The sequence below is a fragment of the Nocardioides gilvus genome, from assembly GCF_003194605.1.
GTDB classification, from domain to species: domain Bacteria; phylum Actinomycetota; class Actinomycetes; order Propionibacteriales; family Nocardioidaceae; genus Nocardioides; species Nocardioides gilvus.
Map to the genome: position 1 here is coordinate 227876 of NZ_QHKY01000004.1, position 57417 is coordinate 285292.

General features: G+C 67.5%; 54 protein-coding genes and 1 riboswitch (2 of these 55 only partly in view). Of the genes, 33 read left to right on the forward strand and 21 right to left on the reverse strand.

The genetic code is table 11. From position 1 onward, the window contains the following. The 4 genes in view from DNK52_RS12955 to mshC are tightly spaced (at most 14 nt apart) and all read left to right on the forward strand, a layout consistent with a single transcriptional unit that may run on beyond the window. Window positions 1-55, forward strand: partial view of a histidine phosphatase family protein gene (locus DNK52_RS12955; protein WP_110241429.1) — the final stretch only. The gene continues 656 nt to the left of window position 1, outside the view; the window shows 55 of its 711 coding nt (coding positions 657-711); the start codon falls outside the window, past its left edge; its stop codon occupies window positions 53-55. Between the two features lie 10 nt (window positions 56-65). After that, the gene (locus tag DNK52_RS12960) at window positions 66-638 is read left to right on the forward strand and encodes a DUF3090 family protein (RefSeq protein ID WP_110241430.1); all 573 of its coding nucleotides are present in this window, start codon (window positions 66-68) and stop codon (window positions 636-638) included. Further along, window positions 635-1408, forward strand: coding sequence for an SCO1664 family protein (locus DNK52_RS12965; protein WP_110241431.1), 774 nt, complete (start codon window positions 635-637; stop codon window positions 1406-1408). Before DNK52_RS12960 ends, DNK52_RS12965 begins: the two co-directional genes overlap by 4 nt. 14 nt (window positions 1409-1422) lie before the next feature. Next, window positions 1423-2658: a cysteine--1-D-myo-inosityl 2-amino-2-deoxy-alpha-D-glucopyranoside ligase gene (gene mshC / locus DNK52_RS12970; RefSeq protein WP_110241432.1), complete on the forward strand. Its 1236-nt coding sequence runs from the start codon at window positions 1423-1425 to the stop codon at window positions 2656-2658. Window positions 2659-2673: 15 nt separating this feature from the next. Here the strand turns inward: mshC and DNK52_RS12975 are convergent, their stop codons facing one another. Then, a complete protein-coding gene (locus DNK52_RS12975; protein WP_204163552.1) occupies window positions 2674-3516 on the reverse strand; it encodes a PAC2 family protein in 843 nt (280 codons plus the stop codon). A 214-nt stretch (window positions 3517-3730) separates the two neighbouring features. Between DNK52_RS12975 and metH the strand changes: the two genes are divergently transcribed. Then, window positions 3731-7399, forward strand: coding sequence for a methionine synthase (gene metH, locus DNK52_RS12980; RefSeq protein WP_239455626.1), 3669 nt, complete (start codon window positions 3731-3733; stop codon window positions 7397-7399). On the opposite strand, the gene DNK52_RS12985 is transcribed toward metH, so the two are convergent. Then, window positions 7381-7854, reverse strand: coding sequence for a PGPGW domain-containing protein (locus DNK52_RS12985; protein ID WP_204163526.1), 474 nt, complete (start codon window positions 7852-7854; stop codon window positions 7381-7383). The two genes, metH and DNK52_RS12985, sit on opposite strands and share 19 nt — an antisense overlap. Window positions 7855-7978: 124 nt before the next feature. On the opposite strand from DNK52_RS12985, the gene DNK52_RS12990 reads away from it, so the two are divergent. From DNK52_RS12990 to DNK52_RS13085, 20 genes are all read left to right on the forward strand, one after another. Beyond that, window positions 7979-8653 carry an HAD family hydrolase gene (locus DNK52_RS12990; protein ID WP_239455565.1) on the forward strand — a complete coding sequence of 225 codons (675 nt, stop codon included), beginning with the start codon at window positions 7979-7981 and terminating at the stop codon, window positions 8651-8653. Window positions 8654-8693: 40 nt separating this feature from the next. Further along, window positions 8694-9851 carry a site-2 protease family protein gene (locus DNK52_RS12995; protein ID WP_239455566.1) on the forward strand — a complete coding sequence of 386 codons (1158 nt, stop codon included), beginning with the start codon at window positions 8694-8696 and terminating at the stop codon, window positions 9849-9851. Between the two features lie 10 nt (window positions 9852-9861). Next, window positions 9862-10824, forward strand: a complete 963-nt coding sequence (locus DNK52_RS13000) for a tRNA (adenine-N1)-methyltransferase (protein ID WP_110241437.1) — start codon at window positions 9862-9864, stop codon at window positions 10822-10824. Window positions 10825-10937: 113 nt separating this feature from the next. Next, complete coding sequence (arc, locus tag DNK52_RS13005; RefSeq protein ID WP_110241438.1) at window positions 10938-12686, forward strand: proteasome ATPase; 1749 nt, start codon at window positions 10938-10940, stop codon at window positions 12684-12686. A 6-nt stretch (window positions 12687-12692) separates the two neighbouring features. Further along, a complete protein-coding gene (dop, locus tag DNK52_RS13010) occupies window positions 12693-14201 on the forward strand; it encodes a depupylase/deamidase Dop (RefSeq protein WP_110241439.1) in 1509 nt (502 codons plus the stop codon). Between the two features lie 19 nt (window positions 14202-14220). Next, window positions 14221-14418, forward strand: coding sequence for a ubiquitin-like protein Pup (locus DNK52_RS13015; protein WP_110241440.1), 198 nt, complete (start codon window positions 14221-14223; stop codon window positions 14416-14418). Between the two features lie 42 nt (window positions 14419-14460). After that, complete coding sequence (prcB, locus tag DNK52_RS13020; protein ID WP_110241632.1) at window positions 14461-15261, forward strand: proteasome subunit beta; 801 nt, start codon at window positions 14461-14463, stop codon at window positions 15259-15261. 34 nt (window positions 15262-15295) lie between these two features. Next, window positions 15296-16075 (forward strand): proteasome subunit alpha, encoded by a 780-nt coding sequence (prcA, locus tag DNK52_RS13025; protein WP_110241441.1) that lies wholly within the window; start codon window positions 15296-15298, stop codon window positions 16073-16075. Window positions 16076-16114: 39 nt separating this feature from the next. Next, entirely contained in the window at window positions 16115-17476 is a 1362-nt protein-coding gene (gene pafA, locus DNK52_RS13030; RefSeq protein WP_110241442.1) for a Pup--protein ligase, read from the forward strand. 80 nt (window positions 17477-17556) lie between these two features. Further along, window positions 17557-18576, forward strand: coding sequence for an FKBP-type peptidyl-prolyl cis-trans isomerase (locus DNK52_RS13035; RefSeq protein ID WP_162598765.1), 1020 nt, complete (start codon window positions 17557-17559; stop codon window positions 18574-18576). 29 nt (window positions 18577-18605) lie between these two features. Further along, window positions 18606-19601 (forward strand): helix-turn-helix transcriptional regulator, encoded by a 996-nt coding sequence (locus DNK52_RS13040; protein ID WP_110241444.1) that lies wholly within the window; start codon window positions 18606-18608, stop codon window positions 19599-19601. Next, complete coding sequence (locus DNK52_RS13045) at window positions 19598-20581, forward strand: helix-turn-helix transcriptional regulator (protein WP_110241445.1); 984 nt, start codon at window positions 19598-19600, stop codon at window positions 20579-20581. The genes DNK52_RS13040 and DNK52_RS13045 overlap by 4 nt, the downstream gene beginning before the upstream one ends. 46 nt (window positions 20582-20627) lie before the next feature. Further along, window positions 20628-20888 carry a twin-arginine translocase TatA/TatE family subunit gene (gene tatA / locus DNK52_RS13050; protein ID WP_110241446.1) on the forward strand — a complete coding sequence of 87 codons (261 nt, stop codon included), beginning with the start codon at window positions 20628-20630 and terminating at the stop codon, window positions 20886-20888. 30 nt (window positions 20889-20918) lie between these two features. After that, on the forward strand, window positions 20919-21734 hold the full coding sequence (gene tatC, locus DNK52_RS13055) for a twin-arginine translocase subunit TatC (protein ID WP_239455572.1): 816 nt from the start codon (window positions 20919-20921) through the stop codon (window positions 21732-21734). A 39-nt stretch (window positions 21735-21773) separates the two neighbouring features. Then, entirely contained in the window at window positions 21774-22655 is an 882-nt protein-coding gene (locus tag DNK52_RS13060) for a diacylglycerol kinase (RefSeq protein ID WP_239455574.1), read from the forward strand. Continuing rightward, window positions 22652-25438, forward strand: a complete 2787-nt coding sequence (locus tag DNK52_RS13065; RefSeq protein ID WP_110241447.1) for a DEAD/DEAH box helicase — start codon at window positions 22652-22654, stop codon at window positions 25436-25438. The genes DNK52_RS13060 and DNK52_RS13065 overlap by 4 nt, the downstream gene beginning before the upstream one ends. Before the next feature lie 53 nt (window positions 25439-25491). After that, on the forward strand, window positions 25492-26418 hold the full coding sequence (locus tag DNK52_RS13070; protein ID WP_110241448.1) for a 5'-3' exonuclease: 927 nt from the start codon (window positions 25492-25494) through the stop codon (window positions 26416-26418). Window positions 26419-26455: 37 nt separating this feature from the next. Beyond that, window positions 26456-27976, forward strand: a complete 1521-nt coding sequence (lnt, locus tag DNK52_RS13075; protein ID WP_110241449.1) for an apolipoprotein N-acyltransferase — start codon at window positions 26456-26458, stop codon at window positions 27974-27976. Further along, window positions 27973-28752: a polyprenol monophosphomannose synthase gene (locus DNK52_RS13080; RefSeq protein WP_239455576.1), complete on the forward strand. Its 780-nt coding sequence runs from the start codon at window positions 27973-27975 to the stop codon at window positions 28750-28752. The genes lnt and DNK52_RS13080 overlap by 4 nt, the downstream gene beginning before the upstream one ends. Before the next feature lie 7 nt (window positions 28753-28759). Continuing rightward, window positions 28760-29248 carry an FxsA family protein gene (locus DNK52_RS13085; RefSeq protein ID WP_110241450.1) on the forward strand — a complete coding sequence of 163 codons (489 nt, stop codon included), beginning with the start codon at window positions 28760-28762 and terminating at the stop codon, window positions 29246-29248. A gap of 13 nt (window positions 29249-29261) precedes the next feature. Here DNK52_RS13085 and DNK52_RS13090 read toward each other — a convergent pair whose 3' ends face one another. The 4 genes from DNK52_RS13090 to DNK52_RS13105 all read right to left on the reverse strand — a co-directional run bounded on the left by DNK52_RS13090 (window position 29262) and on the right by DNK52_RS13105 (window position 33669). After that, a complete protein-coding gene (locus DNK52_RS13090; protein WP_110241451.1) occupies window positions 29262-29651 on the reverse strand; it encodes an RNA polymerase-binding protein RbpA in 390 nt (129 codons plus the stop codon). A gap of 187 nt (window positions 29652-29838) precedes the next feature. Continuing rightward, on the reverse strand, window positions 29839-31188 hold the full coding sequence (locus tag DNK52_RS13095) for an MFS transporter (protein WP_110241452.1): 1350 nt from the start codon (window positions 31186-31188) through the stop codon (window positions 29839-29841). Next, window positions 31185-31985 carry a glycerophosphodiester phosphodiesterase family protein gene (locus DNK52_RS13100; RefSeq protein ID WP_110241453.1) on the reverse strand — a complete coding sequence of 267 codons (801 nt, stop codon included), beginning with the start codon at window positions 31983-31985 and terminating at the stop codon, window positions 31185-31187. The genes DNK52_RS13095 and DNK52_RS13100 overlap by 4 nt, the downstream gene beginning before the upstream one ends. A gap of 157 nt (window positions 31986-32142) precedes the next feature. After that, the gene (locus DNK52_RS13105) at window positions 32143-33669 is read right to left on the reverse strand and encodes a helix-turn-helix domain-containing protein (protein WP_110241454.1); all 1527 of its coding nucleotides are present in this window, start codon (window positions 33667-33669) and stop codon (window positions 32143-32145) included. Window positions 33670-33835: 166 nt separating this feature from the next. Between DNK52_RS13105 and DNK52_RS13110 the strand changes: the two genes are divergently transcribed. Continuing rightward, window positions 33836-36202 (forward strand): ATP-binding cassette domain-containing protein, encoded by a 2367-nt coding sequence (locus DNK52_RS13110; RefSeq protein WP_110241455.1) that lies wholly within the window; start codon window positions 33836-33838, stop codon window positions 36200-36202. Window positions 36203-36275: 73 nt separating this feature from the next. Here the strand turns inward: DNK52_RS13110 and DNK52_RS13115 are convergent, their stop codons facing one another. Beyond that, complete coding sequence (locus DNK52_RS13115) at window positions 36276-36737, reverse strand: YqaA family protein (protein ID WP_110241456.1); 462 nt, start codon at window positions 36735-36737, stop codon at window positions 36276-36278. A gap of 6 nt (window positions 36738-36743) precedes the next feature. Beyond that, on the reverse strand, window positions 36744-37376 hold the full coding sequence (locus DNK52_RS13120; RefSeq protein WP_110241457.1) for a CDP-alcohol phosphatidyltransferase family protein: 633 nt from the start codon (window positions 37374-37376) through the stop codon (window positions 36744-36746). Window positions 37377-37535: 159 nt separating this feature from the next. Here DNK52_RS13120 and DNK52_RS13125 point away from each other — a divergent pair, with 159 nt between their 5' ends. The 3 genes from DNK52_RS13125 to DNK52_RS13135 all read left to right on the forward strand — a co-directional run bounded on the left by DNK52_RS13125 (window position 37536) and on the right by DNK52_RS13135 (window position 39546). Then, window positions 37536-37901, forward strand: a complete 366-nt coding sequence (locus tag DNK52_RS13125; protein ID WP_110241458.1) for a TraR/DksA family transcriptional regulator — start codon at window positions 37536-37538, stop codon at window positions 37899-37901. Between the two features lie 53 nt (window positions 37902-37954). Then, window positions 37955-38197 carry a hypothetical protein gene (locus DNK52_RS13130; protein ID WP_204163527.1) on the forward strand — a complete coding sequence of 81 codons (243 nt, stop codon included), beginning with the start codon at window positions 37955-37957 and terminating at the stop codon, window positions 38195-38197. Between the two features lie 257 nt (window positions 38198-38454). Further along, window positions 38455-39546 (forward strand): calcium/sodium antiporter, encoded by a 1092-nt coding sequence (locus tag DNK52_RS13135; RefSeq protein ID WP_110241459.1) that lies wholly within the window; start codon window positions 38455-38457, stop codon window positions 39544-39546. 49 nt (window positions 39547-39595) lie between these two features. Here the strand turns inward: DNK52_RS13135 and DNK52_RS13140 are convergent, their stop codons facing one another. From DNK52_RS13140 to DNK52_RS13150, 3 genes are all read right to left on the reverse strand, one after another. Further along, complete coding sequence (locus DNK52_RS13140) at window positions 39596-40024, reverse strand: hypothetical protein (protein WP_110241460.1); 429 nt, start codon at window positions 40022-40024, stop codon at window positions 39596-39598. A 96-nt stretch (window positions 40025-40120) separates the two neighbouring features. Beyond that, window positions 40121-40702, reverse strand: coding sequence for a DinB family protein (locus DNK52_RS13145; protein WP_110241461.1), 582 nt, complete (start codon window positions 40700-40702; stop codon window positions 40121-40123). Further along, the gene (locus DNK52_RS13150) at window positions 40683-41441 is read right to left on the reverse strand and encodes a DUF4396 domain-containing protein (protein WP_239455578.1); all 759 of its coding nucleotides are present in this window, start codon (window positions 41439-41441) and stop codon (window positions 40683-40685) included. The genes DNK52_RS13145 and DNK52_RS13150 overlap by 20 nt, the downstream gene beginning before the upstream one ends. A 222-nt stretch (window positions 41442-41663) precedes the next feature. Here DNK52_RS13150 and DNK52_RS13155 point away from each other — a divergent pair, with 222 nt between their 5' ends. Further along, window positions 41664-42131, forward strand: coding sequence for a GNAT family N-acetyltransferase (locus DNK52_RS13155; RefSeq protein WP_275426155.1), 468 nt, complete (start codon window positions 41664-41666; stop codon window positions 42129-42131). Between the two features lie 110 nt (window positions 42132-42241). On the opposite strand, the gene DNK52_RS13160 is transcribed toward DNK52_RS13155, so the two are convergent. Both DNK52_RS13160 and DNK52_RS13165 read right to left on the reverse strand, forming a co-directional pair. Next, complete coding sequence (locus DNK52_RS13160; protein ID WP_110241463.1) at window positions 42242-42943, reverse strand: HAD-IA family hydrolase; 702 nt, start codon at window positions 42941-42943, stop codon at window positions 42242-42244. A gap of 324 nt (window positions 42944-43267) precedes the next feature. After that, window positions 43268-43909 (reverse strand): aspartate/glutamate racemase family protein, encoded by a 642-nt coding sequence (locus DNK52_RS13165; protein ID WP_110241464.1) that lies wholly within the window; start codon window positions 43907-43909, stop codon window positions 43268-43270. 62 nt (window positions 43910-43971) lie between these two features. Between DNK52_RS13165 and DNK52_RS13170 the strand changes: the two genes are divergently transcribed. Next, window positions 43972-44613, forward strand: a complete 642-nt coding sequence (locus tag DNK52_RS13170) for a peptidylprolyl isomerase (protein WP_110241465.1) — start codon at window positions 43972-43974, stop codon at window positions 44611-44613. 21 nt (window positions 44614-44634) lie between these two features. On the opposite strand, the gene DNK52_RS13175 is transcribed toward DNK52_RS13170, so the two are convergent. From DNK52_RS13175 to DNK52_RS13185, 3 genes are read right to left on the reverse strand one after another with little or no spacing between them, the layout of a single operon-like run. Further along, window positions 44635-45111 carry an OsmC family protein gene (locus tag DNK52_RS13175; RefSeq protein WP_110241466.1) on the reverse strand — a complete coding sequence of 159 codons (477 nt, stop codon included), beginning with the start codon at window positions 45109-45111 and terminating at the stop codon, window positions 44635-44637. Window positions 45112-45169: 58 nt separating this feature from the next. Beyond that, window positions 45170-46906, reverse strand: coding sequence for an aminotransferase class V-fold PLP-dependent enzyme (locus tag DNK52_RS13180; RefSeq protein ID WP_110241467.1), 1737 nt, complete (start codon window positions 46904-46906; stop codon window positions 45170-45172). A gap of 22 nt (window positions 46907-46928) precedes the next feature. Continuing rightward, window positions 46929-48656, reverse strand: a complete 1728-nt coding sequence (locus tag DNK52_RS13185) for a hypothetical protein (RefSeq protein ID WP_110241468.1) — start codon at window positions 48654-48656, stop codon at window positions 46929-46931. A 123-nt stretch (window positions 48657-48779) separates the two neighbouring features. Here DNK52_RS13185 and pepN point away from each other — a divergent pair, with 123 nt between their 5' ends. Both pepN and DNK52_RS13195 read left to right on the forward strand, forming a co-directional pair. Continuing rightward, window positions 48780-51248 carry an aminopeptidase N gene (gene pepN / locus DNK52_RS13190; RefSeq protein ID WP_110241469.1) on the forward strand — a complete coding sequence of 823 codons (2469 nt, stop codon included), beginning with the start codon at window positions 48780-48782 and terminating at the stop codon, window positions 51246-51248. Beyond that, window positions 51245-52081, forward strand: coding sequence for a formate dehydrogenase accessory sulfurtransferase FdhD (locus DNK52_RS13195; protein ID WP_239455586.1), 837 nt, complete (start codon window positions 51245-51247; stop codon window positions 52079-52081). Before pepN ends, DNK52_RS13195 begins: the two co-directional genes overlap by 4 nt. Before the next feature lie 16 nt (window positions 52082-52097). Here the strand turns inward: DNK52_RS13195 and gcvP are convergent, their stop codons facing one another. The 5 genes from gcvP to DNK52_RS13220 all read right to left on the reverse strand — a co-directional run. Continuing rightward, the gene (gene gcvP, locus DNK52_RS13200; RefSeq protein ID WP_110241470.1) at window positions 52098-54965 is read right to left on the reverse strand and encodes an aminomethyl-transferring glycine dehydrogenase; all 2868 of its coding nucleotides are present in this window, start codon (window positions 54963-54965) and stop codon (window positions 52098-52100) included. A 75-nt stretch (window positions 54966-55040) separates the two neighbouring features. Continuing rightward, window positions 55041-55136, reverse strand: a riboswitch (glycine riboswitch). A 50-nt stretch (window positions 55137-55186) separates the two neighbouring features. Beyond that, entirely contained in the window at window positions 55187-55759 is a 573-nt protein-coding gene (locus DNK52_RS13205) for a MerR family transcriptional regulator (RefSeq protein ID WP_239455628.1), read from the reverse strand. A gap of 198 nt (window positions 55760-55957) precedes the next feature. Beyond that, entirely contained in the window at window positions 55958-56443 is a 486-nt protein-coding gene (locus DNK52_RS13210) for a bifunctional nuclease family protein (protein ID WP_110241471.1), read from the reverse strand. 30 nt (window positions 56444-56473) lie between these two features. Continuing rightward, window positions 56474-57172, reverse strand: a complete 699-nt coding sequence (gene ftsR / locus DNK52_RS13215) for a transcriptional regulator FtsR (RefSeq protein WP_110241472.1) — start codon at window positions 57170-57172, stop codon at window positions 56474-56476. A gap of 58 nt (window positions 57173-57230) precedes the next feature. Continuing rightward, window positions 57231-57417 carry the 3' end of an FHA domain-containing protein gene (locus DNK52_RS13220; protein ID WP_110241473.1) on the reverse strand. It continues 332 nt past the right edge of the window, so only the last 187 of its 519 coding nucleotides appear in the window; its start codon lies off the right edge, out of view; the stop codon is at window positions 57231-57233.

Genomic DNA, 57417 nt, shown 5'->3' on the forward strand with positions numbered 1-57417 from the left:
GGACGCGGTCCCCGGTGGCGGTGCTGGTCCCGGTTCGCCTTCCGCCCACCCCTAGGCTTGTCCCCATGCCAGTCGTGCACTCATTCGATCCGCCGGAGCGCTTCGTCACCGGGACGGTGGGGGAGCCCGGACAACGGACCTTCTTCCTGCAGGCGCGTTCGGGGACCAACCTCGTCTCGGTCGCCCTGGAGAAGCAGCAGGTCCTCGCCCTGGTCTCGCGTCTCGACGAGCTCCTCGACGAACTGATGGCGGTGCCGGGCAACGAGAGCGTGGTCCCGGCCATCACTCCCTTGGGCCTGCACGACAGCGACCCGTTGGAGCAGCCGATCGTCGAGCAGTTCCGCGTCGGGACCATGACGCTCTCCTGGGACCCGGTGGACCACCGGGTCGTCATCGAGGTCTTCCCGGTCGCCGAGTTCGACCCGCAGACCCAGGTGGAGGGCGAGGTCGAAGAACCCCTTGACCCTGAGGAACTGATCGTCGTACGTCTCGGAGCAGGCCAGGCGCGCGCCTTCTGCAGCCGCTCCAACCAGGTGATCGAGGCAGGACGTCCTGACTGCCCCTTCTGTGGCAACCCGGTCGACGCCGACGGTCACCTGTGCGTGCGAGCCAACGGATTCCGCCGGCGAGTCCCATGACCTCGGCTGCCACCGAGGTCCTGCTCAGCGGAGAGCTCGTCGTCATCGGTCGGGTGATGTCTGCCTCGAACGCAACTCTGCTGGCCGAGGTGGACGGGACCAGGGTGGCCTACAAGCCGGTCAGTGGCGAACGCCCCCTCTGGGACTTCCCCGACGGCACCCTGGCCGGCCGCGAGGTGGCCAGCCACCTGGTCTCCCGGGCCGCCGGGTGGGACATCGTGCCCCCCACAGTGCTGCGCGACGGTCCCCACGGCATCGGGTCGGTCCAGCTCTGGTGCGAGCCGGACCCCGGCCAGGCAGCGGTTGACCTGCTGCCGGCAGGCCGTGTTCCTGACGACGTCGCCCACGTACTCGACGGCCTCGACGGTCGGGAGCGACCCGTGGCTCTCGTGCACGAGCGCACCGCTGAGCTGCGTCGGATGTCACTCTTCGACGTCATCGTCAACAACGCCGACCGCAAGGGTGGTCATGTCCTGGCGATGGGCGACGGTCGACGTCTCGGCATCGACCACGGGTTGACCTTCCACTGCGAGGACAAGCTGCGCACCGTGCTGTGGGGCTGGGCGGGCGAGGAACTGACAGAGGACGAGATCGCGGTTCTCTCCCGCCTGGAGGTGGCTTTCCAGGGGGCGCTCGGCGAAGAGTTGCTCGAGCACCTGCAGACCGAGGAGATCGAGGCGACGATCCGACGATGCCGTTCCCTGGGCGAGCGGGGAAGGTTCCCCTTCCCGTCGGATCGATGGCCCGCGATCCCTTGGCCACCCTTCTAGGTAGGCTGCTCGACATGCGTGCATGGTCTGCCCCGGATGTCCCCGCCCTCCCCGTCCCGGGGCCCCCCGTCAAGATCCACGACACCGCCACCGGTGAGCTTCGTGACGTCACGCCCCAAGGGGCCGCACGGATGTACGTCTGCGGCATCACCCCCTACGACGCCACCCACATGGGTCACGCTGCCACCTACGTCGGGTTCGACCTGCTGAACCGGGCGTGGCGTGCGGCGGGGCACGAGGTCACGTACGTCCAGAACGTCACGGACGTCGACGATCCGCTGCTTGAACGGGCCACGAAGGTCAAGGTTGACTGGATCGAGCTCGCCGAGCGCGAGACCGAGCTCTTCCGTCAGGACATGCGAGCACTGCGGGTGCTCCCTCCGGCCCACTACGTCGGAGCGGTGGAGTCGATCCCGTTGGTGATCTCCTACATCGAACGACTGCGTGACGCGGGCGCGGTCTACCGGCTCGAGGACGACTACTACTTCTCCGTGTCCAGCGACCCGGGCTTCGGTGGGGTCTCGGGTTATGAGCGCGAAGAGATGCTGGCGGTCTTCGCCGAGCGCGGTGGCGACCCTGAACGGCCCGGCAAGCAGGACCCGCTCGACTGCATTGTCTGGATGGCCGAGCGACCGGGTGAGCCTTCCTGGGAGAGCCCGTTCGGTCGCGGTCGTCCCGGTTGGCACATCGAGTGCACCGCCATCGCGCAGGAGTACCTCGGCGGGAGCTTCGAGGTCCAGGCAGGAGGCTCTGACCTGGTCTTCCCCCACCACGAGATGTGCGCCTCACAGTCGCACGTGGGCGCAGGCGCCGCGTTCGCGCAGACCTACGCCCATGCCGGGATGGTGGCCTACGACGGCGAGAAGATGTCGAAGTCGCGCGGCAACCTGGTCTTCGTCTCCCACCTCCGCAACAGTGACGTGGACCCAATGGCGATCCGACTCGTGCTTCTGCAGCACCACTACCGCAGTGACTGGGAGTGGCAGGACGCGGAGCTCTGGAGTGCTGTCGACACCCTCGTACGCTGGCGCAAGGCGCTCTCGCTGGGTGCGGGCGCCCCCGCGCTGCCGGTGGTGAAGACCGTGCTCGACGCCCTCGCCGACGACCTCGACGCCCCAGCTGCCGTACGAGCCATCGACGACTGGGCGGCACTCACGCTCGGCACCTCGGGTCTGGCCGACAACACCGATCCGGACGCGTCGCGCCAGGTGCACCAGCTCATCGACGCCGCGTTGGGTCTCTCGCTCTGATGGGCCGGAGCGTACTCAGTCGTCGTCGCGGCGCTTGAGGTAGCGCTCGAACTCCTTGGCGATCGCCTCACCCGAGGCCTCGGGGAGATCCGTGGTGTCGCGGGTCTCCTCCAGAGCGCGTACGTAGTCGGCGACGTCCTCGTCCTCCTCGGCGAGTTCGTCCACCCCGCGCTCCCACAGGAGCGCCTGCTCCGGCAGGTCCCCGAGCGGGATGCTGGTCTCCAGCAGTTCCTCCAACTGGCCGAGCAGCGCGATGGTCGCCTTGGGGCACGGCGGTTGGGCCACGTAGTGGGGAACTGCCGCCCAGTAGGAGACGGCGGGGATGTCCAGCCGTGCACACGCGTCCTGGATCACGCCGTTGATGCCGGTGGGACCCTCGTAGGAGGAGATCTCAAGATTCAGCCGCGACACCAGTTGACTCGTGGTCGCCGTGCCGCTGACCGGGATGGGCCGGGTGTGCGGCGTGTCGGCCAGCAGCGCCCCCAGGGTGACCAGGAGTTGGGCACCCAGGTCGTCGCAGACGGCCAGGACCTCGGCCGTGAACTGGCGCCAGCGCAGGTTGGGCTCGGGGCCGCGCACCAGGATGACGTCTCGCGCCAGATCCGGGGGAGAGGCGACCGCGATCTCGGTGGTGTGCCACTGCAGCGTGCGCTGGCCGCGCTCGTCCGTGCCGACCAGGGGACGATTCACCTGGAAGTCGTAGTAGTCGTCCGGGTCCAACTTCCCCACGGTCGTGGCGTCCCAGACCTTCCACAGGTGGTCGATCACCGACGAGGCCGAATCACCTGCGTCGTTCCAGCCCTCGAAGGCGGCGATCACGACAGGATCCACCAGGTCGGTCAGTGCGTCGAACTCCATCACGAAGCCCAGCGTAGGCGCTGCCCGCGATTTCACACGCCCACCACGGCGGTGTCACGATTCGGGATGGATGTCCACGTTCCGGACACGGGCCTACCGTGGTCGGAGGACGTCGTCCCTGAACCCATGGAGGAGCCAAGTGTCAGCCGACATCGTGCCCCAGCATCGCCCCGACAGCACCGAGATCCTGACCTCCACCCTGCGCCAACGGGTGATGGTCATCGACGGTGCCATGGGGACGGCGATCCAGCGCGACCGGCCGGACGAGAGCGGCTACCGCGGTGAGCGGTTCAAGGACTGGCACCTCGACGTCCAGGGCAACAACGACCTGTTGACGCTGACCCAGCCCCAGTTGATCGCTGACATCCACCGGGAGTATCTCGAGGCCGGCGCCGACTTCATCGAGACCAACACCTTCAACGCCAATGCGATCTCACTCGGCGACTACGACATGGCCGACCTGGCCTACGAGCTGAACTGGGCAGCCGCGGACCTGGCACGTCGCGAGTGCGACGCCGCGGAGTCGAGGGACCCCAGCCGTCCGCGCTACGTGGCCGGTGCCATCGGCCCCACGACGCGTACCGCCTCGATCTCTCCCGACGTGAACGACCCCGGTGCCCGCAACGTCACCTTCGACCAGTTGGTGGAGGCGTACCACACGGCTGCCCGAGGACTGCTCGACGGCGGGGCGGACCTGCTGATCATCGAGACGATCTTCGACACCCTCAACGCCAAGGCCGCCATCTTCGCGGTCGAGACCCTCTTCGAGGAGTGGGGCCGGCGCTGGCCCGTCGTGATCTCCGGGACCATCACCGACGCCTCCGGACGGACCCTCACAGGTCAGACCACCGAGGCCTTCTGGAACTCGGTCAGGCACGCCAAGCCGCTGATGATCGGGCTCAACTGTGCCCTCGGGGCATCCGAGATGCGCCCCTACGTCGCCGAGCTCAGCCGTCTGGCCGACACCTTCGTCTCGGTCTACCCCAACGCCGGGCTGCCCAACGCCTTCGGCGAGTACGACGAGCTCGCACACCAGACCGCAGCCGTCGTGGGCGAGTTCGCCAGCGCCGGGTTGGTCAACGTCGTGGGTGGATGCTGCGGTACGACGCCGGACCACATCGCGGCGATCGCCGCTGCAGTGGCTGACGTGACCCCGCGGGTGGTCCCCGAGGTGCCCGGAGCCATGCGACTGTCGGGGCTCGAGCCCTTCAACATCACCGACGAGTCGCTCTTCGTCAACGTCGGGGAGCGCACCAACATCACCGGCTCGGCCCGGTTCCGCAACCTGATCAAGGACGGCGACTACGACACCGCCCTGTCCGTCGCCCTGCAGCAGGTCGAGAGCGGCGCGCAGATCATCGACGTCAACATGGACGAAGGGATGATCGACGGGGTCGCGGCGATGGACCGGTTCGTCAAGTTGATTGCCTCCGAGCCGGACATCAGTCGGGTGCCGTTGATGATCGACTCCTCGAAGTGGGAGGTCATCGAAGCCGGACTCAAGTGCGTCCAGGGCAAGACGGTGGTCAACTCGATCTCCATGAAGGAGGGCGAGGAGGCGTTCCGCGCCCACGCGCGTTTGTGCCGCAAGTACGGCGCTGCGGTGGTCGTGATGGCGTTCGACGAAGACGGTCAGGCAGACAACCTGGACCGACGCAAGTCGATCTGCGAGCGGGCCTACCGGATCCTGGTCGACGAGGTCGGCTTCCCGGCCGAGGACATCATCTTCGACCCCAACGTCTTCGCCGTCGCCACCGGGATCGAGGAGCACGCCTCCTACGGACTCGACTTCATCGAGGGCACGCGCTGGATCAAGCAGAACCTGCCCGGCGCGCTCGTCTCCGGCGGCATCTCGAACGTCTCGTTCTCCTTCCGGGGCAACAACCCGGTGCGTGAGGCGATCCATGCGGTCTTCCTGTTCCACGCCATCCGTGCGGGACTGACGATGGGCATCGTCAACGCCGGTGCCCTGGTGGTCTACGACCAGGTGGAGCCGGAGTTGCGGGAGCGCATCGAGGACGTGGTCCTGAACCGCCGTCCCGACGCAGCCGAGCGGCTCCTCGAGATCGCCGAGGAGCACAACCGCGCCGGCGAGGTGGGTGAGGAGAAGGTCGACGAGTGGCGCTCCCTGCCGGTCTCCGAGCGCATCACGCACGCCCTGGTCAAGGGGATCGACGCCTACGCGGAGTCAGACACCGAAGAGTTGCGCGCCGAGATCGAAGCCCGCGGCGGGCGGCCGATCGAGGTCATCGAAGGCCCCCTGATGGATGGCATGAACGTCGTCGGCGACCTCTTCGGCGACGGCAAGATGTTCCTGCCACAGGTCGTGAAGTCCGCCCGCGTCATGAAGAAGGCGGTCGCCTACCTGATCCCCTTCATCGAGAAGGAGAAGGCGGCCGACCCTGCTCTCGCCGCGGTCAAGGACACCAACGGCACGATCGTCATGGCCACCGTGAAGGGCGACGTCCACGACATCGGCAAGAACATCGTCGGCGTGGTCCTGCAGTGCAACAACTACGAGGTCATCGACCTCGGCGTCATGGTGCCCGCGCAGAAGATCCTGGACACGGCCAAGGAGGTGGGCGCCGACATGATCGGTCTCTCCGGGCTCATCACCCCCTCGCTCGACGAAATGGTCAACGTGGCTGCTGAGATGCAGCGCCAGGGCTTCACCATGCCGTTGATGATCGGTGGTGCCACCACCTCGCGTGCCCACACCGCCGTGAAGATCGACAAGAAGTACGACGGCGACGTCATCTGGGTCAAGGACGCCTCGCGTTCGGTGCCCACGGCGGCGGCGCTGCTGAGCGACGCCCAACGTCCCGCCCTGATGGCCGGGGTCCAGGCCGACTACGACGCACTGCGTGCGCGGCACTCCGCGAAGAACGACCGGCCGATGATCGAGTTGGAGGCGGCGCGGAGCAATCGCACGCCGATCGACTGGACGGACTACGAGGCGCCCCAGCCAGCCCGTCCCGGGGTGCACGTCCTGAAGGACTACGACCTCAGCGAGTTGCGCCGCTACATCGACTGGCAGCCGTTCTTCAACACCTGGGAGATGAAGGGGAAGTTCCCCGACATCCTCAACAATCCCGCCACCTCCGAGGTGGCCCGCAAGCTGTATGACGACGCCCAGGTGATGCTGGACCGGATCATCGAGGAGAAGTGGCTACGGGCAAACGGCGTGATCGGGCTCTTCCCGGCCAACGCGGTCGGAGACGACATTGAGATCTACACCGACGAGAGCCGTGGTGAGGTCCTCATGAGGGTGCACCACCTGCGCCAGCAGGGGCTGCACCGGGCGGGGATCCCGAACCGCGCTCTCTCTGACTACGTCGCCCCCAGGGAGACAGCTCTGCCGGACCACGTGGGCGCCTTCGCGGTCACGGCAGGTCTGGGTGCGGGCGAGCGGGTGGCCGCCTTCCGTGAGGAGATGGATGACTACTCCGCGATCCTGTTGGAGTCCCTCGCAGACCGGCTGGCCGAAGCCTTCGCGGAGCGCCTGCACGAGTTGGTCCGCACCGAGCACTGGGGTCACGTCCAGGCGGAGGAACTCAGCAACGAAGACCTGATCGCCGAGCGCTACACCGGTGTCCGCCCGGCCCCGGGATATCCAGCGTGCCCCGACCACACCGAGAAGTCGGCCATCTGGGAGCTCCTCGAGGTCGAGGAGCAGGCCGGCATCCAACTGACCGAGTCGTTGGCGATGTGGCCCGGCGCGGCCGTCTCCGGTTGGTACTTCTCCCACCCCGAGTCCCAGTACTTCGTCGTGGGGCGCCTGGGGCGCGACCAGGTCGCGGACTACGCCGAGCGCAAGGGTTGGACGCTGGCCGAGGCCGAGCGGTGGCTCTCCCCGAATCTCGGCTACGACCCGGAGGACTGAGCAGGTTCGTCATCCGACGGGACGGACCTCTGGTCGCGGTAGTTGACGAAGGAGTAGAGGACCATCGCACCGGCGATGACGCCAGAGCCGATCAGCGTCGCGCCGGTGCCCCATCCGCCGACCAACCACCATCGATCTGCCACGGGCCACCAGCCGGGGGCATCCGGACGCATGCCCCACACCACTCCGGTCACGACCAGGCCCAGGACCAGCAGGCCTGACATCAGGATCCGGAGCACTGACTGGACGCTGTGCCGGGCACTGTCCAGGGCTGCCCGTCTCACCGGCGCCAGTCGGCGCTCTGCCCAGCTGTACTGGGTGGCCAGCAGTGCCATCCCCGCGAAGAGGGCGAGCAGGCCGGGACCTGGCAGGACCAGGGCGGCAATCCCGGCGACCACCAGGATCCAGCCCAGCACCTGCGCCGCGATGCTCTTGACCGCCCGGGAACCATGCACCTCAGGCAGACTACGCCCGCCGGCGGACCCGACCGACGGGCCGGCATCACGCATCCCCCTGTGAGTCGCGCTCGGCGCGACGGGGATAGTTGCCCGGTCAGTGGTCGGACACCTCGGAGGAAATGTGGGACAGCACACGGACACAGATCGCCTGCCCAGCGCAGTCCTCTGGGACATGGACGGCACCCTGGTGGACACCGAGCCGTACTGGATCGCGACCGAGTTCGAGCTCGCGGAACGACACGGCGGTACGTGGACCCAGGAGCATGCCCTGAGCCTCGTCGGCAATGACCTTCTCGAGTCGGGTCGTTACATCCGGACCCACATGGGGATCGACCTGGCGCCGGAGGTGATCGTCGAGGAGCTGCTCGACGGAGTCGTGGCACGGGTGCAGCGGGAGATCCCGTGGCGTCCCGGGGCCCGGGAGTTGCTCAGCGGCCTCAATGACGCCGGCGTCCCGTGTGCGCTCGTGACGATGTCCTACCGACGCCTCGTGGCGCCCGTCCTGGAACAGTTGTCCGGAGCGGGCTTCTCCGCCGTGGTGACGGGCGACTCCGTGTCCCGGGGCAAGCCGCACCCCGAGCCGTACCAGCGGGCAGCCCAGTTGCTGGGCGTGAAGCCGCAGGACTGCGTCGCCATCGAGGACTCCGACACGGGAGCCACCTCGGCCGTCGCCGCAGGCTGCACGGTGCTGTGCGTTCCGCACCACGTGCCGGTGCAACCCGGCGAGCGCCGGGTGCTGCGTACGTCCCTGGTGGGTGTGGACCTGCCTGCCCTCGGGAGGCTTCTCGCGCCGTGAGGACGACACTGTCTGGGGCAGGGTCGGCTAGGGTCGTGGCGTGTCCGAGCGTTCCCCGTCCCCCGCACCCCGGGCTACCCGGAGTCGCCCCCACGGCACCATAAAGATCGGGACGATCGCTGGCGCCGACGTCCTCGTGAGTACGTCGTGGTTCTTCATCGCGGCGATCATCGCGGTCCTCGTCTCACCTCGCATCGAACAGGTCTCGCCCGGCCTGGGCGGTTGGAAGTACGTCGCCGGCGCCGCGTTCGCGGTGATCCTTTACCTCTCGGTGCTGCTGCACGAGGCCTCCCACGCCTGGATGGCACGAAGGTACGGACACGGCGTCTCTTCGATCACGTTGCACTTCCTCGGCGGTATGACAGCCATGGAGGGTGAGGCACGCAACGCCAAGGAGGAGTTCTGGATCGCCGTCGTGGGTCCGATCACCTCGTTGGCCATCGGCTTCGCCGCCCTCGGCGCCCTGGTCGCAGCACCCAACGGCCTGGTCCGGGTGGGCCTCGAGGGGCTCGCGGGTGCCAACCTGTTGATCGGGGCGATGAATCTCATCCCCGGCCTTCCCCTGGACGGCGGACGGGTCCTCAAGGCCGGCGTCTGGGGGGTGACCGGCAATCTGCACCGGGCCACCCTGGTGGCCGGCTGGGGCGGCCGTGTCCTGGCCGTGCTGGTCCTGGGATGGCCCGTCTACCTGCAGACGATCTTCTCCGTGGAGCCGACCTTCGTCGACTACCTGCTCGCCGTGGTTCTGGCCATCTTCCTGTGGGGTGGCGCGACGGCCTCCATGCAGCACGCCACTCTGCGACGGCGAATCCCGGCGCTGCAGGGCCGTGGCCTCGCCCGTCGTACCGTCGCGGTGGGCGCAGACCTGCCGCTGTCTGAGGCGGTGCGCGTCGCCCAGGATTCCCAGGCGGGCAGCATCGTCACGCTCGGCCCGGACGGACGTCCCGTCGGTCTCGTCAACGAGGCAGCTCTGCTCGCGGTGCCGGCCGAGAGACGACCTTGGATGCCCACCAGCGCCGTGGCGACAGCCCTCGAGGTCGGTCTCACGCTCCCGGCCGACATCCGGGGCGTCGAGCTGATCAAGGCCATGGGCATGCGCCCCGCCCAGGAGTACCTGCTGGTCGAGTCGGACGGTTCCATCCACGGCGTCCTCTCGACCGCCGACGTCGATCGCGCCTTCCGGGACCACGCACACTAAAGTTCGGCGTATGTCTGATGCGCCCTCCGTACCCGCTGATGTCCCCGTCGAAGCCTGGTCGGGAGTCCACCGCGGACCCCTGCGCGTGGGGGAGTGGGTGCGGCTGATCGACCAGAAGGGCCGCAAGCACAACTTCGAGCTCGTCGCGGAGAAGCGCTTCTTCTCCAACAAGGGTCACATCGAGCACGACGAGTTGATCGGTCGCGAGGAAGGCTTCACCGTCGCCTCGTCCGCAGGCGGCGAGTACCTCGTCTTCCGACCGCTGCTCTCTGAGTTCGTCGTCTCGATGCCGCGCGGTGCCGCGGTGATCTACCCCAAGGACGCGGCGCAGATCGTGGCGATGGCCGACATCTTCCCGGGAGCCCGTGTGGTCGAGGCAGGGGCAGGCTCCGGCGCCCTGACGTGCTCCCTGCTGCGCGCGGCGGGCCCCCAGGGCCAGGTGATCAGCTATGAACGGCGTGAGGAGTTCCATGACGTGGCGCGCCGCAACGTCACCCAGTTCTTCGGGGGTGATCACCCCGCGTGGGACCTGCGCCTGGGCGATCTCACCGAGGAGTTGCCCTCCCTCGACCACCCGGTCGACCGGATCATCCTCGACATGCTCGCGCCCTGGGAGTGCGTCGACGTGGTTGCCGAGGCCCTCGTCCCCGGCGGCATCGTCTGCGTGTACGTCGCCACCACCACCCAGCTCTCGCGGGTCGTCGAGACCCTTCGTGCCCACGGTGGTTTCACTGAGCCCCACCCCTGGGAGTCACTGGTCCGCGACTGGCACGTGGAGGGCCTGGCCGTGCGCCCGGACCACAAGATGATCGGTCACACCGCCTTCCTGGTCACGGCCCGGCGGATGGCACCCGGGGAGAAGGCTCCGTTGAAGAAGCGTCGGCCGGCCCCCGGGGCGTACGGGCCCGACTACCACGGTCCCCGCCCCGACGGCCTGCCGCCGCAGATGCTCGAGGACCGGGCTGACGACTGACGTCACACAGCGCTCCCGGACAGATCTCGTGAGAAATGTGAACTGTTCCGGGGCGCTTCGCCTTCCCTTCCCCCACCACATCGGTAGGGTCACCAGAAGTGGAGGTGAACGCGATGAACTCGTTCGACAACCCCGGTCCGGGGCCCAGTCCTGAAGCACTCGCGCGGCACGTACGCGACCTCGAGGACGAGGTCGCCGGCCTTCGGCGCCGTCTGGCAGCCAGTCCTGAGCCTTCCTTCGGGACGGATCAGCGCCTGGCGGAGGCCCAGAGCCGTCTGGCGGCGCTGTCCGGCCAGAACGAACGCATGGCCCAGACCTTGCGCGAGGCTCGCGACCAGATCACGTCCCTGCGCGAGGAGGTGGACCGTCTCGCCCAGCCGCCGACCGGCTTCGGCGTCTTCCTCGACGCCAATGACGACGGGACGGTCGACGTCTTCACCGGTGGCCGCAAGATGCGGGTGACGGTCAGCCCGGCGGTGGACGTGAAGGCCCTGCGCCGTGGCCAGGAGCTGATGCTGAACGAAGCGATGAACGTGGTCGAAGCCTGTGGCTTCGAGCAGGTCGGCGACGTGGTGATGATCAAGGAGGTCTTGGCCGACGGTCAGCGAGCCCTCGTCATCGGACACACCGACGAGGAACGAGTCGTGCGACTGGCCGATCCGCTGCTCGATGGTCCCCTTCGTGCCGGCGACTCGCTCCTGACCGACACACGTTCGGGCTACGCCTATGAGCGGGTGCCCAAGTCCGAGGTCGAGGAGTTGGTCCTCGAAGAGGTCCCGGACATCGACTATGAGTCCATCGGGGGACTCGGCGCGCAGATCGACGCGATCCGCGACGCTGTCGAGCTGCCGTACCTGCACCCCGACCTCTTTTTGGACCACAAGTTGAAGCCGCCGAAGGGTGTCCTGCTCTACGGCCCACCCGGGTGCGGCAAGACGTTGATCGCCAAGGCGGTGGCCAACTCCCTGGCCAAGAAGGTGGCGGCGAAGACGGGAGCCGAAGGGCGCTCCTACTTCCTCAACATCAAGGGTCCCGAGCTGCTCAACAAGTACGTCGGTGAGACAGAGCGACACATCCGCCTGGTCTTCCAGCGCGCTCGGGAGAAGGCCAGTGAGGGCACTCCGGTGATCGTCTTCTTCGACGAAATGGATTCGCTCTTCCGGACCCGGGGTTCCGGTGTCTCCTCCGACGTCGAGAACACGATCGTGCCGCAGTTGCTCAGCGAGATCGACGGAGTCGAGACCCTGGAGAACGTGCTCGTCATCGGGGCCTCCAACCGTGAGGACATGATCGACCCGGCGATCCTGCGTCCGGGGCGACTCGACGTGAAGATCAAGATCGAGCGTCCCGACGCCGAGTCGGCGCGTGACATCTTCACCAAGTACCTGACCGCCGACCTGCCGTTGCACGACGACGACCTGCGGGAGTTCGGCGGTGACCGCGCTGCGTGCGTGCACGCGATGATCCGGGCCACCGTCGAGCGCATGTACACGGAGACCGACGAGAACCGCTTCCTCGAAGTCACCTACGCGGACGGTGACAAGGAGATCCTGTACTTCAAGGACTTCAACTCGGGCGCCATGATCCAGAACATCGTCGACCGCGCGAAGAAGATGGCGATCAAGGACCTGCTCGACCTCGACCAGAGGGGCATCCGCGTGCAACACCTGCTCCAGGCCTGCGTGGACGAGTTCAAGGAGAACGAGGACCTCCCCAACACCACGAACCCGGACGACTGGGCGCGGATCTCGGGCAAGAAGGGCGAACGCATCGTCTTCATCCGCACTCTCGTCACCGGCAAGCAGGGCACCGAACCCGGCCGCAGCATCGACACGGCGTCGAACACCGGTCAGTACCTGTAGCCGGCGATGTCAGTCAGCCGGGTGATGGGCACCGAGGTCGAGTACGGCATCTCGGTGCAGGGCCGTCCTGAGGCCAACCCGATGCATGCGTCATCACAGATCGTGAACGCGTACGCCAGTGCCCAGGTGGCCGCTCGGCGTGCCCGCTGGGACTTCGAGGAGGAGTCCCCGCTGCGTGACGCCCGCGGCTTCGACATGTCAAGGTCGAGCGCTGACGCGTCCCAGTTGACCGACGAGGACGTCGGCCTGGCCAACGTGATCCTCACCAACGGGGCCCGGCTCTACGTCGACCACGCGCACCCCGAGTACTCCAGCCCCGAGGTGACCACGCCGCTGGACGTGGTGACGTGGGAGAAGGCGGGGGAGTTGGTGATGCTGCGGGCCCAGCAGTTGGCCAGCGCTCGCGACGGGACTGCCCCGATCCTGCTCTACAAGAACAACACCGACAACAAGGGAGCCTCCTACGGCGCCCACGAGAACTACCTCATGCGACGGTCCACGCCGTTCCAGGAGATCGTCAAGCACCTGATCCCCTTCTTCGTGAGTCGTCCGGTGGTGTGTGGCGCAGGCCGGGTCGGGATCGGGCAGGACGGGAGACGTCATGACTTCCAGGTCAGTCAGCGAGCCGACTTCTTCGAGGTGGAGGTGGGGCTCGAGACGACTCTGAAGCGCCCGATCATCAACACGCGCGACGAGCCGCACGCCGACCCGGAGCGCTGGCGCCGCCTCCACGTGATCGTCGGTGACGCCAACCTCTCCGAGACCTCGATCTATCTCAAGGCCGGGACCACGTCGTTGGTGCTCGCCATGATCGAGGACGGGTTCATCCACCAGGACCTCTCCGTCGTCTCACCAGTGCACGCCCTGCACGAGGTCTCGCACGATCCGACCCTGAAACACCTGCTCACACTGGCCGACGGACGGAGGATGACGGCACTGGAGCTGCAGCGGATCTACCTGGAGATGGCCCAGGACTACGTGGAGAAGCACACCGGTGACAGCACCGATGGGCAGACACGCGACGTGCTCGACCGATGGGGATCGGTGCTCGATCGTCTGGAGCGGGACCTCTGGCAGTGTGCCGAGGAGCTCGACTGGGTCGCCAAGCTCAAGCTGCTCCAGCAGTACCGGGACCGGGACGGGCTCGACTGGTCGGACGCCAAACTCCACCTGATCGATCTGCAGTACGCGGACATCCGCCCGGAGCGAGGGCTGTACCACCGTCTGCTCGCCGCGGGTCGGATGCGTCGTCTGGTCGATCCCGACACCACGTCCCGAGCCGAGAGCACCCCTCCGGACGACACCCGGGCCTACTTCAGGGGGCGCTGCCTGTCCCAGTACCCCGACGAGGTGGCTGCGGCGTCCTGGGACTCGGTCATCTTCGACCTGCCCGGTCATGACGCACTGCAGCGAATCCCCACCCTCGACCCGCTGCGGGGGACCAAGCAGCACGTGGGGCAGTTGCTCGACACGTGCCGCACCGCGGGCGAACTCTTCACCACGCTGACGAGGTAGTTCCCGATAGGGTCTTCCCATGGCCCAGGAGCAGAAGCACTCGCGTAGGTCGTCCGAGGACGAAGAGATCGCCGCTGACGTCAACGAGACGGACGTGGCCGCACGCAAGGAGTCGCTCGACGACGACGTGGACGCGATCCTCGACGAGATCGACGAAGTCCTCGAGAGCAACGCCGAGGACTTCGTGAAGTCCTTCATCCAGAAGGGTGGCGAGTGAGTGATCGGTCCGAGTGACTCGCCCCGGCTCGCCGCGGCGTACATGCAGCCCGGCTCCGTCTCGTTCACCGACTTCCTGGCGGCTCAGGCCCCCGATCTCCTGCCGGGGCGCGGCGTCCTGCCGGCCGGTGACGCAGCCGGGCTGGCGCCCCACGCCACCACGATCGTCGCGGCCACGTTCGACGGTGGCGTCGTGATGGCCGGCGATCGGCGGGCGACGATGGGCCACATCATCGCCCAGCGTGACATCGAGAAGGTCTTCCCTGCCGACGAGTACTCGGCGGTCGGCATTGCCGGCACTGCCGGCCTGGCGGTCGAGATGGTGCGTCTCTTCCAGACCGAGCTGGAGCACTACGAGAAGATCGAGGGCACCACGCTTTCGATGGACGGCAAGGCCAACCGACTGGCTGCACTGATCCGCAACAACCTGGGCATGGCCATGCAGGGACTCTCCGTGGTACCGCTATTCGCCGGCTTCGACCTGGAGTCGGAGAAGGGCCGGATCTTCTCGTACGACGTCACCGGCGGCCGCTACGAGGAGACCGCCTTCCACGCCGTGGGGTCGGGCTCGCTGTTCGCGAGAGGCTCGTTGAAGAAGCTCTACCGCGACGACCTCGGCGAGGGCGGTTGCGTGGGCGCGGTCATCCAGGCCCTCTACGACGCCGCTGACGACGACTCCGCCACCGGTGGGCCGGACCTGACCCGGCGCATCTTCCCCGTGGTGCAGGTCGTCACGGCTGACGGTGGACGCCGACTGAGCGACGAGCTCGTCGCCGAGGTCGCCGACCGCGTGGTGGCCGCACGCATGAGGCGCCCCGACGGACCGGTGGCTGAGCTGCTGTGACGACCCCCGACCCGTTGGCTGAGGAGCATTCTCGATGAGCACCCCGTTCTACGTCTCACCCGAGCAGATGATGAAGGACCGGGCCGACTTCGCCCGCAAGGGCATCGCCCGAGGCCGCTCTGTCGTCGTCGTCCAGTACGCCGACGGCGTGCTGTTCGCCTCGGAGAACCCCTCGCAGGCGCTGCACAAGGTCTCCGAGATCTACGACCGCATCGCGTTCGCTGCGGTCGGCCGTTACAACGAGTTCGAGAACCTGCGCATCGCCGGAGTCCGACTCGCCGACATGCGTGGCTACTCCTACGACCGCCGCGACGTCACCGGGCGGGGGCTGGCGAATGCGTACGCGCAGACGCTGGGGACCATCTTCAGCGCGGCGGGGGAGAAGCCGTACGAGGTGGAACTGTTCGTGGCAGAGGTGGGCGACGTTGCCTCCGAGGACCAGCTCTACCGCCTGACCTACGACGGACAGGTCGCCGACGAGCACGACTTCGCCGTGATGGGGGGCGCCGCCGAGGTGGTCGCCGCCCACCTGGAGGAGAACTTCGTCCAGGGCTGCACGCTGGAGGCAGCCGTGCGACTGGCCGTCGCTGCGCTGGGTCACTCCGAGCAGGGAGACCGCACCATCGGCGTGGATGACCTCGAGGTGGCCGTGCTGGACCGCACCAGGGCACAGATGCGGAAGTTCTACCGCCTCCGGGGCGCGCGACTCTCCGAGCTGCTGCTGCCGACGGTCGCGGACCCGACCCCTCGCGGCTCTGCGGTCGACTCCGAGGCGGGCTCCGACACCGCCCCGGCGCCCGACACCGACCTCTGAGCCCTCCTCGATCCTTGCCGCTACCCCTAGGGTGGTGACATGGACCGCAGGATCATGGGGATCGAGAACGAGTACGGCGTCACGTGCACGTTCCAGGGTCAGCGGCGTCTCAGTCCGGACGAGGTGGCTCGCTACCTCTTCCGCAAGGTCGTCGCCTGGGGACGCAGCAGCAACGTGTTCCTCGGCAACGGCGCGCGTCTCTATCTCGACGTGGGAAGTCACCCCGAGTACGCGACCCCTGAGTGTGACGACGTGGTCGAGCTGCTCACCCACGACAAGGCGGGGGAGCGCGTCCTGGAAGACCTGCTCCTGGATGCCCAGGAGCGGCTCACGCAGGAGGGTGTCCACGGCGACATCTACCTGTTCAAGAACAACACGGACTCCGGCGGGAACTCCTACGGCTGCCACGAGAACTACCTGATCTCGCGGCAGGGGGAGTTCTCGACCCTGGCCGACGTGCTGATCCCGTTCCTCGTCTCGCGCCAGATCATGGTCGGGGCCGGCAAGGTGATGCAGACGCCGCGCGGGGCGACGTACTCGGTCTCCCAGCGCGCTGAGCACATCTGGGAAGGCGTCTCCAGTGCCACCACCCGCAGCCGACCCATCATCAACACCCGCGACGAGCCGCACGCCGATGCAGAGCAGTACCGCCGGCTCCACGTGATCGTGGGGGACTCGAACATGAGTGAGACCACCACGCTGCTGAAGGTGGCCAGCTGCGACCTGGTGCTCCGGATGTTCGAGGAGGGGGTCGTGATGCGCGACCTCACCCTGGAGAACCCGATCCGAGCGATCCGCGAGATGTCGTACGACCTCACCGGCCGGCGCACGGTTCGCCTGGCGAACGGCAGGGAGGCCAGCGCGGTCGACATCCAGTCGGAATACCTGTCACGCGCCCTCGACTTCGTGGACCGCCGCGGCATCCGCACCCCCACCCTGGACCGAGCACTGGATCTGTGGGAGCGCACGCTGAAGGCAGTGGAGTCCGGCGATCTCAGCATGGTGGAGAGGGAGATCGACTGGGTGATCAAGTGGCGGCTGATCGAGCGCTACCGCGAGGTGCACGGGCTCTCCCTGGAGGATCCGCGGGTCGCCCAACTCGATCTCGCCTACCACGACATCCGCCGCGACCGCGGGCTCTACTACCTGCTCGAAGGGCGCGGAGCAGTCGCGCGCGTCGCCGACGAGGCCAGCATCGAGCGGGCGAAGACCGTTCCGCCCCAGACCACCAGGGCCAAGTTGCGCGGGGAGTTCATCCAGCGGGCCCAGGAGCAGGGCCGGGACTTCACGGTCGACTGGGTCCATCTCAAGCTCAACGACCAGGCCCAGCGCACGGTGCTGTGCAAGGACCCGTTCCGTTCCGAGGACGAGCGGGTCGCCAGACTCATTGCGGGTATGTAGGGCCTGCTCTCCGCGAAATCTCAGGTGCGGGGGCTACTGTTGCCCGCGCTGGATCACTGCACTCCACGAAAGGTCTTTCCGTGCTTCGTCACCGCTTTGCTGCTGCGGCCCTCAGCCTCAGCCTCCTCTCCCTCGCTGCATGTGGCGAGGAGGCCGACAAGGGCCTCGACAACGTCGACATCACGGCTGAGGCCGGCAAGGCGCCCGAGGTCAAGTGGCAGGGCAAGTTGGAGCCCACCGAGGTCGAGACCGAGGTCCTCGTCGAGGGTGACGGAGATGAGACCAAGGAGGGTGACACCGTCCGGGTGCACTACTGGTTCGGCAACGGATTCACCGAGGAGGAGGCCGAGAGCAGCTACGAGCAGTCCGACCCCCTGGCCCTCGAACTCAACAAGGAGCTCACCCCGGCCCTGAAGGCGGCCTTCATCGGCCACCCCATGGGCTCCGTGGTCGCTGTCGCGTCCCCGGCCGAGGAGGCATTCGGCGAGCAGGGCAACCCGGGGCTGGGCTTCGGTGAGGGCGACAGCGTCCTGATCATCGCTGAGCTCGTGGAGGCCGTGCCGGCCGACGAGGTCGCGGCGATGAAGAAGCAGCAGGAGGACCAGGCCAAGGCCCAGGAGAAGGCGGCGGCCGACCTGGAGAAGGCCAAGAAGAACGCGCTCAAGTCGGCGAAGGGCGCCAAGGTCGACCCCGCTGCCTGGGCTCCCCAGGTCACCTTCAAGGACGGCGAGGTGCCGGTGCTCGACTTCAAGGGCACCCCGAAGCCGAACGGCAAGCTCCAGGTGACGAAGCTGATCGACGGCAAGGGCAAGAAGGTCAAGGCCGGTCAGACCTTGATCGCGCACTACGTGGGTCAGGTCCACCAGGGCGACGAGCCCTTCGACAGCTCCTACAGTGGCGGAGAGGCCGCTTCCTTCCCGATCGGCGTCGGTCAGGTCATCCAGGGCTGGGACCAGGCACTGGTGGGGCAGCGCATCGGATCGCGTGTGATCGTCCAGATCCCGCCGGAGCTCGGTTACGGTGAAGCCGGTCAGCCGGACGCCGGCATCGAGGGCACCGACACGTTGGTCTTCGTCGTGGACATCCTCGGCGCGGCCTGAGCCTCCCTCCCGAACAGGAGCCCCATCGATTGTCCGCCAGTCGTAGCGAACGCCTGCTCAACCTGCTGATCATGCTGCTCGTGCAGCAGCGCTACGTCCCCAAGGAGCGCATCCGGCAGGTGCTCTACCCCGACCAGGCGGGCGATGCCTTCGACCGGATGTTCGACCGGGACAAGGAGGAGCTGCGCGCCCTCGGCGTCCCGATCGAGGTCGGGCAACTCTCCGCCTACTTCGACGACGAGGTGGGGTACCGGATCAGGCCGGACGACCTGGCTCTGCCCGAGATCGCGCTGACCGCCGAGGAAGCCTCAGTGCTCACGCTGGCCGGCAAGGTGTGGCACCACGCCACACTCGCTGACTCCACCGCCGCTGCGCTGCGCAAACTGGTGCCAGGGTTACCGCTGGAGGCAGGCTCGCCACTCTCCATCAGTGAACCCCGGATCACCGCGGAGGAGCCGACCTTCGACGACTTCTGGACCGCCACCCAGGAACGACGCACCGTGACGTTCGACTACCGCACGCCAGGCTCTGACAGCGCCGGGCGTCGCCGACTCGAGCCGTGGGGCGTGATCCGCGAGTCGGGCCGCTGGTACGTGCTCGGCCTCGACGTGGACCGCAAGCAGGAGCGGATCTTCCGGCTCTCCCGGGTCGAGGGGGCAACCCGGTTGGGGACACGACCGGACGCCTTCCAGGTGCCCGCCGGGACCGACGTACGTGAGGTCGCCCGTCGACTGAAGCCAGCCACGGACAAGCAGCCCCTCGACGTCCTCTTGCGCACTGGCGCGGGCCACGCTCTACGCCGGCGCGGGACCTTGCTGGCCTCCGGGGTGTCCGGCCCTGACGGCGCGGATCACTGGGACCGCCTCCGGGTCGAGGGCGCGCTGTCCGAAGTCTCCGCCGAGGTGCTGACCCTCGGCACCAACGCCTTCGCCGAGTCGCCTCCGGAGTTTCGCGATCACGTGGGTGGACGTCTCGACCAACTGGTGGCGGCTCTCTCCGTCCCGACGACGGGAACGGCACCATGAGTCGGGCTGGGACGGGGTCCCGCGACCAGGTGGCGCGGCTGTTGGCGCTGGTCCCGCTGCTGCACCGCCGTGAGGGGCTCAAGGTGGCAGAGGCCGCGGCCGCTCTCGGCACCACCCGCGCCCAGGTCGTCAAGGACCTCAGGGTTCTCCTGATGTGCGGCCTTCCGGGTGGCATGCCCGACGACCTGATCGACGTGGACCTCGACACCCTCGAGGAGGACGGCTCCGAAGGAGTCATCCACGTCTCGAACGCCGAGTACCTCGCGCGACCCGTGCGTCTGAGTGCCACCGAGGCCACGGCCTTGATCGTTGCCCTGCGGGCGGTGCGCGACTCCTCGTCTCTCGACTCGCGCGAGGTGGTCGATCGGGTCATCGCGAAGTTGGAGATCGCTGCTGCCGAGGGCAGTGTGCACCAGCAGATCGAGATCACGCCCGAGGAGTCGGTGGCTGCTCGCACGCGCACCGATCTCGACACCGCCGTGGCTCGCGGCACCCAGGTACGGATCAGCTACTTCGTCCCCTCACGTGACGAGGTGAGCGATCGTACGGTCGATCCGGTGCAGGTGGCGACGGTGGACGGGGTGGACTACCTCGAGGCGTGGTGCCACAGCGCCGAGGACCGTCGCGTCTTCCGTCTCGACCGGATCCAGGCGCTCGAACTGCTGGACACTCCCGCGACCACACCGCCCGGAGCCGCGGACGAACCGTTGTCGATCCACCTCTTCACTGCCTCCGAGGACTCCGCGGAGGTGACCCTGCTGCTGGCGCCGGGCGCGAGATGGGTGCCCGAGTACTATCCCGTCGACCACGTGCGGCACCTCGACGGGGGTTTCACCCAGGTCACCCTGCGTGTGATTGACGTACGCTGGCTCCACCAGCTCGTTCTCCGCCTTGCACCGGACGTCACCGTCGTGGCGCCGGAGTCGGTGTCCACGGAGGTTCTGAGAATCGCCAGCGAGACCAAAAACTTCTACGGGTGAACCACCCTTAGGATGACGACAACCGTTTCATGACCCAAGGACTGAAATGAACTTGTTCCTCGCTCCGCTCATCGGCCTCGGCGCTCCTGAGCTCCTCATCATCCTGGCCATCGTCGTGCTCGTCTTCGGTGCAGCCAAGCTCCCTGAGCTCGCGCGTGGCAGCGGCCGTGCCCTGCGCATCTTCAAGGCTGAGACCAAGGGCCTGAAGGACAGCGACTCCGACCAGACCAACCTGCGGGCAGAGCAGGTGGACGACGACATCATCGACGTCGACTCGCCGACGCCTCGCGACGACACCACCCGCTGACCCAAGGCGGTGATTCGCAGTCTTCTGGGCTTGTTCAGCATCAAGCCCCTCCACCCCATCGGTCCCGACGGGCGAATGCCCTTGGGTGACCACCTGCGTGAGTTCCGCGGGCGCCTCATGCGTTCGTTGTTCGTGTTCTTCGCCATCTTCGTGGTTGCGCTCTACTTCCACGAGGAGCTGCTGGAGGCGATTCTCGGGCCGTACAACGACGCCCGGATCGCCCTCGACCAGGATGTGCAGACCGAGGCGTACGTGGCCGGGGCCACCGGCCCACTGATGTTGCGCATCAAGCTGTGCGCGGTTGCTGCGCTGGTGCTGGCCAGCCCGTTCTGGCTCAGCCAGATCTGGGGCTTCATCGTGCCCGGTCTGCACAAGAACGAGAAGATGTGGTCACGACTCTTCGCAGTCATCGCAGGTCCGCTCTTCATGGCTGGTGTGGCCGTGGGCTACTACGTACTGCCCAAGGGTCTCGAGGTGCTGATCGGCTTCACACCGGACGCCATGCAGAACCTGATCGAGTTCGGGGCCTACTTCTCCTTCTTCACCCGGATGCTGCTGGTCTTCGGCATCTCCTTCCAGATCCCGCTCTTCGTCGTGATGCTCAGCCTGGCCGGGGTCGTCTCCGGGAAGACCATCGGCAAGTACCGGCCCTGGATCGTCGTCGGCACCTTCGTCTTCGCCGCCGTCGCGACCCCCTCGACCGACCCGTTCTCGATGCTCATGCTGGCGTTGCCGATGCTCGGTCTCTTCCTGATCGCCGAAGTGATCGCGCGTTTCATCGACCGGGTGCGGGGACGCAAGAAGGCCGCCGTCGCGATCGGTGACGACGAGCTCTCACCGCTCTGAGCCCGGCTTCCCCTCCGCCCAGCAGGTAGGGTCCCTCCCGTGGTGACCAGCACGCGAGAAGTCGCGCTCCTCGCGAATCCGGGCGCCGGCCGAGGCCGTTCGTCTCGCCTGCGACCGTTGGTCGCCGCCCGGCTGCGCGCCAGCGGCATCCGGGTGCGCGACCTGTGCGCGCGGGACGCCGACCACGCTGTCCAGCTCGCCCGGGACGCGGTCGCCGACGGGGTCGAAGGCATTGTCGTCATCGGCGGTGACGGTTCGGTCCACCTCGGTCTCCAGGCCGTGGCGGGCACCGACGTGTCGCTCGGCATCATCCCCACCGGCACCGGCAACGACGCGGCCCGGTACTTCGACATCCCGCTGAAGGACCCGGTCGCCGCCACTGACCTGGTCGTGCGTGGCCGCACCCGTGCAGTCGATCTGGCGCGTGCGGGGGACCAGTGGTTCATCACCGTCCTCGCGGCCGGGTTCGATGCAGTCGTCAGCGAACGCGCCGCCAAGATGACCTGGCCGCGCGGCCAGATGCGGTACAACCTGGCCACCGTGGCGGAGCTGAGGACGTTCCGGCCACTGTCCTACACGCTCGACCTGGACGGCGTGACCCATCAGCTGGACGCGATGCTCGTCGCGGTGGGCAACGGGCCTTCCTTCGGCGGAGGGCTGCGGATCACCGACGGCGCTCTCCTTGACGACGGCCTTCTCGATGTCGTCGTGATCAAGCCGGTGAGTCGACTGGAGCTCGTGAAGACCTATCCCAAGCTCTTCTCCGGGACCCATGTCACGCACCCCCAGTACGAACGCTTCCGCGCGCGCCGAGTGACCGTTGCCGCCCCGGGCGTGGTCGGATATGCGGACGGGGAACGGATCGGATCCCTTCCGCTCACGGTCGAGTGCATTCCCCTGGCAGTGAAGGTGTGGTCATGACTTCCCCGTCCGAGGCGTACGCCCAGTTCCGGCGCGACCGCGAGCATCCCGCGCTCGCCGAGTTCGTCGGCCAGTACCCGTTCGCGCTGGACGACTTCCAGCTCGCCGCCTGTCGCGAGGTGGAAGAGGGTAGAGGCGTCCTCGTCGCGGCTCCCACCGGTTCGGGCAAGACCGTCGTGGGCGAGTTCGCGGTCCACATGGCCCTGCGTGAGGGACGCAAGTGCTTCTACACCGCACCGATCAAGGCGCTCTCCAACCAGAAGTACCAGGAGCTCGTGGCCCGACACGGGGCCGACAACGTGGGACTGCTGACCGGCGACAACGCGATCAACGGCGAGGCTCCCGTGGTCGTGATGACCACCGAAGTCCTGCGCAACATGCTCTACGCCAGCTCCCACACCCTGCTCGACCTCGGGTACGTGGTGATGGACGAGGTCCACTACCTGGCTGACCGTTCACGAGGGGCCGTCTGGGAAGAGGTCATCATCCACCTGCCCGAGTCGGTGCAGGTCGTCTCCCTCTCGGCGACCGTCTCCAACGCCGAGGAGTTCGGCGAGTGGCTGGAGACCGTGCGCGGTGCCACCACCACCATCGTGGAGGAGCGCCGTCCGGTGCCCCTCTTCCAGCACGTGATGGTGGGGCGCCGCATCCTCGACCTCTTCGCGAGTTCGGACGTGGACGCCAGCGCAGGCTTCGTGAAGGAAGGCGCCCCGGTGAACGGGGAGCTGATGCGGGTGGCTCGCGACGACTTCGCCAGCGCGCGTCTCATGCGCGACCGTCGTGCGCCGCGCAAGGGCCGGTCCGGGGCTCCGAGAGGCGGGCGCGACGTGGGCAACGGTCGCCGGGTCTGGGTCCCGAGCCGCGTGGATCTCGTCGAGCGACTCGAGCGTCAGGGGCTGTTGCCGGCGATCGTCTTCATCTTCTCCCGCAAGGGTTGCGACGCAGCGGTCTCTCAGCTCCTGGCGGCCAACGTACGTCTCACGACGCCGGAGGAACGCGACGAGATCCATCGGGCCGTCGAGGAGGCGGCAAGGTCCCTGCCCGAGGCAGACCTCGAGGTCCTCGGTTACCACGAGTTGCACGAGGCGCTCACCCGCGGCATCGCCTCGCACCACGCCGGGTTGCTCCCCGCCTTCAAGAAGGTCGTCGAAGGGCTCTTCGCCCGCGGGCTGGTGAAGGTCGTGTTCGCCACCGAGACGCTGGCCCTGGGCATCAACATGCCGGCTCGCACGGTCGTCATCGAGAAGCTGTCGAAGTGGAACGGCGAGACCCACGCGAACCTGACCCCGGGGGAGTACACCCAGCTCACCGGTCGCGCCGGACGTCGCGGTCTGGACGTCGAGGGCCACGCGGTGGTCCTCTGGCAGCCCGGGATGGACCCTGCCGAGGTGGCAGGGCTCGCCTCCACCCGGACGTACCCGTTGCGTTCGTCCTTCAAGCCGTCGTACAACATGGCGGTCAACCTGGTGAACCAGTTCGGCCGTGAGCGATCCCGTGAGCTCCTCGAGCTCTCGTTCGCGCAGTTCCAGGCCGACCGCGCTGTGGTCGGGCTCGCCCGTCAGCTGCGCAAGGCGGAGGAGGCGCTCGACGGCTACCGAGAGGCCGCGACCTGCCACCTGGGCGACTTCATGGAGTACGCCGGGCTGCGGCGTCAGATCTCCGACCTCGAGAAGGCTGCGTCGCGTTCCCGTCGAGCCGACCGGCGCACGGAGGCACTCGCCTCTCTGGTGGCGCTCAAGCCGGGTGACGTCATCGAGATCCCGGCCGGCAAGCTCGCCGGGTGGGCGGTGGTCGTCGACCCCGGCAACGGCAACCCCGACGACCCACGCCCGTACGTCGTCACCCTGGACCGTCAGGCCCGCCGACTGGCAGCGCCGGACTTCCCGGTGCCGGTCGAGTCGCGCGGACGGGTCAAGATCCCGAAGCAGTTCAACGGCCGCAACCCGCAGGACCGTCGCGACCTCGCCATGGCCCTGCAGAGCCGCACCCGCGGCCTGGAGCGGCGCGCGACGCGAGGTGGACCCAAGGGCGGAAACGTCGACCACGGCATCGAACGGGAGCTCTCCCAGCTGCGGAGCCAACTCAAGTCGCATCCCTGCCACGGTTGCGCCGACCGGGAGGACCACGCCCGGTGGGCGGAGCGCTGGTTCAAGCTGACCCGGGACAGTGACACCCTGCGGCGTCGGGTCGAGAACCGCACCAACACGGTGGCCCGCACCTTCGACCGGGTCTGCACCGTCCTCACGGTGCTGGGCTACCTCGAGGCTGACTCGGTGACCGAGCGTGGTCGCCACCTGATGCGGATCTACACCGAGATGGATCTGGTCGCCGCCGAGGCGATCCGCGAGCAGGTCTGGGACGACCTCACCGCCGCCGAGCTCGCCGGCGCCCTCTCCGCCCTGGTGTTCGAGGCGCGTCGCTCCGACGACGCCACGTCGCCGCGGCAACCGTCTGAGCCGGTCCAGCGGGCACTCGTCGAGACGACCCGACTCTGGCGCCAGTTGGACACCCTCGAGAAGGACCACCGGCTCGACTTCCTGCGCCAGCCCGACCCCGGATTCGCCTGGGCGGCCTGGCGGTGGGCCGAGGGCGACGACCTCGACGACATCCTGATGGTGACCGGCCTGGCCGCGGGAGACTTCGTACGTCTGATGAAGCAGTTGCTCGACTTCTGCGGGCAGATCGCCGACGCGGGTGCCGGCACCCCGCTGCGCAAGACCGCACGGGAAGCCACCAAACTCCTGCGCCGCGGCGTGGTCGCGATCTCCATGACGGGGGAGTGAGGCACCGGTTCGGCGGCATGCACAGCGGTCGGGACCTGTGACAGGCTTCCGCCATGTCTGACCAGCGTCTCCTCCTGCTCGACACCGCCTCCCTCTACTTCAGGGCCTTCTTCGGTGTCCCGGACACCTTGCGTGCCCCCGACGGGACGCCCGTCAACGCCGTACGAGGCCTGATGGACTTCATCAGTCGCCTCACCGAGGAGTACGACCCGACCCACCTGGTCTGTTGCTGGGACGACAACTGGCGCCCGCAGTGGCGCGTCGACCTGGTCGAGACGTACAAGTCCCACCGTGTCGTCGAGGAGGTCGCCGGTGCGGCTGACGTGGAGGAGGTCCCGGACCCCCTCCAGGTCCAGATCCCGATCATCCTCGATGTGCTGGCGGCGTGGGGGATCACGGTCATCGGCGCTGAGGACATGGAGGCCGACGACGTCATCGGGACCCTCGCCACCGGAGCCGGCATGCCGGTCGACGTCGTCACCGGTGACCGCGACCTCTTCCAGCTGGTCGACGACGAGCAGCAGGTCCGCATCCTCTACACCGCTCGAGGAGTCAGCAAGCACGAGCGGGTCGACAACGCCTGGGTGCGCGCCAAGTACGGCGTCGAGGCCGCCCAGTACGCAGACTTCGCGACGCTGCGCGGAGACGCCTCCGACGGGCTCCCCGGAGTGGCCGGGGTGGGGGAGAAGACGGCAGCGTCACTGTTGACGCAGTTCCACGACGTCGCCGGGATCGTGGCGGCTGCCCACGACGAGAAGTCGGGGATGGCTGCCGGCCCACGACGCAGGATCCTCGCCGCGCTGGACTACCTGGAAGTCGCACCGGTGGTCGTGGCCGTGCGCCGTGACCTCGATCTGGACCGCGGCAGCATGCTCCGCCCCCGCCAGCCGGCGGATCAGGACGCCGTGGCCGCACTCGACGCCACCTGGGGTCTGGGGACCTCGAGCGAGCGTCTGGCCCTGGCGCTGGCAGGCAACTGAGATCCAGCCCCACACACCCAGCGGGTACGTTGGCTGCGTGCTCCTCCGCGTCCTCCTCGCCGCTGTCGCCGGTGTGGCACTTGCCGGAGCCTCGGAGCCATTGGCGTGGACCTGGTTGACGCTGCCGAGCGTGGCAGTGCTCCTGCTCTGCGTTCGGGGCCTTGCGCCCCGAACGGCCTGGCTCCCGTCCCTGACCTTCGGGATCGCGTTCTTCTTCGTCCTGCAGGTGTGGATGCGCGCGGTCGGTACGGACGCGTGGATCGGCCTCTCCGCCCTGGAAGCAGCCTTCTTCGTGCCCCTGGGCCTGGCCTTCTCCGTGGTGGGACGCTCCAGGTGGTGGCCGTTGTGGGCGGCCGTGTGCTGGGTGGCGGTGGAGACCGTACGCGGTTCGTGGCCCTTCAGCGGCATGCCGTGGGGCCGGCTCTCGTACGGCGTCGTGGACTCCGTGTGGGCGGAGGGGCTGCCCTGGTACGGCTTCACCGGCGTCAGCTTCCTCCTGGCCCTCTCGGGCACGGTCCTGGCGTGGTTGGTCGCCGATCGGCCTGCGGCCCGCGTCGGGGTGCCCGTCGTGCTTGTCCTGGCGGCGCTGACCATCACACCCAACGTGCTGACCTGGGACCCACGAACCGAAGGCTCCGCGACGGTGGCGGCGGTCCAGGGTGACGTCCCCGGGTCTGGTGACGACCTGGTGGCAGTGCACCGCGAGGTCACCCGCAACCACGTGGAGGCGACCGTGGCGCTGGCCGCAGATGTCCGCTCCGGTGCAGCACCTGCACTCGACTTCGTGCTCTGGCCGGAGAACTCGACGGCTGTCGACCCCTTCCGCGACACCCAGGTCAACACCGGGATCGAACGGGCGGTGACGGCGATCGGTGTCCCGGTCCTGGTGGGCGCGATGGTGGACGCGCCCGAGTCGCACCAGGTGCTCAACCAGGGCATCGTGTGGGACCCGCGGACGGGTCCCGGTGACCGCTACACCAAACGCTGGCCCGTGCCGTTCGGCGAGTACATCCCCTGGCGCGAGGTGGTCTTCAAGGAGAACCTCGGGCAGTTGCGCCAGATCGGCCGCGACATGCTCAGCGGGACGCGCCCGTCTCCGCTCGTGGTCGGGGGAATCCAGGTGGCCGACGCCATCTGCTTCGACGTCGCCTACGACGAAGGGCTGCACACCCAGATCCGCAACGGGGCCCAGTTGGTGACGGTGCAGACCAGCAACGCGATGTTCATCCGGACCCACCAGATCGAGCAGCAGTACGCCATCACCCGACTCCGGGCCCTGGAGACGGGCCGCGCGGTGGCAGTCGCGGCCACCAACGGGCTGACCGGCGTCATTGATCCTCGCGGTCGGGTCCTCGCCGAGGCGGACCCGCGCACGACCTCTGCGGTCGTCCACGAGGTGGGTCTCTCCTCCCGGGTGACACCCGCAGTGTGGTTGGGTGTCTGGCCGGGACGGGTGGCGGTGGTTCTTGCCGTGCTGCTCACTCTGGCGCTCGGCCCGCTGAGGGGCCGTGTGCCCTATGCTCGCCGAGCACGTCCGATCCGAGGGAGTCAAGCGTGAGCCAGTCGTCACCGAACCAGTCGTCACTGGGCCGAGTCGTCATGGTCGTCCCGACCTACAACGAGGCCGACAACATCGAGTGGATCATCAAGCGGCTGCGCAGCGCCCAGCCCGAGATCGACGTGATGGTCGTCGACGACAACTCACCCGACGGCACCGGCAAGCTGGTCGAGACCTTGGCTGCGGACGACCCACAGATCCAGGTGGTGCACCGCACCGAGAAGGCCGGGCTCGGAGCTGCCTACCGCAACGGGTTCCGGGTGGCGTTGGACCAGGGGTACGACGTGATCGGTGAGATGGACGCGGACGGCTCGCACCAGCCCGAGCAGTTGCACTTGTTGCTGGACGCCCTGGGGGCCGGCGCCGACCTGGTGATCGGATCGCGGTGGGTCCCCGGGGGCTCGATCGTCAACTGGCCCCGCTCCAGGGAGTTCCTCTCGCGGGGCGGCAACATCTACGTGCGCATCCTGCTGGGCCTGAAGGTGAAGGACGCCACTGCCGGGTTCCGGCTCTTCCGCCGCCAGACCCTCGAAGCCATCGACATCGACACCGTGACCTCCACGGGATACGTGTTCCAGACTGACATGGCCTACCGGACGGCCCAGCAGGGACTGAGGATCACCGAGGTCCCCATCGAGTTCGTGGAGCGTGAGCGGGGGGACTCCAAGATGAGCAAGAACGTCGCTACCGAGTCACTCAAACTCATCACTCGTTGGGGGATCTCCGAGCGTCGTGCCCAACTGCGCAGGCGTCTCGTTGGGCACCGTCACGCATGATGGAGTCATGAACAACGCTCGTCGTTCCTCCCTGCGCTGGCTCCTGGTCCTGGTGCTGGTGGTCCTGCCGCTCGTCGAACTCTTCGTGCTGGTGCAGGTGGGGCAGGTCATCGGCGCCGGATGGACGATCCTGTTGCTCGTCCTGACCGGGATCGCCGGCGGCTGGTTGATCCGCCGGGAGGGCTCCAAGGCCTGGCGAGCGCTGACACAGTCGTTGCGGGCGGGTCAGATGCCGGCGAAGGAACTGGCCGACGGCGCCCTGGTCATCCTGGCAGGCGCCCTCATGCTCAGTCCGGGCTTCGTGACCGACGCGTTCGCGCTCCTGCTGATCCTGCCCGGCTCGAGGGCCGTGTGCCGACGGCTGCTGACAGGTCTGGTCGCCAGCCGCGTGCTGGCCACCTCGCCCTTCGGAGCCGCTCCGCAGCCCCGAGACGCACGCCGCCCCGGACCTGGAACCGATGGTTCCGTGATCCGGGGCGAAGTGGTCGATCCCTAACTCTTGAGCTGGGTCAGGCGCCGGCCTTGACCCGCTTGCGAGCATTGGCACGGTGCAGGTGCGCCGGGCCGATCTCGCCGCCGCGCAGGAGCTCGAGGCGCTCCTTGAGGATTTCCTCGAGTTCCTTCTCCGAACGACGCTCGAGCAGCATGTCCCAGTGCGTGCGCACGGGCTTCTCGTTCTTAGCGTCAGGGAGGATGCCCTGGGTGCTCAGCGCCTCGCTGCCGCACTTGGGGCACTCCCACAAGGCCGGAATGTCAGCCTCGTCGGACATGGTCACCTCGAACGCGTGACCGCTCTTGCACTTGTAGCCGACCTGCTGACGACCAGCGAACTCGATGCCGCGCTCGTCCTCGAAACTCTGGCCACCGAGCCTCGCGCCTCGCAGTGTGCGCTCCGCCATTGAGCCACCTCCACAATCAGTTGTCCCCGTGTTGACGGGAAAGAGACGGTCGGGATGGGGTTCCGTGACGCCATGGGGTCCAAGCGTCTGCGACCGTCTCCTGTCCAACGTTAGCGAGTCCCCCAAGATTCCGCCCAATCAAGCAGGAATCTGAGTGAGTTCAGCCCGCAGAACGCAACCCCAGAATTCAGGAAGCGAGCGCGGACTCCTCGTTGAGGCGACTCTTCACCGGCAGCAGGAGAAGCAGGCCGATGAGCAACAGCAGCACGATGCCGATGATGCCCCAGTACTGGACGTCGTCCAGGTTCTCCGCCCCGGTCAACGCCGCCCCGAGCAGGACCATCCCGGAGAACGCGGCGGGCGCCATGAAGCTCACTGCACGTCCGGTGGTCGCGTAAAGGCCGAAGAGCTCGCCCTCGCGCCCCTCGGGGATCAGCCGCGCCAGGAAGGTCCGCGACGCCGACTGCGCGGGCCCGACGAAGACGCAGAGGGCCAGTCCGAGGATCCAGAAGGCCTGGGTGCCGCCGTCGTGGAAGATGAAGACGAGCGTGCCGAGCACGACCATGCAACCCAACGAGCCCATGATCACCCGCTTGGGACCGAAGATGTCGTCGAGCACCCCGAGCGAAACCGTGGCGATGCCGGCCACCACGTTCGCTGCCACGGCAAAGATGATGACGTCCCCGGGGGAGAAGCCGAACCAGCCGGCTGCCAGCACACCGCCGAAGGTGAAGACTCCGGCCAGGCCGTCTCGGAAGATTGCGGAGCTGAGCAGGAAGTACGCGGTGTTGCGGTCGTGGTGCCACAGGTCGCGGACCGTCTTGTAGAGGTCCCGGTACGACTGGACGATCCCGACCTGGGGTCCCTTCGCGCCGCGGGTCGCCTTGTCGTCGCGGATCGTGAGAATGACCGGCAGGCTGAAGAGGACCGTCCAGATGCCACACAGCAGCATCGAGACACGCACGTCCATGCCGTTCTCGCTGGTGATGCCGAAGAGGCCGACCTCGGGGTTGATGAAGCCGAAGTAGACCACCAGCAGCAGGACGATGCCGCCGATGTAGCCCAGGCCCCAGCCCAGCCCCGAGACCCGGCCGACAGTGGCGGGCGTCGAGATCTCGTTGAGCATCGCGTTGTACTGCACCGAGGCGAACTCGAAGAAGATGTTGCCGACTGCCAGGAGCACCAGACCCAGCAGCAGGTAGTCCGGTGACGGGGCGATGAAGAAGAGGGCGAACGACGCTGCTGCGACCACCGCGGTGTTGACGGTGAGCCAGAACGTACGCCGTCCCGCACGGTCTGCCCGCCGGCCGGTGACCGGAGCGACGAGGGCGATCACCAGACCGGCGATCGCCAATGCCCAGCCCAGCTTGACGCTGGCGCCGTCACCGAACGAGTCCGAGGTGATGTAGACGGTGAAGACGAAGGTGGTGATGACCGCGTTGAAGGCTGCTGAGCCCCAGTCCCACAGACCCCAGGCCAGTACTGCGCCCTTGCCGCGGCTCGTTCGAGCCGGGGGAGCGGTGATGGTGTCTGTCATGGGTGGTCCCTCCAGAGCCCGTGGTGAAGCAGGATGTCCTTGAGTATGTCGGTCCGGTCGGTGACGAGGCCGTCGACACCGCGGTCGAGGAGGTCCCGCATTTCTTCGGGGTCGTCGACGGTCCACACGTGGACGTGGGCGCCCGCCGCGTGGGCCCTGCGTACGAAGCCGGCGGTCACGATGCGCAGCGGCCCGCGGTGCACGGGCACCTGCAGGGCGGTGACGTGTCCACCGGTCACGAACCGGGCCAGCCGTCCGCTCGGCAGCAGTCGGAAAGCGGCCACCTCGAAGGGATGCGCCGACGTGGGCACCCGCCCTCGTGCCAACGCGCGGAACTCCTTCATCCGGGTCCTCGAGAAGGACCCGACGAGCACTCGGTCCCAGGCGCGGTGCTCGGCGATGACGTCAAGCAGCGGCTGGGCCGTCCCGGGTGCCTTGATGTCGATGTTGAACCGGGCCTGCGGGAAGGCGCCCAACAGCTCACTCATGGTGGGGATGCGGGCCCGACCCCCGATCCGTGCCTCGCGGATCTGCGCGTACGTCTGGTCGGCCACCGCGCCGGTGCGGTCGGTGACCCGGTCGAGAACGTTGTCGTGGAAGGCCAGTACGACACCGTCGCTGGTGACGTGCACGTCGGTCTCGAGGTAGACGTAGCCCAAGGAGATGGCGTGTGCAAAGGCCGCTTCAGTGTTCTCCAGCCCGACCACGTCGGGGTGGAGCGCGCCACCGCGGTGGGCGAAGGCCAGCACGGGCCTTCCTGAGTCCAGGTATTGATGCCCGGTGTCGTGACCGATCACGGCCGTGAGTATGCCCCATCACACGCCCCACGGACAGGGAACGAGTGAGAGTGGGACGACCCCGAGGTCCCTCAGATGTCTCGTACTCGTGGTCGACATCTTCCGGGACTCACCTCCACCACACTTCGCTGCGCTCAGCGTGCCTGCGGCTCGTTCCTCAGATGTCTCGGAAGGTTTCGATGTTGGCGCCCAGCGTGTTGAGTCGGTTGGCCAGGTCCTCGTACCCGCGGTGGATCACGTAGGTCGACCGAAGCACGGAGGTCCCCTTCGACGCCAACATCGCGAGCAGGATGACCACGGCAGGACGCAGGGCCGGGGGACAGATGATCTCGGCGCCGGAGAACCGCGTGGGCCCCTGCACCATCACCCGGTGCGGGTCGAGGAGCTTGACGTCGGCACCGAGCTTGTTGAGCTCGAGGAGGTAGATGGCCCGGTTCTCGTAGACCCAGTCGTGCAACAGCGTCTGGCCCTCGGCCACGGCTCCGATCACCGCGAAGAAGGGCAGGTTGTCGATGTTGAGGCCGGGGAACGGCATCGGGTGCACCTTGTCGAGAGGTGCGCGCAGCTCGGAACGACGAGTGGTCAGGTCGATCAGACGGGTGCGGCCGTTGTTGGCCGTGTACTCCTCGGTGCGGGAGTACTGCAACCCCATCTCCTCGAGCAGTGCGAGCTCGATCTCCAGGAACTCGATCGGCACCCGCTTGATCGTGATCTCCGACTTGGTGACGATCGCCGCAGCGAGCAGCGACATGGCCTCGATCGGGTCTTCACTGGGGGAGTAGTCCACGTCGACGTCGATCCGCTCGACGCCGGTGACCTTGAGGGTCGTCGTACCGACGCCCTCGATGTGGACGCCCAGCTTCTCCAGGTAGAAGCACAGGTCCTGGACCATGTAGTTGGAGGAGGCGTTGCGGATCACCGTGGTGCCCGGGTGGAGGGCAGCCGCCATCAGGGCGTTCTCCGTCACGGTGTCGCCCCGCTCGGTGAGGACGATGGGCCGGACCGGGTCGACGGCCCGGTTGACGATCGCGTGGTACGCACCTTCGTTGGCCTTGATCTCCAGACCGAACGGACGCAGGGCAGCCATGTGCGGCTCCACCGTGCGGGTGCCGAGCTGGCAGCCACCGGCGTACGGGAGGTGGAAGTCGTTGACGCGGTGCAACAGGGGGCCGAGGAACATGATCACCGAGCGGGTGCGGCGAGCTGCTTCCTCGTCGATCGCGCTCAGGTCGAGGTGCTCCGGCGGGATGATCTCGAGGTCGTTCTGGTCGTTGAGCCACCGGGTCTGGACGCCGAGCGACTCCAGGACCTCGAGGAGCCGGTTGACCTCCTCGATCCTGGCGACCTTGCGCAGGGTCGTACGTCCGCGGTTGAGGAGGGAGGCACAGAGCAGGGCGACGCCGGCGTTCTTCGAGGTCTTGACGTCGATCGAGCCCGAGAGTGTGGTCGGACCGGTGACGCGCAGGTGGGTCGGACCAGCACCGACCGAGACGATCTCGGAGTCCAGGGCACTGCCGAAGCGGGCCAACATCTCCAGCGAGAGGTTCTGGTGGCCCTTCTCGATGCGGTTGATGGCACTCTGGGACGTGCCCAGGGCCTCCGCCAACTGCTGTTGAGTCATGCCTCGGTGCTTGCGTGCGTCACGAATGATGTTGCCGATACGTCCGAGATAGTCCTGCGTCATGGGAAGCACGCTATCTCAGATATGAGATAAACCAAGTCCCGACGGCGCGTACGGTGCGGAGTGTCGTTGGGGGAGTACCTTGCCAGCCCCTCGTAGGGGCTGACTTGGGTAACGTGGCACCCCTGCGACCCGGGGTGGCCGGGCAGAGCAAAGCACGGAGGCCCCGATGAACGCCCACCCGGCGGACCACCATGACCTGATCCGGGTCCACGGAGCTCGGGAGAACAACCTCCGTGACATCTCGGTGGAGATCCCCAAGCGTCGACTCACCGTCTTCACGGGCGTCTCCGGCTCGGGGAAGTCCTCGCTGGTCTTCTCGACCATCGCGGCGGAGTCGCAGCGGATGATCAACGAGACCTACTCGACCTTCCTCCAGGGCTTCATGCCCACACTGAACCGCCCGGACGTGGACGTCCTGGAGGGTCTCACCAGCGCCATCGTCGTCGACCAGGAGCGGATGGGCGGCGACCCGCGTTCGACGGTCGGGACGGCCACCGACGCCAATGCCCTGCTCCGGATCCTCTTCAGTCGATTGGGAAGCCCTTCGATCGGCTCGCCCCAGGCGTACTCGTTCAACATCGCCTCGGCCTCGGGCGGGGGCGCGATGAAGACCGAGAAGGCCGGCAAGACCGTCGTCGAACGACGCACCTTCTCCATCACCGGCGGCATGTGCCCGCGCTGCGAAGGTCGCGGCAACGTGTCCGACTTCGACGTGACGGCGTTGTACGACGACTCGAAGTCGATCATGGAGGGCGCCCTGACGATCCCGGGCTACTCCATGGAGGGCTGGTACGGCCGGATCTTCTCCGGGTGCGGATTCTTCGACGCCACCAAGCCGATCAGTCAGTTCTCCGCCGACGAGCTGGACGCGTTGCTCCACAAGGAGCCCACGAAGATCAAGGTCGACGGAATCAACGTCACCTACGAAGGCCTCATCCCCAAGATCCAGAAGTCGTTCCTCGCCAAGGACCGCGAGTCCATGCAGCCCCACATCCGCGCCTTCGTGGATCGTGCGATCGTCTTCGCCACCTGCCCCGAGTGCGACGGAACCCGTCTCTCGGAGGCCGCCCGCTCGTCGAAGATCTCCGGGGTCGACATCGGGACGGCCTGCCGCATGCAAATCAGCGACCTGGCCGCGTGGGTCCGTGACCTCGACGAACCCTCGGCGGCTCCATTGCTGAAGACCTTGGTCGAGACCCTCGACTCCTTCGTGCAGATCGGCCTGGGATACCTGAGCCTGGAGCGGCCCGCCGGCAGCCTGTCCGGGGGAGAGGCGCAGCGGGTGAAGATGATCCGGCACCTCGGCTCGGCTCTCACCGACATCACGTACGTCTTCGACGAGCCCACCATCGGCCTGCACCCGCACGACATCGCCCGGATGAACGAGCTCCTCCTCCAGTTGCGTGACAAGGGCAACACCGTCCTGGTGGTGGAGCACAAGCCTGAAGCCATCGCGATCGCCGATCACGTGATCGACCTGGGCCCGGGGGCAGGCACGGCCGGCGGCACGATCTGCTTCGAGGGAACGCTCGAAGGGCTCCGTGCCAGTGACACCTTGACCGGTCGCCACCTGGACGACCGCGCGCAGTTGAAGGACGACGTACGCCCGGCGCAGGGCGCCCTCGAAGTGCGCGGTGCAGACGCCCACAACCTGCAGCACGTCGACGTCGACATCCCGCTCGGAGTCCTCTGCGTCGTCACGGGCGTGGCCGGCTCGGGCAAGAGCACGCTCATCCACGGTTCGGTCTCGAAGCGTGACGGGGTGCTGGCCATCGACCAGGCGCCCATCAAGGGATCGCGGCGGAGCAACCCGGCCACGTACACCGGACTGCTCGAGCCCATCCGGAAGGCGTTCGCCAAGGCCAACGGCGTCAAGCCGGCACTCTTCAGTGCCAACTCCGAGGGCGCCTGCCCCAACTGCAAGGGAGCCGGCGTCACCTACACCGACCTCGCGATCATGCAGAGCGTCGCGACCGAGTGCGAGGTGTGCGGCGGTCGCCGTTTTGATGCCTCGGTTCTCGACTACACCTGGGGCGGCAAGAGCATTGCCGATGTCTTCGACATTCCGGTCGCCGAGGCGCACGCGTTCTTCGCGGCGGCGGACTCGAAGATCCCTGCGGCTCACAAGATCCTCACCCGGATGGTGGATGTCGGGCTGGGCTACGTACGCCTGGGCCAACCGCTCACGACGCTGTCCGGGGGCGAACGCCAGCGGCTCAAGTTGGCCTCGCAGATGGGGGAGAAGGGCGACGTCTACGTCCTCGACGAGCCGACCACGGGGCTGCACCTCGCCGACGTGGAGAACCTGCTCGGCATGCTCGATCGTCTGGTCGACTCAGGCAAGTCAGTGATCGTCATCGAGCATCACCAGGCCGTGATGGCACACGCTGACTGGATCGTTGACCTGGGTCCCGGAGCCGGGCACGACGGCGGCCGGGTGGTCTTCGAAGGCACGCCGAGGGAACTCGTCGCGGACGCCTCGACGCTCACCGGGCAGCACCTGGCCGCGTACGTCGGCCGTCAGTCAGGCTGAGGCCCGCTCGGCACCTGCACCTGCACCTGCACCTGTCAGGTCGACCGAGGCGGAGTCCAACAACGGCTCTCGTTCACCAGTGGGCCCAGTCGAGGAGATACCCAGCCCCGCTGAGAATGATCCAGAAGCGCAGGAAGCGCCCGGTCAGTCCGGTGACCAGGAAGACCCAGAGGCGGATCTCGAGGACCCCCGCGAGCACCGAGATGACCGCGAACGGGGGGAGTCCCACGAAGGAGGAGAGGAAGAGGAGACCCACCGTCTTGACCGGCCTGTCCAGGATCCGGCCCTGCCACTTGTGCAGGCGTGCTTGCCATGCGGGTTTGGCCATGGTCCGCGCGATGGCGGGAATCTTCGTGCCACCGGCGCCGGCGTAGTACCAGAAGACCTTGCCCACCATCTGCCCAGCGCCCCCGACCAGGGCGAGCAACACCGCCGAACCGCCCGTCGTGCCGACGGCAGCGATGTAGACCTCGGCATTGAGCACCGGGATCAACGCTGATCCGATGCAGTAGAGGAACGTACCGAGGAGCAGCACCGCAGATCAGCCGGACGTGGAGGGCAGCGGCGCCGTCGGCAGGGGGAGTCCGAGTTTGAAGAGCAACGTCATCGACCAGATCTTCAGCACGACCAGCGCGACGGCGATGGCCAGGGCCACCCACATCCATCCGGTCACCAGGAGCAACACCGCAAAGAAGGCCGAGTTGACTGCCTTGGCGGGCTTGGACCAGTTCCACCACCAGATGCGGTGATCGACCAGGTAGAAGTAGTTGGGACTTCGGATCGGCCAGGCCAGGTAGGTGAGCGACAGGAAGTGGTCGATCACCATGAAGTTGAAGAGGTAGACGAAGATCGCCGGCGACAACTCCGGCTGGAGCCAGGCCAGGCCAACGTAGAAGGCCGCGGCGCACATCCGGTCACAGAGGATGTCCATCGTGCCGCCGATGCGCGTCTCGCAGTCCAGGAGCCGGGCGACGAAGCCGTCGAGCATGTCTCCGACCCAGTAGACAGCCAGGCCGATCACCAACAGCCTCAGGCTGCCGTCGTACGCCGCCCAGGTGGACAGCGCGACGGCTGCAACCGTCCGTACGAACGTGACGACCGTTGCAGAGGTCCAGAGCCGCTCGGCGGTGGGGTCCGCCAGTTTGCCCGGGTCGATCTCGAGCTGACTGGACATCCCCACGACGGATCCTCTCAGGCGTGAGGAGTTCGGAGTCCTCGATGCGCCGAGCCAGAGATTACACCTCAGCAAGGGGCGCCGGTGTGGCCGTTCGCCTGTCAGGGCAACGGGCATGGGATGTTGCCTGCAGCGTCGTGTCGTCGTAGTTTCCAGTTCATGGATCCCGGCGAACGCGCCGAGCGCGCGGTGCATTCGCTCGAGGCCGAGAGGCGCCTCACGCTGGACCGTCTCGCCCGTCTGAACAGCGACTATCGAGGCGTCGTCGCGGCTTCGCTGGACACCAACGCCGATGACGAGCACGACCCGGAGGGTGCCACCATCGCCTTCGAACGGTCACAGATCGGCGCGCTGGTGAAAGGGGCCGAGGGACACCTGGCGGAGATTGACGCGGCCCTCGACCAGGTGAGGGCCGGTACCTACGGAGTGTGCGTCAGTTGTGGAACTGCGATTCCTGAAGCCCGGCTCGAGGCACGACCGATGGCGTCGCGCTGCGTCGCCTGCGCATCGATTCACCGCTCCTGAGATCAGTTGCTGCCCGGAGGCATAGTTCTGCGACGAATGGGCAATCTGTCTCCATGACCGACATGAATCAGGAAGATGCCCGTACCGAAGCCCTGCGCAACGTGGTGGAGCGCGTCACCTCGTGGCAGGAGTCAGCCACCGAGGGCACCATTCACGACGAACTGGACAAGGGCCTCAAGGAGGCTGGAGTGACTCTCACCGACGAGCAGCGCGACCGGGTCGCAGAGCAGATCTCGGAGGGCCACGAGGTGGACGTGGAATCCCTCAGCCCCACCAGCGAGGGTGGGCCAGCCTGACTTCTACTCTGCACCTGGCGACTCAGTGCGAGCACTGTGAATGCGATGCGCAGAAAGCTGTTGACGTGTGCCCCAGTTTTGCTCCTACCGTCCGCGGTGGAACCTGAGGTCTCCGTTGGTCAACGTAGTCATGTCGTAGCCGGGGTCGTGGGCTCGGAGGGGGAGTGGCCTGCCCAGATCTGGCCCGACCTGGGGAGTCCTGTCCGCGATCAGTTCTTCCGTCGCAGTGTCACCGACGGCTGTCTAGGCTGCACGACGTGAACATCGTCGACGTGCTGCTGGTGGTTGGCGGGTTGGTCGTGCTCGTGGGAGGCGGGGAACTGCTCGTCCGGGGGGCCTCCGGCCTAGCTGTCCGCCTCGGCCTCTCGCCACTCGTCATCGGCCTCACGGTGGTGGCTTTCGCCACCTCGGCACCGGAGTTGGCGGTCACCATCGATGCGACTCTGGGCGGCGAGCCCGACCTGGCTGTGGGCAACGTGGTGGGCAGCAACATCGCCAACGTGCTCTTCATCCTCGGCGCCTCGGCGATTGTGCTGCCCCTCACCGTCAAGGCCCAACTGGTGCGTCTGGACCTGCCCATTCTCGTCGGCGTTTCCGCGTTGCTACTCGCGTTGGCCACCGACGGAACCGTCACGGCCGGCGACGGTGCGCTCCTGCTGGCCATCATCGTCGGATACACCGCGCTGGCCCTGGTGTTGGGCCGTCGACAGGCCGACCCATCACCCGCCGACACTGACCAACAGCGCATCGAGCGGGCGCTCTGGATGCAACTCGCCGCAGTAGCCGTGGGGGTGGCTCTCCTGGTCGTGGGCGCCCGGTTGCTCGTCGACGGCGCCGTCGGCATCGCGACCGGGTTAGGGGTGAGCAGTCTCGTCATCGGGCTGACAGTTGTGGCCCTGGGCACCTCGATGCCCGAGCTGGCCACCTCGCTGGTCGCAGCCCGGCGCGGGGAGCGTGATCTGGCGGTGGGCAACATCGTCGGCAGCGGCATCTTCAACATCTGCGTCGTGCTCGGTCTGGCCGGCGTGATCTCCGCAGACGGAGTACCAGTCGCGCCAGCGGCGGTCGCCCTCGACATCCCACTCATGATCGCGGCCGCTGTCGCACTGCTGCCGGTCGCGTTCACCGGGCTCGCGATCGCTCGGTGGGAGGGTGTGCTCTTCATGGCCTTCTATGTTGCCTACACGGCGTACGTCCTGCTCGCGGCCACCGAGCACGACGCGCTCGAGGGGTTCACCGCCGTCATGCTGTGGTTCACCCTCCCACTCGCCGCACTCACCCTGATCGTCCTCGCCTCGTTCGAGGCGGGTCGGCGAAGGGGGAGCGGCCACCCTATTGTGCCGCGATAGCCCGGCCGTACCGGGCACTGCACAGCACGGCACGGCCCTGACGACGGTGTCAGTGCTCCGGGTGGGCTGCTGCAATCCTCTGGATGTCCCAGACATGGTGGTACGCGTCGTGGCAGTTGTTCCGGGCCACGTCGGCTGCCCGCTGCACGCCACGGGTGGCATGCTGCAGTTCAACTCCTTCGTCGATCGCGGCCGTCAACACCGCGCACCATCGCTCGGCGGCGTCGCGCGCCGACCACAGCGCCACCGCCAGCGGAATGAACGCATACCCCCGGCTCACGGCCAACGCGTCCGGGTCATATCCCACCACCCGAGTTCGCTGCGCAAGCCTGGCGCCCTGCATCAACTCCGCCCATTGCCTCAGGTTGTCGCCGACGTGTGAAACGTATTCGGAGACTGACCAGCCTTCCAGGCGCTCGCTTCCGGTGAGTGAGCGAACGGCTTCGCCGAGGCGCTCGTCCAATTCGCGGACCCACACGACTGCGTCCTCCGGTGTCAGTGACCAGGCGAATCCACATTCACGGCAAGGATCCCCGAACCGGTCAGCTCCCCATGACTCCATGGAGCAAGGGTTTCAGGCGCCGGTCCTCCCGTCGAGCCCTTCTCGGAGGAGGTCAGCGTGGCCGCAGTGCTGGGCATACTCGGCAATCATCCGCAGCAACAGCCAGCGCAGATCAACGTCCTCGTGCCAATCCAGTGGCCGCGCGGTGTCGTCAAGGTCGTGAGCGGCGACGATCTCATCCGATGTCGCACACTCCGCGCGCCAAGTCTCCAGATCGGCAGCGAAGTCGGCGTCCCTGGGCAACTCGAAGTCCAGGTTCGGGTTGTCTGCGGTGAGGAAGAGGAATGGCACATTGCGACCGGCGAAGTTTTGCTGGAACCACCAACGCTCGACACCGGCCAGGTGTCGAATCAGGCCGTGCAGTGACATTGTCGACGGTGACATGGACTGGGTCCGGGCCTGCTCCGCCGTCAGCCCACGGCTTTTCATCTCAACCGTTGCCCGGTAGTAGTCCAGGTACGCGGTCAGAGCCTCTCGCTCCGTGGCGACACGCGGGATCTGGGGTCGGTCGTCGTCGGCCCAGACGGGTGAGAAGTCGTCGTCGATCAGACCAGACCCTGCCTGGTCACGGTCCTCAACCGGATGCTTGCTCATGTTCGGCATGTTGCCATGTCGAACTCGCTGCCGACCCTCCGGACAAGCTGGCTGGCACGGGAGTTGCCGAGGCGTGACCCATCCGTTCCGGCTCGGCGGCACCCATCTCGGCGGCGACGGAGACGACGAGTCCGACGAGCATGAACGCGATGATGATGGCGGCGAGGGTCGTGGAGGACAGGTTCGGGATGTAGCGCCTCACGCCGGTCACCGTTCCGGTGCCGCCGTGGTAGGCATGAGTCAGGGCGTGACCCTTGCCGCGTGCCAGCAGGTACCGGTTCACCGGGTATGCGGCGAGGAATGCAGCGCCGAGGGCGATCATCATCGATACCCAGAAGACCCAGTTGACGAGCCCGGCTTCCATCGCGCCGGGGATGAGCGCCATGACGGCGTTGTCGACGACTTCCATGGTGGCGATGGAGAGGGTGTCGGCCGCGAAGACAACGGACAGGGCGGCACCGACGCTGAGGCCGCTCTTGACGAGCGGGAATGTGGAGAGGGTGTAGCCGAACAGGAAGGCCAGGCTGACGGCGAGCACGACGGTCCAGCCGGTGGACAGGCCGATGGCGGTGCCGATCATGAGACCGGCGATTTCGCCGATGGCACAGCCGGTGAGGCAGTGAAGCGTGGCGGACAGGGCCATCTTGTTGATGCCGCCCATGTCGTGACCCGTATGAGCGTCGTAGCCTTCATGACCAGAGTGGTCTACCTGCTCGACGTGCTCGAAGTGCGGGTCCATGTGGTGCGTGTGGGGTGTGTGGTGACTCATGGCGGGTCCTTGGCGCAGTTTGGAATGAATACCGGCGGGGAGTTCGTTCGCCTTCCTGCAACATACCCCCGGGGGGTATCTATTCCGGAGGCTCGGACCCTCGACGCCTACTGGCGCCACGCCCGTCCGTGAACTGGCAGGGGCGGGAGTTGATGAGCCGGGAGTTCCGCGTTCTGCCGTACCGTGACCGTCGTGTTGCCCGCTGCCACGCCCCGGCTCCGATTTCGAGAGATGACCGAGGCAGACCTCCCCGACATCGCGACCTTGGAGATCGGCGGCTCCCGCGGCGCGAAGGGCTGGATCGAGTGGAACCGCCGCAACTACGCCAACCACGGATTTGGGCTCTGGGTCATCGAGACCCACTCCGGCGAGTTCGTCGGCGACTGCGGGCTGACCATGCAGGAGGTGGAGGGTGAGTGGCTGGTCGAGGCCGGCTGGCACGTGCGCTCCTCGCTCCGTCGTCAGGGATACGCGGTCGAGGCGGCTGCAGCGGTCCTCGAGGCTGCCGGCGATGCGGGGATCGACCACCTGATCGCGATCATCCGGCCCGACAACGTCGCCTCCCAAGGAGTTGCGGCGAAGATCGGGCTAGCGCTTGAGCGTGAGATTCACAAGAACGGGGGCTCGGCGTTGGTCTTCGGCGCCGATCTCGCGGAGTAGTCGCATCTGTTGCAACTTCCGTTAGCTAACTGGCAGGAACGGGAGTTAAAGAGCCGGGAGTAGGTCCCGATGAAGCGGCCAGCCCACGCCGGCATGAGTATCCGAGCGCCTTATGAAGGTGTGTCCAATCGTCCGGATCTCATCCAGGACCTCAACACGGGCCGAGCGGTCGCGATCGAGGGGACGATGAGGTGCGCGTGGCCGAGATCAGCGACCGAATGCGAGGTCGCCAGCGCCAGCACTGTCATCCCGGCCGCGAGCCCGGCCTCCACGCCGGCAGGCGCGTCCTCAACAACAACGCAATGCTCGGGGCCGACACCGAGACGGCGAGCAGCCAGGAGATAGGCCTCGGGATGCGGCTTGCCGTGGACGACCGAGGCGCCGTCCACGAGGACGGACGGCTGGTGGGCGCGCCCCGCCTGCAGCCGACTGCGGACCCGGTCAGCGTTTCCCGAGGTCACGATCGCCCAACTCGTTGGCGGTAGCTCCTCGAGAAAGGCAGGCGCATCCGGGAAGAGAGGGAAAGAGTCGGGGAGTTCGTTGACGAGGCCGACCAACAGTTCGTACTCGGCCACTGCATCCAATTGCGGTGCAACCTCCGCGATCGTGTCGAGCGGACGACGCGCATGGGTCGCCTTGAGTACCACGGCTGGATCGAGTCCTCGAAGTCGCGACCAGCGGCCCCACACGTTGCGGTAGCCGGCGTGCGAGTCCACGAGGACTCCGTCCGCATCAAACAGAATCGCCCGAGATGACGCCTCGATCAGGTGACCGTCGGGGAAGTCGCTCAGATCAGAATCCCCGGGTCCCATGCCTCGACTATTCCGTCCCCATCCCGTCCCCGTCACGGGTACTCGCCGAGCGACGCCACGACCTATACGTCCCACTTCGACACGGCCTCGGTCACTCAGGGCACGGGCGCAACCGGCTCCACGTCGACCAACACCTGGGGCGCGAACAGCGGACAGTCGCTCAGCAAGACCGAAGCCCCGACCGGATCATCCCGATCGCTGTCATCAGCACCCCGTCACCGGCACCCCGCTAAGTTCTTGCATCTGTTGCTACTCCCGTCCTTTAACCCCCGATAATGTACATTATGTCAACACCTGTGGACGGGGACACCCCTCTTGGGCTCATCACCCACGCAATGTCTCGCTGACGTACCTCACCGCCGACGCCGGACTCGCCAGCACCGGCACGCCGCACTCGCTGAGCAGGTCCGCTGCCTCCGCCATGCTGGCCTGCGCCAGAACGAGCACGTCGGCTCCTGAACGGCTCTCGAGACCGGCCCTGACGATTGAGTTGACATAATCCCCGTGCTTCCCCGCCAGGAACTGGTCCCAGGCATCCGGCACCGCCACCGTCTCCACCAGCACCACGACCCCAGCCCGTTGAGCTTCATCGCGGATCAACGCCAGCGTGGCCTCGGTCGTTGCGTCCAGCGCCACCAGCACCACGATGCGTGGTCCCATCCTGACGGCGGTCCGCATCATCGGTCGGTCGACACGTACGATCGTGCGTGACGCGCCTGCCAGATCCTCGGCTGCAGCACCTAGCGTCGAGCAGGTGCAGATGACGGCGTCAGCGCCGAGGTCCCACAGCTCGTCCAACCGGCTCTTCAGGTCCGGCTTGACCGCTGCCACACCCGACTCGGACGCCTCGGACAACAGGGCCTGGTCCACGACGTGGATCGCGTCGTGTCCCGGCAGGAGACGCACGAGCGCGTCGAAGCGCGCGACATGCCCCGGTGAAGTGTGGAGGAAGCCGATCGTTCCCATCCACCGACCGTAGCGCCCGGGGAGTTCTCACGACAGCGAGGCTGCTCCCCTAACATCACCCCATGCCTTCTCGTCTGCGATTCACTCGACCCCTCGCCGTTGTGACTGCGCTCTGCGCGTTGACCCTCGTCGGTTGCAGCGACGACGGCGCCAACACGTCCGGCGGTGGCGACGAAGGATGCACCTACGAAACCTCCGACCGGGCGGCGGTGAAGGAGGTCAAGGCCCCCAGCGACTCCCCCTCGTACGAGGGCGAGGTCCAGGCGACGATCAGCACCTCGGTCGGCGACATCGATCTGGTGCTCGACGCAGCGGCAGCTCCCTGCACGGTGAACTCGTTCGTCTCGCTCGCCGAGCAGGGCTACTTCGACGACACCACGTGCCACCGCGTCGAGTCCAACTTCATGGCCCAGTGCGGGGACCCCAGCGCCACCGGCTTCGGTGGGCCCGGCTACCAGTACGCCGACGAGCTCACCGGTGACGAGGAGTATCCGGCGGGCACCCTGGCCATGGCCAACACAGGCCCGGACACCAATGGCTCACAGTTCTTCATGGTCAGCGGCGATGCCAGCCACCTGGAAGCGAGCTACACCGTCTTCGGCGCCGTGACCGAGGAGAGCCTCGAGGCGATCCGTGAGATCGACGCCAACTGGAGTGACCGCGAGGAGTTGCCGAGCATCAAGAGCGTTAAGATCACGTCGTGACGGTCCGCCCCTGAAGCAGGATCAGTCGGCGACGACGCCGTCCTGGGTGGCGGTGCGGAACTCGATCGGCTCACCGATCTGGACGGTACGGCTCACCGAGCAGAGCCGGTCACGGCTCTGCTCCAGGGACCGCTGGACCACCGAACGCGCCTTGTCGCCGTCGTCCCCCTCCGGGAACTCCAGATCGAACGTGAGACGGAGCCCGGTCATGTGGTTGCCCTGCTTGTCGCGGACCTTGTCTCCCTCACTGACGACCTCGAACTTGACCGCCGGCGCACGCTTGCTGGTGATCAGGTCGACGTCGATGGCGCTGCAACCGGCGATGGCGGCGAGCAGCAGCTCGACCGGTGAGAAGTCCGGGTCGTCGCCTCCGGTGCCGAAGTAGGTCTCTCCCCCACGCTCGTTGGACGCCTTGAAACGGCCTTCCCCGATCTTGGTGACCGTGATGGATCGGTGGTTCTCGGCCGGAGCAGTCTGCGGGACGGTCGCGTCAGTCATGTCTTGAGCATAGAGGGGTGCTGCCGCTCGCCCACCCGGGAGGATCCTGACCCGGGCCTCAGGACTTCCGCACGCAGCCAGCAGGCAGGTCGAACCAGCGCAGGTGCTCGAAGTCGACCGAGACGTCACCGGGGTGACTCTCCAGATCCGGCGACGCCGCGGCGGCGAACAACTTCTCCGCCTCCTCCAGGTGTTCGACCAGGATCTCCTCTCCCCCGGTGATCTGGGCGGCCGGCAACTTGATGCCGTCGGTCCCGAACGTGATGGCGCGCAGGCTCAACGGCGGCTCGACGAGCCCCTCGCGGTGACGCCACAGCCCGCTGTGCGGCTCGAAGAGGTAGTCCCCCAGCAGACGCCATCCTTCGCGCGCGATGAGACGGACGGCCTCGATGACGTAGTCAGCCACCGCGTCGGAGACGAAGTAGTTGAAATTGACTCGAACCCACCCGGGCTTGATCCCTTCGCAGCCACCCGCGATCTCACGCTCGAACGCCATCGAACGGTCGATGTCGATGCCGAGCAGGTGGTGCCCGTAGGGGCCGGCGCACGAGCAGCCGCCCCGCGACTGGATGCCGAAGAGGTCGTTGAGCAGGGCGACGACGTAGTTGTGGTGCAGGTAGCGGCCGCTGGGCGAGCGGATGACGAAGGAGATGATCGAAAGGCGTTCGGCGTCGAGGTTGCCGAGGACCTCGATCCCCGGCTGGTCCTTCCATCCGTCCAACGCCCGCTGCAACAGCCGTTCCTCTGCCTCCCGGATCGCGGGAACGCCCACAGCGTCCTTCAGCTGGAAGACCACCCCGGCCCGGATCGCTTCGACGATCGCCGGGGTGCCGCCCTCCTCGCGGGCCGTGGGATCGGCCAGGTAGCGGTGTTCGTCGCTGTTGACGTACGAGACGGTGCCGCCGCCCGGCACCTCCGGCACCCGGTTGCTGAAGATCTCCCGGCGCGCGACGAGGACGCCGGGTGTCGAGGGCCCGCCGATGAACTTGTGCGGGCTCAGGAAGACCGCGTCCTTGTAGGACTCGGGACGGCCGGCGGCCCCGGTCATCTCGATCTGCACGTACGGTCCGGCGGCAGCGAAGTCCCAGAAGCTCAGGGCGCCGTGCGCGTGCAGGACCTCAGCGATCGTGTACGTGTCCGAGACGATCCCGGTCACGTTGGAGGCGGCCGAGAAGGAGCCGATCTTCAACTCACGGTCGGCGTACCTGGCCAGCTGCACCTCGAGGTCGGCGACGTCGATGCGACCGTCAACGTCCTGGGCGATCGTGACGACGTCGGCGATGGATTCGCGCCACGGCAGTTCGTTCGAGTGGTGTTCGTAGGGCCCGATGAACACCACCGGGCGTTGGTTCAGCGGGATCTGGGTCGCGAACGCATAGCGGTCGTCCAGGACGGACGGCAGCCGCAGACCCATCACGCCCACGATCTTGGCGATCGCGGCGGTGCTCCCCGACCCCGTGAACACCACGACGCTCGACTCGTCGGCACCCACGCTGCGGTGGATGATCGCGCGCGCCTCCTCGCGCAACCGCGTCGTCTGCAGACCGGTGCCGGAGGACTCCGTGTGGGTGTTCGCGTACGAAGGCAGCACCCGGTCACGGATGAAGTCCTCGACGAAGCTGAGCGCACGACCAGAGGCCGTGTAGTCCGCGTAGGTCACCCGACGCGGGCCGTAGGGCGTCTGCATCACCTGGTCGTCACCGATGACCGATTCGCGGATCAGACGCAGCAGTGCCCCGGGATCGGTCTCGCCGCGAAAATCGTCCCCGGGGCTCTGGTGGATCGGAGCAGTCATGCACCCATCATGACGCGTGCGTTCACCTCACCCTGATCCTGACCGTCTTGTCCCCGACGATCTGCAGCTTCGTGGGCAGTGACTTGGCGCGCCTGGTGACGACTCTCTTGCCCTTGGCGAAGGTCAGTTCCGCTGCCACCTGGTCGTTGCGGACCGTGGCCGCGAGGTAGGCCTTGAGATCCGCAAGCGAGCTGACGTCATCGGTCTCGACGTAGTGCCCGGCCCCACCGGTGACCTGGATCTCGGTCTGTTCCCCCCTGAGTCGCTTCGGGACGACGATCGACAGAGTGCGCCGGGCGATGCTGCGCTGCCCCTCGAGCACCACCCGCAGCTGCAGGGTGGCGCCGGCCTTGACCGGAACGCGGCCCTTCACCCGGACCCACTTGCCCTTCACCCGACGCTTGACCGCACGAAGCCTGTACGACGAGGTGTCCTTGGCGACGGTGGCGTCGGCGGTGATCCGATCCACCTGCATGCCGGGCAGCTGGTTCACTGCGTAGGTGAGTTCAGCGAGCTCGGCCCCCGCTTCGTAGGCGACGTCGTACTCGGCAACGTAACGATCGGTGAGCTTGAGCCGCACCGGCGTGCCGTTTTGCGACCCCTCGAGCATCCACGCGATCTCGGCGTTGCCGCGCATGGTGGCGTCCACGGCGCGGTCCATGCTTGCGGCGATCTGCATGTACGCGACGTCCGCCAGCATCTCAGGCACCGTCGCCACGGAGGACCCGGCGTACACCCGCTTCCCGTACGTGGCGGTCGAGCTCACCACGGTGCCTCGTGGCAGCACACCCAACGACCCGGTCAGACCAGCCATGGAGTCCTGGTCGACCGTGCCGACCGGAGCGCCCAGGTTGGCCACCTTGAAGGCGATGTCAGCAGGCGAGGGCTGGACGTGCACGACGGAGGCGCCATGCATGGCCAGCGAGGTCTCGCCCAGGTAGCCCAGCGGGTGGCCGAAGCCGAAGACCCGGCCCTTGCAGACGGACGTCACCGTCCCGACGCCCGCCGCGGTGACGTCACCGTACGAGGCCGACGCGCCGAGGTTGCCACCGGCGATGATGCCTTCGGCGCCCACGGTCGTGCGGGGGGCGCTGTTCACCCCGCCCAGAGGGCTCGTCCGGTAGTTGCGCTTGAGGACACCCGAGGCTCGGTCGGTGTCGATGCCACTGACGCTCAGACCGGCCGGCAGTTGGCGAAAGCCCTTTTGTGCCTGGGTGACGGAGACCTCGGCGCGGCGTGCGACCGAGCGGGCCACCGTACGGTCGATCTTGATCGTGCCGGTCGCACTCGGCGCGGCCGCGTAGTCATCCATGGCCTCGAAGGGGGTCACGCCTGCGATCTGCGACGGACCTGCGGCGAGACCGTAGGAGACGGCGCCGATCAGGCGGCCGTCGGCTGCGTAGACGGGCGATCCTGACATGCCCTGCCAGATCGCTCCCACTCGATCGATCCCGGGCGAGGTGAGGTCCACCATGACCATGTCGATCCCCGGGGCGATGCCGTTGTCGAGCACCCCCAGCACCTCACCGGTGAAGGCCGACGGAGTCACGCCTCTCTCCACGGTGAGGCCAGTCACGGCGTCACCGTCGGCGAGCTCGGAGACGGGGAACGGGACCGCGCAGTCACCCGCGGGAGCGGGCGCCGCGGCCCCGGCTCCGGTGACGACCCCTGCCGCAGCCAGGGAACTGGCGACCAGGCCTCCCGTCACCAGCAGTGCGAAGGTGGTCCTTCGTCGCGTCAATGCATCCATTTCTTCCTCCGATTGCCGACGCGCCGAATCGCGCTCGCCCCAAGACTAGGGGCACAGCCACCCCGAGGGCACCCGTGACGCCTGGACCGAACAGCATTTCTCGCTGCGCCTACCCTGAAGGGTGTGAGAGCCCCCCATCTGAGCCTGCGTCAGAGCGAAGCCGTGGCGCGGCGCGCGCTGCTCGAGGTCGAGCGCTACGACGTCTCCCTCGACCTCACTGCAGATGCGACCTTCGCTTCTCGCACGCGGATCAACTTCACCAGCCGCGGCGGCCAAACCTTTCTCGACCTCAAGTCCCGGCGACTCGATGCCATCACCCTCGATGGCGACGGTCTCGACCCAGGACAACTCGAGGGGGGTCGCTTCCCCCTCCATCTCTCCCCCGGCAGCCACGAACTCGTCGTGGAGGCAGAGATGGCCTTCCGCAACGACGGTGAAGGGCTGCATCTGCACGTGGACCCTGCAGACGGTCGTCGTTACGTCTACGCGATGTCGTTCATGGACGCAGCCCCCAGCATCTTCGCGTGCTTCGACCAACCGGACCTGAAGGCGCCCTTCACGCTCACCGTCCTTGCTCCCGAGGACTGGTCGGTGATCGGCAACGCTCCGGGCACGCAGACCGACGCGGGTCGGTGGGAGTTCGCGCCCACTCCCCCGCTGTCGACCTACTTCGTGACGCTCGTGGCCGGCCCCTACCACGTGATCACCGATTCACACGACGGCATCGCCCTGGGGCTGAGTGCACGCCGGAGCCTGGCGGGGGCCCTGGATCGCGAGGCCGATGAACTGCTCACCCTCACCCGCCAGTGCTTCGACGAGTTCCACCGTCTCTTCGGAATCCGTTATCCCTTCGGCAACTACCACCAGGCGTTCGTCCCCGAGTTCAATGCGGGGGCGATGGAGAACCCGGGCTGCGTGACCTATCGCGACGCGATGGTCTTCGAGAGTCGGGTGACTCGCGCCGCCCGGATCCATCGGGCCACGACGATCGCCCACGAGATGGCCCACCAGTGGTTCGGAAACATCGTCACGCCCCAGTGGTGGGACGACCTCTGGCTCAACGAGTCCTTCGCCGAGTACATGGGCAACCGGGTGACTGCCGACGTGACCGCGTACACCGATGCCTGGACGCACAATGCCTACGCCCGCCGCCAGTGGGGACTCGTGGCCGACCAACGTCCCAGTACGCATCCGGTGGCCGGGAACGGGGCGGCCGACGCCGCCACTGCCCTGCAGAACTTCGACGGCATCTCCTACTCCAAGGGCTCCAGCATCCTCAAGCAACTGAACGCCCAGATGGGCGACGACGTCTTCTTCGCCGGCGTCGTCGACCATCTGCAGCGCCACCGGTTCGGCAACGCAACCATGCACGACCTCTTTGCCGCCTGGGAGCGTGCAGGAGCCATCGACCTCTCCGACTTCGCCGCGTCATGGCTGCACACGGCCGGGCCCGACACCCTCTCGTGGGAGCCCGCCACCGCTTCGGTGCTGCGCACATCCCCAGCCGGACCACCTGCTGGACGGGTCCACACCTTCCGGGTGGCCACGGCAGGCGCTGCCGGCACGTGGAGCGAGGTGTCCGTGCGAGCCGCTCACGGTGTGACCCCCGTCGACGTCGAGGCGGCGGCGGTGGTGATCGACCCCTACGAAGACACCTGGGCGGCGACCCTGCTGGACCGTGCTTCGATCGAATCCTTGGTGGAACTGCTACCCCGGACGGAGGATCCACGACTCCGAGCCGGGGCCGTCAACGCCCTGCGCACCGGAATCCACCAAGCCACGACGACCTCGAGCCAGGTGCTCGCCGTGCTCGAGAGCACCCTGGCGACCGAGGAGAACGACGATGCGCTCAGCACAGTCGTGCCCTGGGCCCTGCGCAGCGTGGTGCCGCTGCACCACGACCCGACGGGGGCCCAGCGACGCCTGCACGACGCGGTGTCGCGGCGTCTGGCGTCGGCAACCGAGGGGTCGGACCTCCAGCTCGCCGCCTTCCAGTCCGTGGTGGCCTCCACGACGTCGGTGGCAGACCTTCAGCGATGGCTCGACGGCCACACTCCCCCGGGTCTGCATCTCGACCTGGACCTCCGCTGGGCCGTCCTCGTCCGACTGGCCACCCTCGACGCCGTGGGGGCGGACGATCTCGATCGCCACCTCGAGGCCGAACCCACCGCAAGGTCGCGCGTCGAGCACGCCCGGGCACGGGCGTCTCGGCCCGACGCCGAAGCCAAGGCCTGGGCCTGGGCGCGCGTCGCGGGCGAGGTCGACGTGTCGAACCACGAGTTGGAGGCCGTCGGGCTGGGCCTGTGGCGCCCGGGTCAGGAGCGGTGGACGAGCCAGTGGGTGGACCCTTACTTCTCGCTGCTCCCGTCCCTGCCCACGCTCCACGCCGGCTGGGTGCTGGGCACGGCCGTGCGCTCCTTCTTCCCCCTGACCTCACTCGACCCGTTGACGCTGCAGCGGGCGGAGGCCGTGCTGGGTCAGGAGCAACTCGACCAGACGGTGCGTCGCAACCTCGTGGACCTGACCGACGAACTCGCCCGTCGCCTCCGTGTCGTTGACCTGTCACGGACCGCTCACGAGGAGGCGACGTGAGCGACCTGGCACGCCGGCCAGGCCCGTCACGGCGGGTCAAGGTCGTGGAACACCCGGTGCAGGGTGCTGCTTCGCGGAGCCGGGAGGACCGAGTGATCACCGAGGAGCCGCTCGAGATCCGACTGGGGTGGCCCGGGTCGCCCCCGTCCTCCACCTGGATCACGATGCGTACCCCCGGTCAGGACTTCGAGTTGGCGGCGGGCTGGGCGCTGCACGAGGGCCTCACCATCGCCGACGGGATCGTCACCGTGGCCTACTGCACGGACGCCACCCTCGATCCCGAGCAGGAGTTCAACGTCGTCACCCTCTCCCTGCGCAGCCCACCGCGTCGTCTCCCTTCCCCGGGCCACCGCCACCTCAGCACCGGCTCATCGGCCTGCGGGGTCTGCGGCAGCGACAGCATCGCGAAGGCCCTGGACACGCCACGGGTACCACGCTGGGAGGGACCGGCACCCTCTGTCGACCTGGTGCGGGCCCTGCCCGCCGCGCTGCGTCCACACCAGCGCCTGTTCGCGCGTACGGGCGGGGTCCATGCAGCAGCACTCGTGGACGCGGCCGGAGAGTTCCTCGTCGTACGTGAGGACGTGGGCCGCCACAACGCAGTCGACAAGGTGACCGGGGCCCGGGTGCTGGCCGGCGAACCGACCGCGGAGGCCCTGCTCGTCACCAGCGGACGAGCAGGGTTCGAGGTGGTCCAGAAGGCCGCTGCAGCCGGTGTCGGATCACTGGTCGCGGTGGGCGCACCGACGAGCCTCGCCGTGGACCTGGCCGTCCGGAGCGGACTGCGTCTCTACGGGTTCACGGATGCGGCGCGCACAGTCCAGTACGCCTGAGGCGTACTGGACCGAATCACTCCGCGAAGGCCTCCGGTGACGGGCACGAACAGACCAGGTTGCGGTCGCCGTACGCCTGGTCGATGCGTCCGACAACCGGCCAGTACTTGTCCGGGTCCACGCCGGCGGGGAAGACACCGGTCTCGCGCGTGTACGGACGGTCCCACTCGCCGACGAGCACGCGCGCGGTGTGCGGAGCTCGACGCAACGGCGACTCCTCCGGTGTCCACTCCCCCGCGCCCACGCGGTCGATCTCGCCCTTGATCGCGATCATCGCGTCGATGAAACGCTCGATCTCGGCGAGGTCCTCGGACTCCGTGGGCTCCACCATCAAGGTGCCGGCCACCGGGAAGGACATCGTCGGTGCGTGGAATCCGTAGTCGACGAGGCGCTTGGCCACGTCGTCGACACTGACGCCGGTCTCCTTGGTGATCTCACGCAGGTCGAGGATGCACTCGTGCGCCACGAGCCCTGAGTGGCCGCGGTAGAGCACCGGGAAGTGCTCGTCGAGGCGGGCAGCGATGTAGTTCGCCGAGAGCACCGCGTGCGAGGTGGCCGTCGTCAGACCCTCTGCACCCATCATGCGTACGTAGGCCCAGGAGATCGGCAGGATCCCGGCGGAACCGTAGGGCGCTGCGCTGATCGGCCCCACACCGGAACGCTTCTCCGCCTCCGGGTGCGCCGCGTGCGAGGGAAGGAAGGGGACGAGGTGAGCTCCGACGGCGACCGGACCCACCCCGGGGCCGCCACCGCCGTGCGGGATGCAGAAGGTCTTGTGCAGGTTGAGGTGGGAGACGTCTCCGCCGAACTCACCCGGCTTGGCATAGCCGAGCAGTGCGTTGAAGTTGGCTCCGTCGACGTAGACCTGACCCCCGTGCGAGTGCACGATGTCGCAGAGCTCGGTGATGCCGTCCTCGAACGCACCGTGCGTCGAGGGGTAGGTCACCATGATTGCCGCCAGGTCATCGGCGTGCTTCTCGCACTGGGCCTTGAGGTCGACCAGGTCGACGGACCCGTTGTCCGCCGCCTTCACCACGACCACCCGCATGCCAGCCATCACGGCCGAGGCCGCGTTGGTGCCGTGCGCGGACGAGGGAATCAGGCAGACGTCACGCTCGGGTGCGCCGTTGGCCCGGTGGTAGCCGCGAATCGCGAGCAGTCCCGCCAGCTCGCCCTGCGATCCGGCGTTGGGCTGGATCGAGACCTTCGCGTAGCCGGTGACCTCGGCGAGCCAACCCTCCAGGTCAGCGACGAGGCGTCGGTAGCCCGTGGCGTCCTGGGCGGGGGCGAACGGGTGCAGGTCCGCGAAGCCGGGGAAGCTGATCGGCTCCATCTCACTGGTGGCGTTCAACTTCATGGTGCACGACCCCAACGGGATCATGCCGCGGTCCAGGGCGTAGTCACGCCCGGAGAGACGGCTCAGGTACCGCAGCATCTGTGTCTCGCTGTGGTGGCTCGAGAACACCTCGTGGGTGAGGTACTCGCTCTGGCGGCGCAGTTGGGCGGGCAACGAGGTGACGGTGGCCTGCTCGAGGGCATCGAGGTGGGTGTCCAGTCCGAAGGCCTTGAGCACGCTCGTCACAGTGGAGGACGTACTGGTCTCCGACGTGGAGATGCCCACGCGGTCGTCGTCCACCAGCCGTAGGTGGAGCCCCAACGCACGCGCCTGCGCGACGACCTCCGGCGCGCGACCGGGCGTGGCTACGGTGATGGTGTCGAAGAACTCGCGCTGCTCCACCTCGTAACCGCCGCCGCGCAGGCCGGTGGCGATCGCCGCGGCACATCGATGCGTGCGCTCCGCGATCGCACGCAGACCAGCGGGGCCGTGGTAGACGGCGTACATCGAGGCCACGACGGCCAGCAGGACCTGAGCGGTGCAGATGTTGGACGTCGCCTTGTCCCGGCGGATGTGCTGCTCACGGGTCTGGAGCGCCAAGCGATAGGCAGGCCGTCCCTCGGAGTCGACCGACACCCCGACCAGTCGCCCTGGCAGATGGCGTTCGAGGCCCTTGGCCACGGACATGTAGCCCGCATGCGGGCCGCCGTAGAAGAGCGGGACCCCGAAGCGCTGCGAGGAGCCGACCACCACGTCGGCACCCAGGACGCCGGGCGCTTCCAGGAGGGTCAGGGCCAGCAGGTCGGCCGCGACGACACCCAGGGCGTTGCGTTCGTGCGCAGCAGCCATCAGCGGAGCCGGGTCCAGGATGCGGCCCGAGGCACCGGGGTACTGCACCAGGACGCCGCACAACTCTCCATCGGGCAGCCCTTCGCCCAGATCCGCCACCACGACCTCGATCTGCATGGCCTCCGCCCGGGTCCGGACCACTTCGATGGTCTGCGGCAGCGCGTCGGAGTCGACCACGAAGGGACCGGCCGCTTTGCGGTTGGCCCGTCGGACCAAGGTCATCGCCTCCGCCGCAGCAGTGCCCTCGTCGAGGAGGGAGGCATTGGCCGTCGGCAGTCCCGTCAGGTCACCGATCACGGTCTGGAAGTTGAGGAGCGCCTCCAGGCGCCCCTGGGAGATCTCCGGCTGGTAGGGCGTGTAGGCGGTGTACCAAGCAGGGTCCTCGAGCACGTTGCGACGGATCACCGGAGGTGTCACGGTGCCGTGGTAGCCGAGACCGATGAGGGACTCCGCAGGACGGTTGGCAGAGGCCAGGGCCCGTAGCTCCGAGGTGGCCGCGGCTTCACTGAGCGCGGCAGGCAGGTTGAGGTCGCACGCGCTGCGGATCCCGCCCGGGACCGCCGCGTCCATCAGCTCCTCGAGGGAGTCGAAACCGAGCTCCTTGACCATCGCGTGGACGTCAGCGGGGCGCAGCCCCAGGTGGCGGTCACTGAAGGGCTGGGACGTCTCGAGGTCCGAGAGGGTGATCTGGTCGGGCATGCGCAGTCCTTCGGGGTCAGACGATCACGGTCGTCCTCCCCCTCTGTCAGCCCGGACGTGCACCTTCAGAGTCGCCTGCTCCGCGCGGTCCTTTGTGCCTGAGAGGTTCCGGGGAGGAATTGCCCCTTCGGCGCCGACGGACGAACCGTCAGACTCTCCCGCGCAGGATGAGTCAGCGCCCCCGAATCTATCATCCGGGGGCGCTGCTCACATGTCTGGTCTCAGCCGGTCTGGCGTGCGGCGCGGCGTGCGGCGAGTTCGTCGCCCGGCGACGCTGCGGTGGGCTCGGCCGCCGTTCGCTCGCTGGGGAGCTCGGAGAGCGTCCCCTCGATCTCACGCCAGACACCGCCGATGGCGATGCCGAAGACACCCTGCCCGCCCTGGAGCAGGTCGATGACCTCGTCGTTGCTGGTGCACTCGTAGACCGAGGCGCCGTCGCTCATCAGCGTGACGCGAGTCAGGTCATCAGTGCCCCGCTCGGTGAGGTGCTGCACGGCGGTGCGGATCTGCTGCAGGGAGATCCCGGCGTCGAGCAGTCGCTTGACGACCTTCAGCAACAGGATGTCGCGGAAGGAGTACAGGCGCTGGGATCCGGAACCCTTGGCACCGCGCACCGTGGGCTCCACCAGGCCGGTACGGGCCCAGTAGTCCAGCTGGCGGTAGGTGATACCGGCAGCGTTGCAGGCAGTGGGCCCGCGGTATCCGGTGTCACTGGGCAACGGGGACACGTCGTCGGCGAAGAGCAGACCCTGCTCCTCGGCGACCTCAGCGGCAGCGGCGGCAGCCGCAGTCACCTCGTCCTTGTCGTTCTCGTTCACGCCCACTAGGGACCCTCCGTCGTCTACTCCGTACAGCGTAACTCGGTCGGGGAAGGAAGAAGTGGGAATCCTGCGGACAACCACATCTGTGAAGTTACAACGGAGACAGTTCAAGGTAGGCCGCGGACCAGGCCCGGTCAACGCCATGGCTCGGCGTGTCGCAAACCCTCACCCTCAAGATGAGGGTGACTCCCCTGGCTGTTCGAAGTCCTCCGGGTCGACGTGGTCCAGGAACTCGCGGAACTTCTCCACTTCGTCCTCCTGCTCGGCCGGTGCGGTGAGCCCGGCCTCGGCGAGGACCTCGTCGGTCACCACGATCCGGGTCCCGGTCCGCAGTGCCAGGGCGATGGAGTCAGAGGGACGCGCGCTCACCTCCACCCCGTCGTTGAAGACGAGGGAAGCGAAGAAGACGCCGTCCTTCACATCGACGATCTGGACCTCCGTCAACACGTGACCGGTGGCGTCGAGGACGTCCTTCAGGAGGTCGTGCGTCAACGGGCGCGGAGGCACCACACCCTGCTGGGCGAAGGCGATCGCGGTGGCCTCCACCGCTCCGATCCAGATGGGCAGGTAACGGTCGCCGGCCACCTCGCGCAGCAGGACGATGGGCTGGTTGGAGGGGGCCTCGACCCGCACCCCGATGACATCGAGTTCACGCACAGGGCAACCCTACTCCGCGCACCACGCGGGTCACGACCCTCGCAGTCGAGCCTTCATCAAGGTGGCGTGGAGTCGTACGGAGAGTGCTGCCAACTCGGAGACGGCCTCGTCGGCGCGCGCCTGCGCCGAGGCGTCACGCCCACGCCTGAGCGGCTCCACGACCTGCTCCACCAGGCCAGCTTCACGGTCCGCTGCTGTCTTGAACGCGCGGAGGTGACGCGGTTCGATGCCGAACGCCGACATCTCCCGCGCAGTGGTCACGATGACGAGCGAATCCGCGTCGAAGTGCCCGGTGCCGGATCGCGCGGCAACCAGACCGAACTGTTCGAGTTGGACGAGGAACTCGTCGGAGACCTCTCCGATCTTGCACAGCTCACGCCGCGACAGTCGTACGTCGGAGCGTCGGGTGAAGGACTCGGGGGACGGCAACCCGTCGCTGCTCAGTGCGACCGTGGGCACCGTGGGGACCACGGACTCGATCGGGGGCGGCGCAAAGCCCCGGTCGATGGCGTCGAGGTGCTCGCCGATGACCTTGAGCGGGAGGTAGTGATCGCGCTGCATGCGCAGGATGTAGCGCAGACGCTCCACGTCCGGCTCGGAGAACTTGCGGTAGCCCGCTGGCGTTCGCTCCGGCTTGATGAGGCCCTGGTCCTCGAGGAAGCGGATCTTCGGGATCGTCACTCCGGGATGCTCAGGTCGCAACAGGTCCAGGACCTGCCCGATGTTCATCCGCCCTCGCGGTGCCCCTTCGGGCCTGGCTGCGGAGGCCACGTCCACCACGGCGCGCTCAGCCCGCGTGACCGGCGAAGAACACCAAGCGGTACTTGCCGATCTGGACCTCGTCACCGTCGGTCAGACTGACGGCGTCGATGCGGTCGCGATTGACGTAGGTGCCGTTAAGGCTCCCGACGTCCCGCACGTCGAACTCGCCACCGGTGCGCCGGAACTCGGCGTGGCGACGCGAGACCGTGACG

What these genes read in the sequence shown, in the direction of transcription:
- DNK52_RS12960 (WP_110241430.1), top strand. Translation starts at nt 66, where the DNA reads ATGCCAGTCGTGCACTCATTCGATCCGCCGGAGCGCTTCGTCACCGGG.
- DNK52_RS12965 (WP_110241431.1), top strand. Translation starts at nt 635, where the DNA reads ATGACCTCGGCTGCCACCGAGGTCCTGCTCAGCGGAGAGCTCGTCGTC.
- mshC (WP_110241432.1), top strand. Translation starts at nt 1,423, where the DNA reads ATGCGTGCATGGTCTGCCCCGGATGTCCCCGCCCTCCCCGTCCCGGGG.
- DNK52_RS12975 (WP_204163552.1), bottom strand. Translation starts at nt 3,516, where the DNA reads ATGGAGTTCGACGCACTGACCGACCTGGTGGATCCTGTCGTGATCGCC.
- metH (WP_239455626.1), top strand. Translation starts at nt 3,731, where the DNA reads ATGGTCATCGACGGTGCCATGGGGACGGCGATCCAGCGCGACCGGCCG.
- DNK52_RS13000 (WP_110241437.1), top strand. Translation starts at nt 9,862, where the DNA reads ATGTCTGATGCGCCCTCCGTACCCGCTGATGTCCCCGTCGAAGCCTGG.
- arc (WP_110241438.1), top strand. Translation starts at nt 10,938, where the DNA reads ATGAACTCGTTCGACAACCCCGGTCCGGGGCCCAGTCCTGAAGCACTC.
- dop (WP_110241439.1), top strand. Translation starts at nt 12,693, where the DNA reads ATGTCAGTCAGCCGGGTGATGGGCACCGAGGTCGAGTACGGCATCTCG.
- DNK52_RS13015 (WP_110241440.1), top strand. Translation starts at nt 14,221, where the DNA reads ATGGCCCAGGAGCAGAAGCACTCGCGTAGGTCGTCCGAGGACGAAGAG.
- prcB (WP_110241632.1), top strand. Translation starts at nt 14,461, where the DNA reads ATGCAGCCCGGCTCCGTCTCGTTCACCGACTTCCTGGCGGCTCAGGCC.
- prcA (WP_110241441.1), top strand. Translation starts at nt 15,296, where the DNA reads ATGAGCACCCCGTTCTACGTCTCACCCGAGCAGATGATGAAGGACCGG.
- pafA (WP_110241442.1), top strand. Translation starts at nt 16,115, where the DNA reads ATGGACCGCAGGATCATGGGGATCGAGAACGAGTACGGCGTCACGTGC.
- DNK52_RS13045 (WP_110241445.1), top strand. Translation starts at nt 19,598, where the DNA reads ATGAGTCGGGCTGGGACGGGGTCCCGCGACCAGGTGGCGCGGCTGTTG.
- tatA (WP_110241446.1), top strand. Translation starts at nt 20,628, where the DNA reads ATGAACTTGTTCCTCGCTCCGCTCATCGGCCTCGGCGCTCCTGAGCTC.
- DNK52_RS13065 (WP_110241447.1), top strand. Translation starts at nt 22,652, where the DNA reads ATGACTTCCCCGTCCGAGGCGTACGCCCAGTTCCGGCGCGACCGCGAG.
- DNK52_RS13070 (WP_110241448.1), top strand. Translation starts at nt 25,492, where the DNA reads ATGTCTGACCAGCGTCTCCTCCTGCTCGACACCGCCTCCCTCTACTTC.
- DNK52_RS13085 (WP_110241450.1), top strand. Translation starts at nt 28,760, where the DNA reads ATGAACAACGCTCGTCGTTCCTCCCTGCGCTGGCTCCTGGTCCTGGTG.
- DNK52_RS13090 (WP_110241451.1), bottom strand. Translation starts at nt 29,651, where the DNA reads ATGGCGGAGCGCACACTGCGAGGCGCGAGGCTCGGTGGCCAGAGTTTC.
- DNK52_RS13095 (WP_110241452.1), bottom strand. Translation starts at nt 31,188, where the DNA reads ATGACAGACACCATCACCGCTCCCCCGGCTCGAACGAGCCGCGGCAAG.
- DNK52_RS13105 (WP_110241454.1), bottom strand. Translation starts at nt 33,669, where the DNA reads ATGACGCAGGACTATCTCGGACGTATCGGCAACATCATTCGTGACGCA.
- DNK52_RS13110 (WP_110241455.1), top strand. Translation starts at nt 33,836, where the DNA reads ATGAACGCCCACCCGGCGGACCACCATGACCTGATCCGGGTCCACGGA.
- DNK52_RS13120 (WP_110241457.1), bottom strand. Translation starts at nt 37,376, where the DNA reads ATGTCCAGTCAGCTCGAGATCGACCCGGGCAAACTGGCGGACCCCACC.
- DNK52_RS13125 (WP_110241458.1), top strand. Translation starts at nt 37,536, where the DNA reads ATGGATCCCGGCGAACGCGCCGAGCGCGCGGTGCATTCGCTCGAGGCC.
- DNK52_RS13130 (WP_204163527.1), top strand. Translation starts at nt 37,955, where the DNA reads ATGACCGACATGAATCAGGAAGATGCCCGTACCGAAGCCCTGCGCAAC.
- DNK52_RS13145 (WP_110241461.1), bottom strand. Translation starts at nt 40,702, where the DNA reads ATGAGCAAGCATCCGGTTGAGGACCGTGACCAGGCAGGGTCTGGTCTG.
- DNK52_RS13150 (WP_239455578.1), bottom strand. Translation starts at nt 41,441, where the DNA reads ATGGACCCGCACTTCGAGCACGTCGAGCAGGTAGACCACTCTGGTCAT.
- DNK52_RS13160 (WP_110241463.1), bottom strand. Translation starts at nt 42,943, where the DNA reads ATGGGACCCGGGGATTCTGATCTGAGCGACTTCCCCGACGGTCACCTG.
- DNK52_RS13165 (WP_110241464.1), bottom strand. Translation starts at nt 43,909, where the DNA reads ATGGGAACGATCGGCTTCCTCCACACTTCACCGGGGCATGTCGCGCGC.
- DNK52_RS13170 (WP_110241465.1), top strand. Translation starts at nt 43,972, where the DNA reads ATGCCTTCTCGTCTGCGATTCACTCGACCCCTCGCCGTTGTGACTGCG.
- DNK52_RS13175 (WP_110241466.1), bottom strand. Translation starts at nt 45,111, where the DNA reads ATGACTGACGCGACCGTCCCGCAGACTGCTCCGGCCGAGAACCACCGA.
- DNK52_RS13180 (WP_110241467.1), bottom strand. Translation starts at nt 46,906, where the DNA reads ATGACTGCTCCGATCCACCAGAGCCCCGGGGACGATTTTCGCGGCGAG.
- DNK52_RS13185 (WP_110241468.1), bottom strand. Translation starts at nt 48,656, where the DNA reads ATGGATGCATTGACGCGACGAAGGACCACCTTCGCACTGCTGGTGACG.
- gcvP (WP_110241470.1), bottom strand. Translation starts at nt 54,965, where the DNA reads ATGCCCGACCAGATCACCCTCTCGGACCTCGAGACGTCCCAGCCCTTC.
- ftsR (WP_110241472.1), bottom strand. Translation starts at nt 57,172, where the DNA reads ATGAACATCGGGCAGGTCCTGGACCTGTTGCGACCTGAGCATCCCGGA.